The sequence below is a fragment of the Nocardioides flavus (ex Wang et al. 2016) genome (assembly GCF_014653115.1).
Lineage (GTDB): Bacteria > Actinomycetota > Actinomycetes > Propionibacteriales > Nocardioidaceae > Nocardioides > Nocardioides flavus.
In genome coordinates this window covers 170723-226329 of record NZ_BNAD01000004.1, presented here as the reverse complement: position 1 = coordinate 226329, position 55607 = coordinate 170723, and the positions used below count along the sequence as shown (strand labels likewise).

Genomic DNA, 55607 nt, shown 5'->3' with positions numbered 1-55607 from the left:
CGCGCGGGCTCAAGGCCGGTGTCATGGTCGAGATCCCGAGCGCGGCGCTGCTGGCCCACCGGATGCTCGAGGTCGTCGACTTCCTGTCGATCGGCACCAACGACCTCACCCAGTACGCCATGGCCGCGGACCGCATGGCCACCGACCTGGCTCACCTCACCGACCCGTGGCAGCCGGCGGTGCTGCAGCTGATCGCCATCACCGCGCACGCCGGGACCGAGGCGGGCAAGCCCGTGGGGGTCTGCGGCGAGGCGGCTGCCGACCCGCTCCTGGCCACCGCGCTCATCGGCATGGGGATCTCGTCGCTCTCGATGGCCGCGCGTGCCGTACGCCCGGTCGGCGCCCAGCTGGGCAGGGTCACCTTCGAGACCTGCGAGGCAGCGGCCGAGGCCGCGCTCGGCGCCCCCGACCCGATGGCCGCCCGCGCCGCCGTACGGGATCTGCTCGGCACCTGAGCCGGCGCCGTCGAACCACCTCACCAAGGAGGAAGCATGACCTCACCGTACGACCGCTACCGTGCCGCCGACCTCGACCTGCCCGACGGCACCTGGACCTGGAACCTGTACGGCGCGGGCGAGGAGAGCATGGGCAAGGACGACCAGCCCGAGCTGCTCCCCGTCCCCGCACCCGATGCCGACCACATGCTGGTCCGCATCGACAGCGTGGGCCTCTGCTTCTCCGACGTGAAGATCATGCGCCAGGGCGGCAGCCACCCGAAGCTCTACGACCGCGACCTGGCGGTGGACCCCACCCGCCTCGGGCACGAGGTGAGCCTCACCGTCATCGAGGTCGGCGCCAACCTCAAGGACCGCTACCATCCCGGCCAGCGGCTGGCCGTGCAGCCCGACATCTACCAGGACGGCAGGAGCACGGCCTACGGCTACACCATCCCCGGCGGCCTGACCCAGTACCACCTGATGGGTGCGGAGATGCTCGACACCGACGACGGCGCCTGCCTGCTGCCGCTCCCCGACACGATGGGGTACGCCGAGGCCTCCACGCTCGAGCCGTGGGGTTGCGTGATGGCCGCCTACACCCAGCGGCGCCGGCTCGAGCCGAAGGCCGGCGGGACCATGTGGATCATCGGGCGGCCCGGCGACGAGCGGGACTACCTCTTCTCCTCCGGGCTCGATGCTCCGGCCACCATCGTGATGACCGACGTGCCCGCCTCGGTGGAGAGGCTCGTGGAGCGCACCTCGGCCGACACGGTCGTGCGCAACGGCATCACCGCCGACGACCACCAGGCGCTGGTGGACGAGCTGACAAATGGCGCCGGCTTCGACGACATCGTCGTGCTCGATCCGCGCTCCGCGACGACGGTGGGTGCCGTGGCCCGGCACGTCGCCCGTCGGGGCACCCTCAACATGGTGGGGGAGACCGCCCTGGACGGCCTGGTGGACACCGACGTGGGCCGCCTGCACTACGACTACACCGCCTACCTCGGTGGCCGCGGTCCGGACATCGCCGCGTCCTACGGAGAGGCGCGCAACCGCTGCGACCTGCGCTCGGGGGGCACGACGGTCTTCGTGGGCGCTGGTGGCCCGATGGGGCTGATGCACGTCCAGCGCGCCATCCAGCAGACCGACGGGCCTCGTACGATCGTCGCCACCGAGGTGAGCGACGAACGCCTGAAGAGCCTCGAGGACCGCCTCGGGCACCTGGCGGAGAGCAACGGCTGCGAGCTGCTCACCTTCAACTCCCAGACGGCCGAGGAGTCCCTCCGCGACTTCGTCATGCGGATCACCGACGGCCGGGGGGCCGACGACGTGGTGGTCAGCGTCCCGATCGCCGGCGTGATGGCCGAGGCGGACACGATCATGAGCTCCGACGGCATGCTGGTCTTCTTCGCCGGCGTCCCCAACGGCACGCTCGCGCCGCTGGACCTGAGTGCGGTGTACCTCGACAACGCCCAGTACACGGGCACCTCGGGGCTGACCATCCACGACCAGCAGAAGGTGGTGGACCTCGCCGACGAGGGACAGCTCTCCCCGGGATCGATCGTGGGCGCCGTCGGCGGCATGCGGGCGGCCAAGGACGGCCTCCAGGCGCTGGTCGACGGCCGCTACTCCGGGAAGGTGCTGATCTTCCCCCAGATCCACGACCTCCCGCTCACGGGTCTCGACGAGCTGAGGGCGACGATGCCGGACGTCGCCGCCGCGCTGGGGCCCGGCGACACGTGGACCAGCGCGGCGGAACGGGCGCTCTTCGACAGCCATCTGGGCAGGTAGCGGGCGAAATGCCACACGATCGGACACAAATGTATGCCCGAATGCTTGGCAACAGACCCGATCGTGCGGTTTAATCCAGAGATCATGTGACGGGGGTCACCCCGTCGAGCTCTCCTGGAGGACACAGCATGGCGACCACCACCTCGAGTCCCGCGGCCCGGACCGGCGCGCGGGTGCACGTGCAGAGATTCGGCACGTTCCTGTCCAACATGGTCCTGCCCAACATCGGCGCCTTCATCGCCTGGGGCCTCATCACGGCCCTGTTCATCGAGAACGGCTGGATCAACCTCGGCGGCGGCGACAACGCGTGGCTCGCCCCCGACAGCTGGGTCGCCGAGTTCGGCGGCTGGGGCGACTTCGCCGGCGGCGGCATCGTCGGCCCGATGATCACCTACCTGCTGCCGCTGCTGATCGGCTACACGGGCGGCCGGATGATGTACGACGACAACATCCGTGGCGGTGTCGTCGGCGCCATCGCGACGATGGGTGCCATCGCCGGCGCCGGCGTGCCGATGTTCCTCGGCGCGATGATCATGGGGCCCTTGGGTGGCTGGTCGATGAAGCGGCTCGACGCCCTCTGGTCGCACAAGATCCGCCCGGGCTTCGAGATGCTCGTCAACAACTTCGCGGCCGGCATCTGGGGCATGGTCCTCGCCGTCGTCGGCTTCGTCGTGGCCGGGCCGTTCGTCACCTGGTTCAGCGCCCGTGCCGAGGAGGTCATCGACTTCCTCGTCAGCAACAGCCTCCTCCCGCTCACGTCGGTGTTCATCGAGCCGGCGAAGGTGCTCTTCCTCAACAACGCGATCAACCAGGGCATCCTCACCCCGCTCGGCACGGCCGAGGCCACCCGCGAGGGGCAGTCGATCCTGTTCCTGCTGGAGGCCAACCCGGCGGCAGGCGCAGGCCTGCTCCTGGCCTTCATGTTCTTCGGCAAGGGGGTGGCCCGGGCCTCGGCGCCCGGCGCGCTGCTGATCCACTTCGTGGGCGGCATCCACGAGATCTACTTCCCCTACGTGCTGATGAAGCCCAAGCTGATCCTGGCGATGATCGCCGGTGGCATGACGCAGATCTTCATCAACCTGGTGTTCGACTCGGGGCTCCGCGCCCCGGCTGCTCCGGGGTCGATCATCGCGGTGCTGATCCAGACCCCCGGCGGCAGCTACGTCGGCGTCATCCTGTCCGTCATCGGCGGCGCCGCAGCCTCGTTCGCCGTCGCGGCCGTCCTGCTCAAGATGGACAAGGACGAGGACGAGGGCGACCTCACCGCAGCCACCGCGAGCATGGAGTCGATGAAGGGCAAGAAGTCCATCGCCTCGTCGACGCTGGGCGGGGGCAGGGTCACCGAGACCCGCGAGATCACCACGATCGTCTTCGCCTGCGACGCCGGCATGGGGTCCTCCGCGATGGGCGCCTCGGTGCTGCGCAAGAAGATCCACGAGGCCGGCCACACCGAGGTGACGGTGGTCAACAAGGCCATCTCCAACCTCACCGACGACGTCGACCTGGTGGTCACCCACCAGGACCTCACCGACCGGGCCCGCCTCAAGACCCCGTCGGCGGTCCACGTGTCGGTCGACAACTTCATGGCCAGCCCGCGCTACGACGAGATCGTGACCATGGTCCAGGAGGGCAACACCGCGACCTGACGGCTCGCGATCGGCCGGGCCCGACGACCTCGGGCCCGGTCCGTCGCCGCGACGGTGTGGTCTGATGATCAGCACCTGAGGAACCACCACGACACCTGCGAGGGAAAGAGGCGCCAGATGAGCGACGTACTGAGCCGGGACGCGATCGTGCTCGGCGGACAGGCCACCGACCGCGAGGCGGCCATCACCGAGGCGGGCCGGCTCCTCGTCGCGTCCGGCGCCGTCGACGATGCCTACGTCGAGGCGATGCACGAGCGCGAGACCTCGGTGTCGACGTTCATGGGCAACGGTCTCGCCATCCCGCACGGCACCAACGAGGCCAAGTCGCTGATCCGCCACACGGCGATCTCGTTCGTCCGCTACGACGAGCCGATCGACTGGAAGGGCAACCCCGCGCGGTACGTCGTGGGCATCGCGGGCGCCGGCGACGACCACCTGACGGTGCTGCAGGCCCTCGCCGGCGCGTTCACCGACGACGCGCAGATCGCCGCGCTCGACGCCGCACAGACCCCCGACGACGTCCTCGCCGTGCTGGGCGACGTCAGCGCCTGACGTACGGCCGCATCAGCAGGCGGTGACCTCGACCGGCACCCCGTTGAGCGCGGCGTTGCCGGACACGTCGAGCAGCTCGGGGTCGGTGAGGTCGTTCACCGACACGCCCGGCACCTCGCGGCTGCGGCCCATGAGGACGCCCTCCGCTGCGTGGCCGTAGCCGTGGGGGAGGGACACCACGCCGGGCATGAGGTCGTCGGAGGCACTCACCTCCACCTCGACCGACCCGACCCGTGAGGTGACGCGTACGCGTGCGCCGTCGCCGATCTCGCGTGCAGCCAGGTCGCCGGGGTTCATCAGCAGGTGGTGTCGTGGCCGGCCCTTGGTGAGCCGCTCGGAGTTGTGCATCCACGAGTTGCAGTCGCGCTGGTGACGGCGACCGATCAGCACGAGGCCGCCCTCGCCCGCGGGCGCCGGGACGGCGGCGAGCCGCGCGACGTCCTGGACGACCAGCGCGGGTGCGAGGTCGAGGCGCTTGCCCTTCGAGGGCAGCCGCTCGGGCAGCTGGCCGCCGCGCAGCGGACCGAGGTCGATGCCAGCCGGGCGGGCACGCAGCTTCGTGAGGGTCACCCCGCTCGACCCACGCCGCAGCAGCTGGCCGACGAGGAAGGTCGGGCTCGCCGTCAACCGGGCGCGCTGCACGAGCCGCTTCTTCAGCGGCGCCTTCCGGGCTAGGCGCGCGGCGGTGCGGAGCGTGATCTCACGGTAGATCTGCCAGTCGTGGCGCTGGTCGGGCTCCTTGTCGAACACCGCGGGGGTGAACCGCGCGGTGTCGCGCACGGCGAGCAGGTGGAAGACGAGGTCGTAGTGGTCGCGCTCGAGCACCGTGGTCGGTGGCAGGATCACGTCGGCGTGGCGCGTCGTCTCGTTGACGTAGATGTCGACCGCCGCCATGAAGTCCAGGCCGCGCAGGGCGGTGTCGAGCCGGGCGCCGTCCGGCGTCGACAGGACCGGGTTGCCGGCGACCGTCAGCAACGCCCGCACCTGGCCCTCTCCGGGTGTCTCGATCTCCTCGCGCAGCGCCGCGACCGGCAGCTCGCCACCGGTCTCCGGCAGGCCACGCACCCGCGAGCGCCAGGCGTCGTGGTGCCCGCGGCCGATCAAGCCGGTGCCGACGGCGTCGATCGCCGGCGTGGTGAACATCGCGCCGCCGGGACGGTCGAGGTTGCCGGTGAGGATGTTGAGGCAGTTGACCGCCCACTGGCACACCGTCCCCCACGGGCCGGCCGAGACGCCGATCCGGCTGTAGACCACGCCGGCGTCGGCGGCCGCCAGGTCGCGGGCGAGACGGCGTACGACCTCGGCCGGCACGCCGCTCATCGCCTCGGCCCGCTCCGGGGTGAAGTCCGCGACCAGGTCGACGACCGTGTCGCGCCCGTCGACGTAGGCCGCGACCCTCGGCTCGGTCTCTGTGGTCAGCACGTGGAGCATCGCCAGCAGCACCCACGCATCGGTGCCGGGCCGGACGAAGTGGTGCTCGTCGGCGACCTTTGCGGTCTCGGTGCGCCGGGGGTCCAGGACGACCATCCGCCCGCCGCGGGCCCGGAGGTCGCGCAGGCGCTGGGGGAAGTCAGGCACGGTCATGAGGGAGCCGTTGGAGGCCATCGGGTTGCCGCCGACCACGAGGAACCACGAGGTCCGGTCGATGTCGGGGACCGGCAGGAACAGCTGGTGGCCGAACATGAGGTGGCCCACCAGCTGGTGGGGGAGCTGGTCGACGGAGGTCGCGGAGTAGCGGTTGCGGGTCCGGAAGGACTTGAACATCGCCGTGCCGTGGGTCATCGAGCCGAGGCTGTGGGCGTTGGGGTTGCCGAGGTAGACGGCGAGCGCGTCGTCGCCGTGCTCGTCGACCACCCGGGCGATCGAGTCGGCGACCAGGTCGTACGCCTCGTCCCAGCCGATCTCCTCCCAGCGGGCCCCGGCGCCCTCGCCGACGCGGCGCACCGGCCGACGGAGCCGGTCGGGGTCGGCGTACACGTCCGCGATGGCGACTCCCTTGGGGCAGATGTGGCCACGCGACAGGGGATCGGCCCTGTTGCCCCGCACCGCGACGACCTCGCGCCCCTCGACCGTCAGCTCGAGCCCGCAGATGGCCTCGCAGAGGTTGCACACGCCGATCCGCTTCTCACCAGCCATGCCGTGATCGTCGCACGCCGCACCCCGCAGGGGGGTGACACGCGGCGGCGCGCAGGCCAGACTCTGCCCCGCCCGGTCCAGACCGCGTCGGACCGGACGGCATCCCCAACAGAATGGAGCACGACATGGGTTTCGGAGGGCCGATCGGCCTCATCGTCATCGGACTGGTCCTGGCGCTCGCCTTCAACGAGCAGCAGGTCGGTCCCCTCGAGGTGATCACGCTGGGGTGGATCCTCGTCATCTCCGGCGTGCTCTGGCTGGTGCTCACCATGGTCCAGCAGAACACCAAGCGTCGCCACACCACCACGGCCACCACCACCGACGCGCAGGGTCGCCAGGCCACCACCCAGCGCACCGACGAGTCGGACCCGCCGGCTCCGCCGGCCGTCTGAGGACCGCCACGGGCTGACGGGAGGCTTCCGTACGCCCCTCGGAGCGCGGCGCGGATTGGGACGCAGTCCGACGCCTCGATATGATTCTGCGGTTGCCCAGCAGGGCGACACGCCGTCACGACGGCCGCGGAACCAGAGTGCCCCGGTGAACAGGCCCGGGCGCGCCGCGCAACGAGAACCGAAGGAGCCCCCATGTCGATTGGTACCGACGCGGAGACCAAGAAGAAGATCATCGCCGAGTACGCCCTGACCGAGGGCGACACCGGTTCCCCCGAGGTCCAGATCGCGCTGCTCAGCCACCGCATCTCGCACCTCACCGAGCACCTCAAGCAGCACAAGCACGACCACCACAGCCGTCGTGGCCTGCTCCTGCTCGTCGGCCAGCGCCGTCGTCTGCTCAACTACCTGCAGAAGACCGAGATCGAGCGCTACCGCTCGATCATCGAGCGCCTCGGCCTGCGACGCTGATCGCGTCAGGAGCGGCTCCCTGCCACGGGGAGCCGCTCCTCTCACATCCGGGTCCGGTCGCGCTAGTGTCGACCCGGCACAACTGAACAACCACCCAACAGGAGCGACCCGCCTCGTCGCCCGGTCCTCGGTAGTGGCCTTCAGATCCTCACGCCTGTGGCGTCAGGGAGATCTGCGGGCCTCGATCGAAGACCGGCCCCGCGGGACCTTCGATGGTCCACCACATGAGGGGTGGACGCCGCGGATCGCTCCGCGAAGAGAAAGCAGGATCCTGCTTCCATGAGTGAACCCATCATCTCCGCTGTCGAGACCGTTCTCGACAACGGCAAGTTCGGCAAGCGCACCGTCAAGTTCGAGACCGGCCTCCTGGCCCGTCAGGCCGCCGGCTCCGTCACGGCCTACCTCGACGACGAGACGATGCTGCTCTCGGCGACCACCGCCTCGAAGAACCCGAAGGACCACTTCGACTTCTTCCCGCTGACCATCGACGTCGAGGAGCGGATGTACGCCGTGGGCCAGATCCCCGGCTCCTTCTTCCGCTCCGAGGGTCGCCCGGGCGAGGACGCGATCCTCACCTGCCGCCTGATCGACCGCCCGCTGCGCCCGACCTTCAAGAAGGGCCTGCGCAACGAGGTCCAGGTCGTCATCACCGTCATGGCGCTCGACCCCGACCAGCCCTACGACGTGCTGGCCATCAACGCCGCCTCGCTGTCCACCCAGCTCTCCGGCCTGCCCTTCTCCGGCCCCGTCGGCGGCGTCCGCGTGGCGCTCATCGACGGCCAGTGGGTGGCCTTCCCGAGCCACTCGCAGCTCGAGTCGGCCGTGTTCGACATGGTCGTCGCGGGTCGCGTCACCGAGTCCGGTGACGTCGCCATCATGATGGTCGAGGCCGAGGCGCCCGAGGAGACCTTCGCCCTCATCCAGGGCGGCGCCCAGGCGCCCACCGAGGACGTCGTGGCCAGCGGCCTCGACGCCGCGAAGCCCTTCATCAAGCAGCTCGTCGACGCGCAGGCCCAGCTCGCCGCCGAGGCCGCCAAGCCGGTCCAGGACTTCCCGGTCTTCCTCGACTACGAGGACGACGTGTACGCCGCGGTCGAGGCCGCCGCGAAGGCCGACCTGACCGCCGCGATGCAGATCGGCGACAAGCAGGAGCGCGAGGCCCGCACCGACGAGCTCAAGGTCGCCCTCCTCGACCAGCTCGCCGGCCAGTTCGAGGGCCGCGAGAAGGAGCTCGGCGCTGCCTTCCGCTCGGTCACCAAGAACGTGGTGCGCGAGCGAGTCCTGCGCGACAAGGTCCGCATCGACGGTCGCGGCCTCGCCGACATCCGTCCGCTGCACGCCGAGGTCAACGTGATCCCGCGCGTCCACGGCTCCGCGCTGTTCGAGCGTGGCGAGACCCAGATCCTGGGCGTCACCACCCTCGACATGCTCAAGATGGAGCAGCAGCTCGACACGCTGTCGCCGGAGAAGCACCGCCGCTACATGCACAAGTACGTCTTCCCGCCGTTCTCCACCGGCGAGACCGGCCGCGTGGGCTCGCCCAAGCGCCGCGAGGTCGGCCACGGCGCGCTCGCGCGTCGTGCCCTGCTGCCGGTGCTCCCCTCGCGCGAGGAGTTCCCCTACGCGATCCGCCAGCTCTCCGAGGCCATGGGCTCCAACGGCTCCACCTCGATGGGCTCGGTCTGCGCCTCGACCCTGTCGCTGCTGCAGGCCGGCGTGCCGCTGAAGGCGTCCGTCGCGGGCATCGCGATGGGTCTCATCTCCGGCGAGATCGACGGCGAGACCCAGTACGTCGCGCTGACCGACATCCTCGGGGCCGAGGACGCGTTCGGCGACATGGACTTCAAGGTCGCCGGCACCCGCGAGTTCGTCACCGCCCTCCAGCTCGACACCAAGCTCGACGGCATCCCCGCCGAGGTCCTGGCCGCCGCGCTGACCCAGGCCCGCGACGCGCGCCTGGCGATCCTCGACGTGATGGCCGAGGCGATCGACGCGCCGGAGGAGATGTCGGTCCACGCACCGCGCATCATCACCATCCGCGTCCCCGTGGACAAGATCGGCGAGGTGATCGGTCCCAAGGGCAAGGTCATCAACCAGATCCAGGACGACACCGGCGCGACCCTGTCCATCGAGGACGACGGCACGGTCTACATCGGTGCGACCAACGGCGAGGCGGCCGAGGCGGCCAAGGCCGCGGTCAACGCGATCGCCAACCCGACCATGCCCGAGGTCGGCGAGCGCTACCTCGGCACGGTCGTCAAGACGACCAACTTCGGTGCATTCGTCTCGCTCATGCCCGGCAAGGACGGCCTGCTGCACATCAGCAAGCTGCGCGCGCTGGCCGGCGGCAAGCGCGTCGAGGCCGTCGAGGACGTCCTGTCGGTGGGCCAGAAGGTCCAGGTCTCGATCGCCGAGATCGACGACCGCGGCAAGCTCTCGCTGGTCCCCGTCGTCGAGGACGAGGGCGGCTCGGAGGAGGCGGCCGAGGCCGGCTCCGACACCGCCCCCGGGTCCGACGACGAGTGACCCTCGCCTGACGCTCCACCCACGACCGGTCGGCCGCCAGGCCGGCCGGTCGTGGCGCTTCACCCCACCCCCGGAAGGACCCCCGTGCAGAAGAACGGCACCACCCGCACCCTCCACACCGTCAAGGACGCCGACGGTGCGGTGACCTCCCGCGTACGCCGCACCGTGCTGCCCAGCGGCCTGCGGATCGTCACCGAGCAGATGGCCGGCACCCGCTCGGCGAGCATCGGCGTGTGGGTCGCGGTGGGCTCGCGGGACGAGACTCCCGCCCTGCACGGCTGCTCGCACTTCCTCGAGCACCTGCTCTTCAAGGGCACGCCCGAGCGCAGCGCGATGGACATCTCGGTGGCCCTGGACGCGGTCGGCGGCGAGTTCAACGCCTTCACGACCAAGGAGTACACCGTCTTCCACGCCCGCGTGCTCGACGAGGACCTCCCCACCGCGGTCGACGTCCTCGGCGACATGGTGACCTCCTCGACCATCGAGGAGGCCGACGTGGAGGCCGAGCGCGACGTGATCCTCGACGAGATCGCGATGCACGACGACGACCCCGACGACGTGGTGCACAACCTGTTCGCCGAGCAGGCGTGGGGCGACACCCCGCTCGGGCGTCCCATCGCGGGCACCGACGCCTCCATCACGGCGATGACCCGCGCCCAGATCCACCGCTTCTACTCCCGGCACTACCGCGCCGACAACATGGTCGTCTCGGTCGCCGGCAACATCGACCACGCCACCGTCGTGCGGCAGGTCAGGCAGGCCTTCGGTCGCAGCGGCTTCCTCGACGGCGAGGCTGAGCCCACGCCTTCCGAGCAGTCGGAGAAGGCCCGCCGCGTGCATGCCGGGGAGTCGCGCACCGTACGTCCCCAGGAGCAGGTCAACCTGGTCCTCGGCGTCCGGGGCATCACCCGCACCGACCCGCGCCGCTACGCCCTCGGCGTGCTCAACACCGCGCTCGGCGGCGGCACGTCGTCGCGGCTGTTCCAGGAGGTGCGCGAGCTGCGCGGCCTGGCGTACTCGGTCTACTCCTTCGCCACCCACCACGCCGACGCCGGCGTCGTGGGCGTCTCGGTGGGCTGCCTGCCCGGCAAGTACGACGCGGTCCTCGAGACCGTGCGCAACGAGCTGGCCAAGGTGGCCGCCGACGGGCTCACCGCCGACGAGGTGGAGCGTGGCAAGGGCCAGCTCAAGGGCGGCCTGGTGCTCGGCCTCGAGGACTCCGGCTCGCGGATGTCGCGCATCGGCAAGGCCGAGCTGGTCAACGACGAGCTGCTCACCATCGACGAGGTGGTCGCGCGGATCGAGGCCGTGACCGTCGAGGACGTCTCGCTGCTCGCGAAGGAGCTGTTCACGCAGCCGGAGCTGCTCGCGGTCGTGGGCCCGACCGGCTGACGCTGCTCACCTGCGGGCGATGAGCCCGATGACCGGGGGAGCCTTCTGCTCGACGACGCTCACGCGGAAGCCGCCCCGCACGAGGTTCTCGGAGGCCTTCTTGACGATGTTGGGCACCAGCTCGGGACGCGCCGCCTCGTAGAAGAGGTAGACCGCGCCGCCGGGGACCACCCGCTCGTGCAGCAGGGCGATCTCGTCGTCGCAGGCGCGCACCCAGAACAGGTTCACGTTGAAGGCGAAGACCTTGTTGAGCCGCTTGACCGGCACCCGCAGCGTGGCGAGGTCGATCTGGCGCACGACGAGGCGCCCGGCGTCCACGTACTTCTGGTTGCGGCGCTTGGTGCGGTCGACGCCCGACTCCGAGCGGTCGATCGCGAACAGCTTGCCGGTCTCGAGCCTGGCGCAGATCGCCTCGGCGCCGGCTCCGGGGCCGCAGCCGATCTCGAGGACCTGGTCGCCCGGCTGGACGTCCATGAGGTCGACGGCCCACTTGATGCGCGGCGGGATGCTCGAGGCAGGCATGGGCCACAGCCTGCCAGACGGGGGCCCACGAGTCAGCCACCGCCACCCGCGATGTCCGTGCGGCGATAGGTTGGGCGTGTGAGCACAGCTGGAGTCCCCCTGAAGGTCGGCGTGCTGGGTGCGCGCGGCAAGGTCGGCGCCGAGGTCTGCCGGGCCGTCGAGTCAGCCGACGACACCGAGCTGGTCGCGGCGGTCGACGCCGGCGACGACGTCGAGGAGCTCGTGCGCGCGGGGGCCGAGGTGGTCGTCGACTTCACCCATCCCGACGTGGTGATGGACAACCTGCGGTTCTGCATCGAGCACGGCATCCACGCGGTCGTCGGGACCACCGGCTTTGACCAGTCCCGCCTCGACCAGCTCGAGACCTGGCTCGTCGACGCGCCGGGCGTCGGGGTCCTGGTCGCCCCCAACTTCTCCATCGGCGCGATCCTCATGATGCGCTTCGCTGCGCAGGCGGCCCCGTTCTTCGACTCCGTCGAGGTCGTCGAGCTGCACCACCCGGACAAGGCCGACGCTCCCTCCGGCACGGCGCGGCGCACGGCCGAGCTGATCGCCGCAGCCCGTCGCGAGGCCGGCAGCGCCCCGATGCCCGACGCCACCTCCACCGGGCTCGAGGGCGCGCGGGGCGCGGACGTGGACGGCGTACGGGTGCACGGCCTGCGCATCCGGGGCCTCGTGGCCCACCAGGAGGTCGTCCTCGGCGCAGCGGGGGAGACGCTCACGATCCGGCACGACTCGCTGGACCGCGTCTCCTTCACGCCGGGGGTGATGGTCGGCGTGCGCTCGATCGGCGACCACCCCGGGCTGACGGTCGGGCTGGACGCGTTCCTCGACATCGGCTGAGTGCGCGGAGGCACGGCGGCCCCCACACCTCACAGCAGCCGCGCCAGCGCAGCCACCACGGCGGCACCCACCACGACGACCAGGAACGGCATCCGGAGCGCCAGCGCGACCACGGCGAAGCCGAGGCCGAGCGCGCGGGCGTCGAGCGTGAGCTCGGGGCCCGACGAGGCGACCTGCACCGCGACCAGGGCGGCGAGCAGCGCGACGGGGATCAGGTCGGCCACCCGCTCGACGGTCGCGTGCTCGAGCACGCGCTGCGGCAGGGACAGGCCGGCGACCTTGAGCACGTAGCAGCCGATGGCGGCCAGCAGCACCGCGGTCCACATCAGCGGTGTCCTCCCGCCACGTCCTCGGGACCCGGCACCTCGGTGGGGTCCTGGCGCCGGGCCAGCACCCCGACGAGCAGCGCGACGCCCGCGGCGGTGAGCACCGGCACGCCCGCCGCGGTGAGCGGCACCACGGTGAGCGCGACCACCGCCGCCAGGGCGGCGACGAGGACGTTGCGGCGATCCTTCAGCCGCGGCCACAGCAGGGCCAGGAAGGCGGCACCCACCGCCGCGTCGAGGCCGTACGTGCGGGGGTCGCCGACTGCCTCGCCCGCCAGCGCGCCCGCCACCGTCGCGAGGTTCCACAGGACCAAGACCGACGCGCCCGTGGTGACGAAGCCGAGCCGGACCGCGGCCGTGGTCTGGCGGTTGACCGCCATGGCGGTCGACTCGTCGATCAGCACGTGGGCAGCCGCCACGCGTCGCCACCCCCGCCATTGCAGCAAGGGGCCCATCCGCAGACCGTAGAGCGTGTTGCGGGTGCCCAGGAGCAGCGCGGTCGCCGCCCCGGACAGCGGCGCGCCTCCGGCGGCGACCACGCCCACGAGGGCGAACTGGCTCGCGCCGGTGAACATCAGGAGCGACAGCACGCAGGTCTGCGCCACGCTCAGCCCGGAAGCGACGGACACCGCTCCGAACCCGATGCCGTACGCGCCGGTGGCGACGCCGACGGCGAGGCTGTCACGGACGATGCCCGAGCGCTCGCTCGGGGTCAGGTCGGCCTCGGTCACGACGCGAGGCTAGGTGATCCCGGCCGGTGCGCCCGGGGCGGGCCGCCGGCTAGTGGGATCGCCGGCGGACCCGGGCGGTGCGGGTCTCGCGGTGGTGGAAGTCGTGGACCAGCACGAAGGCCGCGGCAGCGCCGGTCGCGGCACCCGCGAGGAGGCCGAGACGCATGTTGAGCGGGACCTCCGGGATGGCGCCGAACCAGAGCCCGATGCCGACGCACACGACGAGTGCGGCCAGGACGAGCACCAGCTTGTGGAGTGCGGGAAGCGGACCGAGCATCTGGACCCCCGTGGTCGGCCGGCGAAATGGCCGGCACTCCATAGTGACGCGCGTCACAAAAAAATCAAGCAGCCGCAGGGGTGGAGTTCGGTTGGTGCCTCAGGCGATGGCGGTGTGGAGTCGTACCTGCTTGACCGTCGTGGCGCCGGTCCCGTCGAGGTCGAGCTCGCGATGGGCGGTGTCGGGCGCCCAGCCGGCGTCGGTGAGGAAGGTGCGCAGGGCGTCGTCGCCGGAGTTCACCCAGGTCACCGCCCGGTTGAAGCGGTCGGCGGCGAGCGTGTCCACGGCGGCCTGCAGCAGTCGCGAGCCGTGGCCCTTGGCGCGCTCGGCGGGGTCGAGGGTGACCTCGGCCAGCTCGCCGTCCGCGACGGGGTCGCAGTCCGGGTCGGTCGCCGGGGACGTGAGCGCGAAGCCCACGACACGGTTGCGTTCGAGCGCGACCAGCACCCGGTTGCGGGCGTCGGCCGGACGGGTGAGCGACTGGCGCCACTGGGCCGCGACGGCCTCGACGTCGCTGGGCAGCAGGTCCGCGGGCAGCAGGCCGGCGTACAGCTCGGGCCAGGCCCGGACCTGCACGGCGGCGATCGCGTCGGCGTCGTCGGCCCAGGCCACGCGCACGGAGACGTCGGCGGTCGGTCCGCCGGAGTGGCTGTGTGTCATCGCACGCTCACCGGTAGTGCTCGGGCAGCTTCTCGCCGATCCTGACCTGCGCCTTGGGCAGGCGCAAGAACTTCATCTGCAGCGACCGCATAGCGGCGTACAGCGTGGTCCCCTTGGTGGGCTCGTCGGGGAAGCGGCGACTGAGCTCGCGACGCAGCCGGAACCGGAGCATCACGATGTCGAAGACGATCACGAGGAGCGTGGTGAACAGGACCGTGTTGCCGAGCTGGACCATCGAGGGGTTGCCGGAGTAGCCGAGCACCATCGACACGATCAGCAGCGGGACCATGAGCTCGATGAACGAGAAGCGCGAGTCGACGAAGTCTCGGATGAAGCGGCGCACGGGGCCCCGGTCGCGGCGCGGCAGGTAGCGCTCGTCGCCGGTCTTCATCGCCTCGCGCATCTTGCGGGACGCGTCGCCCCGGGCGGCGCGCTGGGCGGCGGCCTGCTCCTTGCGGGTCCGCGGGACCTTGGCGCGGGCCCGGGCCGCTGCCTCGGCCTCCTTGCGGGTGGGTGTGGGGCGGCCCTTGCCGCCGACCTTCTCGTCGGTGGCGGGGGCCTGCGGCTCGGGGTTGGAACGACGGAACACGGGTGCTGCCTTCACGTGGGCTTCGAGGGGGAACCGGGCCGGAGCGGCGTCCGGGTCGGATGCGGGGTCCAGCCTATCGCCGCGACCCGCCGGGACCGGTGTCGCGCCGATGGCCTACCTCCGGCTTGGGTTTGGTCCTAGGGTGAGGACACAGTCCGTACGTCCCAGACGTCTCCGCCAGCACCCCCGCATGACCAAGAGAGGGTCTCCACCCCGATGAGTCTCATGAAGCGCATCAGCCTGATCTTCCGCTCCAAGGCCAACAAGGCCCTGGACAAGGCGGAGGACCCACGCGAGACCCTCGACTACAGCTACCAGCGCCAGCTCGAGCTGCTCTCCAAGGTGCGGCGCGGCGTCGCCGACGTCGCCACCAGCCGCAAGCGGGTCGAGCTCCAGGTCAACCAGCTCGAGCAGCAGGCCGCCAAGCTGCAGGGACAGGCCGAGAAGGCCATCGGCGCGGGTCGCGAGGACCTCGCCCGCGAGGCGCTGACCCGCAAGTCCGGCCTGGCGTCCCAGATCACCGCGCTCAAGGAGCAGCAGGCCACGCTCCAGGGCGAGGAGGAGAAGCTGGTCCTGGCGCAGCAGCGGCTGCAGGCCAAGGTCGAGGCCTTCCGCACCCGCAAGGAGACGATCAAGGCGACCTACACCGCCGCGGAGGCGCAGACGCGCATCGGTGAGGCGATGTCGGGCATCGGCGAGGAGATGGGCGACGTGGGCCTCGCGATCCAGCGTGCCGAGGACAAGACGGCCCAGATGCAGGCCCGCGGCCAGGCGATCGACGAGCTCATCGCCTCCGGTGCCCTCGACGACGCCTCCCAGCTCAACGCCGGCGACGACATCTCGCGTGAGCTCGACGCGCTCAGCTCCGGCTCCGACGTCGAGGCCGAGCTGGCCCGGCTCAAGGCAGCCAGCACCCCGCAGGCCATCGAGGGCTCCGAGTCCGGCGGTGACATCCTGGCCGCCGAGCCCGAGTCGGTGCGCGCCGAGGGCGAGAACGGCGAGGGCGGACGGGCATGATCGTCCGGATCCTCGGTGAGGGCCAGTACGACCTCGACGACCACGCCCTCGACGCCCTCAACGGCCTCGACAACCAGATCGAGCAGGCCGTCGAGTCGGGCGACGAGGCGATGTTCCGCACGGCTCTGCACGGCCTGCTGTCCGCCGTACGGGCCAGCGGCACGCACCACGCGCTGGAGTCCCTCGACGAGTCCGACCTGATCCTGCCGCCCCCGGACGCCACGATCGACGAGGTGCGCGAGCTGCTGGGCGACGACGGCCTGATCCCTGGCTGAAGGCCCCGCAGCGGTGGCCACGTCGCGCTTCATCAAGGACTCCGGGCTCACCGCCCGGATGACGCTGACGATGTTCCTGCTCGGCGCCCTGTTCGTCGGGCTGGTGGTCCTGGTGATGTCCTACGTGCGCAGCCCGGGCGGCGCAGTCGTGGTGGCCGTCGTCGCGATCGGCCTGGCGTTCTGGCAGTGGTGGAGCTCCGACACGGTCGCGATGCGCGCGATGCGTGCGCGTGAGGTGACGCCCGAGGAGGCTCCCGAGCTGCACGGCATGATCGACCGCCTCTGCGCGCTCGCCGACATGCCCAAGCCGCGGGTCGGCGTCTCCGACCTCGCCGTGCCCAACGCCTTCGCGACCGGACGCTCGCCCGACCGTGCCGTCGTGTGCGTCACCACCGGGATCCTGCACACGCTCGACGCCGAGGAGCTCGAGGCCGTCCTGGCCCACGAGCTCAGCCATGTCGCGCACCGCGACGTGCTGGTGATGACCGTGGCGTCCTCGGCCGGCATCGCGGCGGGCCTCCTGATGCGCTTCGCCCAGTTCGGCGGGATGGGCCGCTCGCGCAACAGCAGCAGCCTCCCGGTCGTCCTGGTGGCGGTCGTGGTCAGCCTCGTCGTGTACGCCGTCAGCTTCCTGCTGCTGCGGCTGCTCTCGCGCTACCGCGAGCTCAGCGCCGACCGCGCCGGCGCCTACCTGACGCTCAAGCCGGCCGCGCTGGCGAGCGCGCTGCAGAAGATCAGCGGCGAGGCGGCCGTGACCCCGCAGCGCGACCTGCGGGCGGGCAGTGCCGCCAGCGCGCTCTGCATCGTCCCGGCGCTCAGCGGGGGCCTCAGCGGCCTGGCGGCCACGCACCCGCCGCTCCAGCAGCGCCTCGAGCAGCTCGCCCGGATCCAGGCCGAGCTCGGCCGGCCGACCGGCTGAGGGCGGACGATGGGTCTGTGGGAGGCGCTGCGCGCGCGGACGAAACCGAGGAGGAACAACCTCGACGCCCTCTTCCTCGTGCCGAGCGCGGCCGTCACGCTGCAGACGGCGCTCGGCTTCGAGCCGACCGGGACCGGCTCGGTCTGCTACCGCGCGGCGGCCGGGGCCGCCTTCGTGCAGACCCAGGACGAGGTGCTCGCGCTGCTCCGGGACGACGCCGAGGCCCCCGACGTCGAGGTGTCCCGGGACGACTTCGGCTTCACCTGGCTCGTGGTCACGGGCGACACGTCGGACCTGTCCGGCCTGTGCACCGACCTCCACGCCGTCAACACCACCCTCGAGCTCCACGGCTTCGACGCAGGGTTGCTGTGCTCGATGGTCCCCTTCCGCAACGCCTCCGGGCAGCGGTTCGGGCTCACCTACCTCTACAAGCAGGGCACGTTCTACCCGTTCGCCCCCACCGGCGACCAGTCCCGTGACACGCTGCTCGAGCTGTCCGTGCGCGACCTGCTGGGAGAGGAGCTGCCGATGGAACCCGACCCGCAGCGGTGGCTGGCGGTCTGGAAGGCGCCGGGCCTGTGAGCCGCCCGGACGACGGGCGGCTCCGCGAGCGCGCGCTGGCCTCGTACGACGTGTTGTCCGGGCCGCCCCGCCGCGAGCTCGAGTCGCTCGTCGAGCTCGCCGCCCAGCTCGCCGGGGTGCCCTACGCGGCGGTCAACCTGTTCAGCAGCGACGTCCAGCACCCGGTGGCCACGGCGGGCTTCGAGGGCCGCGACACGTCGATGGACGAGTCGATGTGCCGTGTCGTGGTCGAGTCGGGCCGCCCGGTCATGCTGGAGGACGCCGGGCGCGACGAGCGGTTCGCGGACAGCCCGTGGACCAACGGCGAGCTCGCCCACGTGCGCTACTACGGGTCGCAGCCGCTGCGCACGCCCGAGGGCGTCGTCATCGGGACGCTGTGCGTGTTCGACGACGAGGCGCACGAGGTCACCCCGGAGGCGGCCAAGGGGCTGGAGCAGCTCGCCGACCGGGTGGTCGACGTGCTGGAGCTCGAGCTCGCGTCGCGCCGGCTCGGCGACGTCATCGCCCGGCTCACCACCTCCAACGACCGGCTCGCCCACTTCGCCGGCCAGGTCAGCCACGACCTCAAGAACCCGCTCACCTCGATCTCGCTGTCCCTGGAGTCGCTCGAGCTCGAGGTCACCGACTCCTACCAGGCCGACACGATCGCGCGCGCGCGTCGCGGGGTCGACCGGATGAGCGGGCTGATCAGCAACCTGCTCGAGTTCGCCTCCCAGGGCGCGGCCCCGGGGGACGACGTCGTCGACCTCGACGCGGAGCTGGCCGCGGCCCTCGACGACCTCGCCGGCCGGCTTCCGCGCGAGTGCGTACGGACGGGTTCGCTGCCGTCCGTCCGCGGCGACGCCGCCCAGCTGCGCTCGGTCCTGATGAACCTGCTCGACAACGCCGCCAAGTTCACCCGGGACGGCGCGGAGCCCGACATCGAGGTCGAGGCCGTGACGCTCGACGGCCGCCACCGCGTCGAGGTGCGTGACCGCGGACGCGGGGTGCCCGAGGACAAGCGCGAGCGGGTCTTCGCCCCCCTTGCCCGGCTCGACAAGACGGTCGACGGCACCGGGATCGGGCTGGCCACCTGCCGACGGACGGTGGAAGCCCACGGCGGCTCGATCGGGGTGGAGGAGCGGCCCGGGGGCGGGTCGGTCTTCTGGTTCGAGCTGCCGCGCGTGGTCGGCTGAGCCTCGGGGTCCTAGCGCTTGGCCTGCCTCATCAGGCGCGAGGCGTACAGCTGGCCGACGACGACGCCGTCGAGCCAAGCGGTCAGTCGCTCCGCCTCGTGCTCGAGGGCCGCAGCCCCGGCGGGTCCGACGTCCTCGAGGAGCGACAGGTGCACTGCTCCGGCGTCGTCCTGGACCCAGCACCCCACGACGCGTCCGTCCCACCACGCGGTCGTGCCGGCGTTGCCGTTGGTGTCGAAGAGGTGGGGGACGTGCGCGGGGTCGAGGTAGAAGCTGCGTGCCTTCCAGCCCATGACGGTCGGATCGAGCGCTGGCAGGAGCGCTGCCCACGGCTCGACCGGCCCGGTCTCGTCGACGTCGTAGGCGGCCACCCAGCCGGTCGACCCGTCGTCGAGGGAGACCTCGACCGCGCCGACGTCGGCCAGTGCCCGGGACACGGCCGTCTTGGTCGAGCCGAGCCACCACTGGAGGTCCGCGGCCGTGCCGGGACCGAAGGTCCGCAGCCAGCGGTCGACGAGCACGGCGTACCCCGCCGCCTCCTCGAGTGCCTCCGGCACCGGGCCGAGCCAGTCATGGGTGCGGGTCCACACGGGCTTGTTGAGTCGCCAGTGGCCGCCGTTGCGACCCCGTACGACCGTGCCCTCGAGGCCGAGGTGGGTGAGCACCCAGGGGGCGACGGGGACAGGACGGTCGTACGGCTTGTCGGTGTCGCCCCCGACCATGCCGGCCAGCTCCGGCAGCGCGCTGCGAAGCTCGGTGGTGGTGGCCGGCCCGTGGGCGAGGCGCGCGAGCACCGCCGCGCGGGCCGCGTCCAGCCAGGCGTCGCCGTCGTCGGCGATCCGTGCCCCAGCGATGGCCTTGGCGATGCGCTTGCGCTCGGACGTCGCGACCCGGGCCGATGCGCTGCCCCAGGCGGCGGGCAGCAGCTCGCGGGGGAACACGAACAACGTCCGACGCATGGCGAGCTGCTTGACGACCCGGCGCGCCTCGTACAGCTCGTGGTCGACGTGCGCCGGCGTCAGCCCGTCGGCCCGCGCCGCCACCGCCAGGTGCACGGTGGCGGCCTCTGTGGCGTGCAGGGCAGTCATCGCCTCGGTGACGGCCACGACGGAGTCGCGTCGGTACGCCGACGCGAGGCCGTGGCGCACCGCGATCCGCCGTCGGCGCTCGGCGTCGCTGATGGCGCGCAAGGCCGTCTCAGTCGCGGTGCGACTTGCCGGGCAGGTCGAGCATCCGCTGGAGCGCCACGAGCGCGTCGGCCTCGGTCTCGGGGTCGACGCTGACCTGGTTGACGACCTGGCCGGCGACCAGGTTCTCCAGGGCCCAGACGAGGTGGGGCAGGTCGATGCGGTTCATCGTCGAGCAGTAGCAGACGTTGCGGTCGAGGAAGACGATGGTCTTGTCGGGGTGGGCGTCGGCCAGCCGCTTCACCAGGTTCAGCTCCGTGCCGATCGCCCAGACGGTGCCGGGCTCGGCCGCCTCGATCGTCTTGATGATGAACTCCGTCGAGCCGACCAGGTCGGCCTTGAGCACGACCTCGTGCTTGCACTCGGGGTGGACGAGGATGTTGATGCCCGGGTGCTGGGCGCGGAGCTCGTCGACGACGTCCTCGGAGAAGCGGCCGTGCACCGAGCAGTGGCCCTTCCAGAGGATCATCCGGGCGTCGCGGACCTCCTCGGCGCTCAGCCCGCCACCGGGCTGCAGCGGGTCCCACACGACGCACTCGTCGAGGGAGGTGCCCATCTGGAGGACGGCGGTGTTGCGGCCGAGGTGCTGGTCGGGGAGGAAGAGCACCTTGGCGCCCCCCTCGAGGTGCGCCTTCTGCTCGAAGGCCCACTCCAGGGCGACCTCGGCGTTGGACGAGGTGCACACCACGCCGCCGTTGCGCCCGCAGAACGCCTTGATGTCGGCGCTCGAGTTCATGTAGGTCACCGGGACGACGGCGTCCTGGATGCCGGCGTCGGCCATCGCGTCCCAGGCGTCCTCGACCTGGCGCAGGCGGGCCATGTCGGCCATCGAGCACCCGGCGGCGAGGTCGGGGAGCACGACCTGCTGGCTCGGCGAGGTGAGGATGTCGGCCGACTCCGCCATGAAGTGCACGCCGCAGAACACGATGAACTCGGCGTTCGGCCGGGCGGCCGCGTCGCGGGCCAGCTTGAACGAGTCGCCGGTGACGTCCGCGAACTGGATGACCTCGTCGCGCTGGTAGTGGTGGCCGAGGACGAAGACGCGCTCACCGAGCGCCTCCTTGGCCGCACGGGCGCGGGCGACCAGACCGGGGTCGGACGCCGCCGGGAGGTCGCCGGGGCACTCGACGCCACGCTCGGCATCGAGGTCGCGGCCCTTGCCGAGGGGGAGGAGCGGCAGGTCGACGAGGCTCATGTCCCGATCCTAGGCCCGCCGCTCAGCGGCACCCGCACCCGCTCACCGCACGTGCACCCTCTGCCCGAGGGGGTGAGCGCGCCACACCCGCAGGAGTGCCATGCTTCGGCCCATGCCACGACGCGGTGAGGTGCTGGCCCTGGTGCAGGCCGGGGGACAGGGATCCCGGATGGACGTCCTCACGAGGGAGCGCGCCAAGCCGGCGCTGCCCTACGGCGGGGTGCACAAGCTCATCGACTTCGCGATGTCGGGCTTGGTGCACGCCGACCTCGTGGACGTCTGGGTGTCCCTGGAGTACCAGGTGACCTCCATCGACGACTACCTGTCCGGCGGCCGGCCCTGGAGCCTGGACCGCAACCGCGGCGGCTTCCGCCGGATCATCCCGCAGACCGGTACCGGCCCGGCGACCGAGAGCGGCTTCGCGTACGGCAACGGCGACCTGCTGCTGCGGATGTCGGCCGACATCGAGGCGTTCGGCGCCCGCACGCTCGTGGTGTGCAGCGCCGACCACGTCTTCAACATGGACCTCGGCCCGGTCGTGGACGAGCACGTGGCCGCGGGACGGGTCGCCACCGTCCTGACGAGCGAGGTCACCAAGAAGGACGCCTCCGACAACGTCGTCGTGCTCGCCGGGAAGGACGGCACGATCACCGGCGTCGAGCACAAGCCGTCGCGTCCCTCGTCGGGCACGGTGGCGACCGAGATCTTCCTCTACGACACCGAGGTGCTGCTCGAGACGCTGCGCGACCTGCGGCACGAGCTCTCCGGCGAGCAGGGTGACGACGGCGACAGCGGCATCGGCGACTTCGGCGAGCACCTGCTGCCGCGGCTGGCCGAGACGGGCCGGGCCGTGGCCGTGCCGCTCACTGGCTACTGGCGCGACGTGGGCCAGCCGGGCCTCTACCTCCAGTCGCACCGCGACCTGCTGGCGGGGAGGGTCGACGTGTTCGACGCCCCCGAGCGCCCCGTCATCTCGCACTGGCCGGACCGGCCGGCCGCACGGGTACGCGCGACGGGGGAGTGCCGCGACTCGCTGCTGTCCCCGGGAGCGGACGTCGCGGGCCTCGTCTCCGGCAGCGTGCTCGGCCCCGGCGTGGTCGTCGAGAAGGGCGCGGAGGTGCACGACAGCGTGGTCATGGAGGACTGCGTCATCCGCGCCGGCGCCGTGGTCCGTACGACCGTGCTCGACGAGCGCTGCGAGGTGCTCGGCTCCGCCCGGGTCGGCGCGGAGCCGACACGGCGGCTCGCCCACGACGACGACCTCGTCCTGGTCGGACGCGACTCGCAGGTCTCGGCCCGCGTCGCGCCGGGGGGACGGCTCGAGCCCGGGTCCACCTCCTGAGGCGCCTGACCTACAGCAGGCTGCCGTGGTGCAGGTAGGGCGTCGGCGGCTTCATCCGCCGCACGCACAGGTAGCCGTTGGTGTGGATCGCCAGACGGGCGGCCAGGCCCACGTCGAGCGCCCATGCGTTGGCCGCGGTGACGTGGCGCACCTGCAGCTGCGTCCCTGGCGACGAGGAGGCCAGGGCCTCCCACATGAGGCCGGCGGCCGTGCGCCGGTTGGTCGCGGCGAGGAGGACCGGCACGCCGTCGTCGTCGACGTAGGCGTAGCCCGAGCCGGTGGTGTGGTCGGTGACGATCGGCCGGAACTGCTCCAGCAACAGCTCGTGGTCGCCGAGGTGGGCCGCGCCACGGGTGCGGCGGTCGACGGAGTCCATCAGGTCGACGTCGCCGGCGCTGCCGTCGCGGACGCGGTCGACGACGGGGATGGCGCTGCGGTCGACCACCCCGGTGAGCATCATCTGCGGATGCAGGTCGAAGCCGGCCAGCCGGTAGCGACGTACGGCGCCGGGGTCCGCACTGGCCGCGAACATGCCGCGCAGGCAGCCGCGCCCGTGGTGCATCGCCGCCGCCATCAGCTGCGTGCCGATGCCCTGTCCCTGGTGGTCGGGGCGCACCGCGAAGGACGCCAGGATCCACATGAGCTCGCGGACGCGCGACACCGCACCGCCGACGACCTCGCCGTCCACCTCCGCGACCCAGCAGCCCCCGGGGTCGGTGACCAGCGCCCGCCCCGTGCGCCGGATCCAGTGGTCGTTGCGGGCGGCAGGTCGCCGTACAGGGTCCGGCCAGGACCGCTGGTAGGTGCGCGCGTCGACCTCGAAGTAGGACGTCGCCGTGATCTCGGCGAACGCCCCGAGGTCGTCGGCGCGCATCGGGCGGACGACCGGAGCGCTCACGACACGTGGGCGGCGTAGCGCTCCAGCAGGTCGCCCCAGTGGGTGTACTTGTCGCGCAGCTCCTCGGTGCCGGGCATCCACCCGCTGTGGACCAGCCTGACCAGGGTTCCTTCGGGGGCCTCGGTGAACCGGACGTCGAGGACGGTCGCCTCCTCCTCGGGGTGGCCGAGCCAGAACTCCTGGGTGTAGTGACCGATGGGGTCCCAGTTCATCACTCGGCCCCAGACGTACTCCTCGTCGCCGTGCACCGACGCGACGGGACCGTTGGGGTCGATCGAGATGCCGGTGAACGTCGCGGGATCGGGGCTGAGCATCGGGTCCCACCACTCGCCCATCTGGGCGGTGAAGCCGACGAAGGCCTCGGTGGGGGTCCTCGGGACCGTGATCTCGGCGACGACGGGGTCGATCATGCGGTGTCCATGCTCATGCGCCCAAGCATGCACGACGCACCCACTGCAAGGATGCATCCATGCGCGTGCTGATCGCCCCGGACAAGTTCGCCGGCACCCTCACGGCCGTCCAGGCCGCCGAGGCGATCGCCGCGGGATGGCGCCGGCACGCGCCCGGCGACGACCTCGACCTCGCCCCGATGGCCGACGGCGGTCCCGGTTTCGTGGACGTGCTGCACGCGGCGCTGGGCGGCGACCTCGTCGCCGTGACCGTCCCTGGGCCGCACGGGTCGCCGGTGCCCGCGGTCGTGCTCCGCGTCGGCGACACGGCGTACGTCGAGAGCGCGCAGGCAGCCGGCCTGCACCTGGCCTCCGGGCCCGTCGAGACCGCGTCCAGCGCGGGCGTCGGCGAGCTGCTGCTGGCAGCGGTGGAGGGTGGCGCGACGACGGTCGTGGTCGGCCTCGGCGGCACGGGCACCAACGACGGCGGCGCGGGCGTCCTCGCCGCCCTCGGGGCCACCGCCGACGGCGTCCTCGACGGCGGGCCCGCCGAGCTGGCGACGGTGAGCGCGGTCGACATCGCGCCCGCCCGGGCGCGGCTGGCTGGCGTGACGCTGGTCGCCGCCAGCGACGTCGACAACCCGCTGACGGGGCTCTTCGGCGCGACGAAGACGTTCGGCCCGCAGAAGGGCGTCGCCGAGGACCGCGTCGCGGAGGTCGACGGCTGGCTCGAGTCCTTCGCGGCGGCCGTCGACCGGCGTACGTCCCTGGACAAGGGCGCCGGCGCCGCCGGCGGCATCGGGTACGCCCTGCTCGTCCTCGGCGCTACCCGCGAGCCCGGCATCGAGCTGGTCGCCTCCGCGGTGTCGCTCGCCGAGCGGGCGCGCGCCTGCGACCTGGTCGTCACGGGCGAGGGCGCCTTCGACTTCTCCAGCCGCGCCGGCAAGGTGCCCTACGGGGTCGCGGGGGTCGCCTCCGAGGCCCTGCGCCCCTGCGTCGCGCTCGCCGGGCAGGTGCTGGTGGGATCGCGCGAGATGCGGGCCCTGGGCATCGAGTCGGCGTACTCGCTCGTGGAGCTGGTGGGGGAGGAGCGGGCGCTCGGCGCGCCCGCCGAGGCCCTCGCCGACCTGGCCGCCCGCGTCGCGAGGACCTGGTCGCGCTGAGGTCTGGTGCCAGTCAGGTCTGTCGCCCCTTGGTGGCGGCACATCGCACCCTGACTGGTCGATCCGTTGCGATCTGCCGCCACCGTCTCCGCGGGGGTCTCGGTGGTGGCGGCACCTCGCACCTCTTTCGGTCTGTGCGGTGCAACCTGCCGCCACCACCGGATCCCCGCCATGGGCCACCGATCGTCCACAGGAAGTCCCGGGAAGGTCTCGTCCCCAGCCCTGGTCGAGCGCACGCGACAGCGCGCGGTCGGTCGATGAGCCTCGGGGGATGGGTGAGATCGAGGCAGTCAGAGGACACCGTAGGGGCGCGAGATGGGCGCAGGTGACGTACGGCGTCCACAGGCCGGCGCGCGCCGGCGTGGATGCGGACCACCCGCCTCCGTGGGACGAGGACGACCTGTCGGGCTGGCAGCTCCTGATGACGGACGTGGGTTGCCTCACTGGACTCACGGCGCTCTGGATGCACGGCGTGCCGCTGCCTCCGTTGCCCGAGGACTGTCCGGTGTTCCTGGCCCTGGCCAAGAACGACCCGCGTCCCATGCGGGACGGTGTGCACACCAGCCGGCACGTCCACCCCGTGGCCCACGAGGTCCTCCGCGGGCTGCGTGTCGCGGTGGTCCCCGAGGCGCTGACGGCCGCCGCTCGCTGGACCGGTCTCGTCGACATGGTCGCCATCGTCGACGCAGCGCTCCGCCTCGGCCTCGTCTCGCTGGAGGACCTCGAGGCCGTCTCCACGACGCGACGACCGGGGAGTCGTCGGTTGCGAGCAGCCCTCGCCCTTGTCGACGCGCGTGCGGAGTCGTTGTGGGAGTCCCTCCTCCGCGTGCTCCACGTCGTGTGCGACATCGAGGTCGAACCACAGTGGGTGCTCACCGACGCCGACGGTGTCCTCGTGGCGAGGGCAGACCTGTGGGTCGTCGGGACGAACGCCCTTCACGAGTTCGACGGTGACGAGCACGAGAAGGTGCCTCGTCGGGTCGTCGACCGGCGGCGCGACCGGCGCGTCGACCGGGAGGGATACGTACGCCGCGGCTACACCGCCGGAGACGTGATCCACCGCGCCGTGACGGTCCTCGAGGACGCCGACCGGTCCCTCGGGCGCACCCACGACCCCGCGCGGATCCGGGAGTGGCACCGGCTCCTGCAGGACTCGTTGTTCACCCCGGCCGGGCGGACTGCGTTCCTCAGCCGGATCCCGGTCGCCTCTCCACGGCGTCGCGCTGCCTGAAGGTGGCGGCAGATTGCGTGCTGGGCGCCGTACGAGGTGCGATGTGCCGCCACCCTCAGGTCGCGGCACGCCAAGGTGGCGGCAGATTGCGTGCTGGGCGCCGTACGAGGTGCGATGTGCCGCCACCCTCAGGTCGCGGCACGCCAAGGTGGCGGCAGATTGCGCGCTCGGGGCCGCGTGAGGTGCGATGTGCCGCCACCCCGGGCGGAAGCATCCCGTCACGAGTGGACGCGGGGAATATCCCCCGGTGTGCGACCATTGGACCAAGCAGTACCCCGAGACTTTCTGGAGTGATGACATGACCGAGCAGGTCGAGACCACCGAGCGCCGCACCGACCAGATCAACCTCTCCGCTGTCGCCGCCGGCAAGGTGAAGAGCCTCCTGGAGCAGGAAGGTCGCGACGACCTGGCCCTGCGCATCTCCGTGCAGCCCGGTGGCTGCTCGGGCCTGCGCTACCAGCTCTTCTTCGACGAGCGCACCCTCGACGGCGACGTGACCACCGACTTCGACGGCGTGACCGTCGTGGTCGACCGGATGAGCGTGCCCTACCTCAACGGTGCCGAGATCGACTTCGTCGACACCATCGAGAAGCAGGGCTTCACGATCGACAACCCCAACGCGACCGGCTCGTGCGCATGCGGCGACAGCTTCCACTGATGCGACGCTCGGGGCTGAGCTTGCGAAGCCCCGCGGTGCGGCCAGGTTGAGCAAGGCCCGCGACCGAGGTACGAGGTCGTGACGGCCGCGTCGAAACCCGGACTGCCGAACAGCAGCACCAGCCACAGCGAAGGGCCCCAGCCATCAGGCTGGGGCCCTTCGTCGTGTCTGGGGGTCAGTCGAGGTGCAGGTGGAGCGCGTTCGCGATGCGGGCGGCAGCGTCGGACACCCGGATGTCACGCTTGCCGACCTCGTCGGGGTAGTCGTCGAAGCGCAGGCTCGGGGCGGGGTTCACCGCGGCCTGGGCGGCGCGCTCGAGGCGTGCCTGGAGGCCGAGGTTCCGCTTGGCCTCACGGCCGTCGGCCGCCATCTCGGCGGGTGTGCCGAGCTCGTCGCTGAAGAGGGGAGCGGGGCGTCGGGACGTCGTCATGTCCACGACCGTATTGGCTACTGATGCGTAGTCCGAGTCGTACCGGGAGGTAGTGTTTCGCGTCGTGTCCCTCCTCGTTGCAGGCTCCATCGCGACCGACCACCTGATGTCCTTCCCGGGCAGGTTCAGCGACAGTCTGGTCGTCGACCAGCTCGACAAGCTGTCGGTGTCCTTCCTGGTCGAGGACCTCGACGTACGCCGCGGCGGGTGCGCGGCGAACATCAGCTTCGGCCTCGGCAACCTGGGCCTGCGCCCGGTGCTCGTGGGCGCGGTCGGCGAGGACTTCGCCGACTACCGCGCCTGGCTCGAGCGCCACAACGTCGACTGCGACTCGGTGCACGTCTCCGAGACCCGCCACACCGCGCGCTTCGTGTGCACCACCGACTCGTCGATGGCGCAGTTCGCGAGCTTCTACGCCGGCGCGATGAGCGAGTCGCGCGAGATCGAGCTCAAGCCGATCGTGGACCGCGTCGGCGAGCCCGACTACGTCATCATCGGTCCGGACGACCCGATGGGCATGCTGCGTCACACCGAGGAGTGCCGCCAGCGCGGCTACCGCTTCCTGGCCGACCCCTCCCAGCAGCTCGCGTTCGGTGACGGCGAGCTGATCCGCTCGCTCATCGACGGCGCGGACATCCTGTTCTCCAACGAGTACGAGTCGAGCCTGATCACGCAGAAGACCGGCTGGAGCCGCGAGGAGGTCCTCTCCCGCGTCGGCACCTGGGTGGTCACCCTCGGTGCGGCCGGGGTGCGCATCGACCGCGAGGGTGAGGAGTCGGTCGTCGTCGCGGCCGTCCCCGAGATCGAGAAGGTCGAGCCGACCGGCGTGGGCGACGCCTTCCGCGCGGGCTTCCTGGCCGCGCTCAGCTGGGGCCTCGGCCACGAGCGGGCCGCCCAGCTCGGCTGCCTGCTCGCCGTCTACGTCGTGGAGCAGGTCGGCACGCAGGAGTACGAGATCTCCCGCGGAGCCTTCCTCGCGCGCTGCGCCGAGACCTACGGCGACGAGGCGGTCGCCGACTTCGAGCCGCACCTGCAGACGATCCGGCCCTGACGACCCTCAGGTGACGCGGCGTACGACGTAGCGCGGGGCGCCGTCGTCGGCGGTGTCCGCCCGGACGTACTCCTGACCCTTCATCCGGCACCACGCCGGGACGTCGACCACTGCCGCCGGGTCGCGCGCGACCACCGCGAGCAGCTCGCCGAGCTCGACGTCCCCGAGGTGGCGGGCAAGCTCGATGACCGGCATCGGGCACGGCACGTCCCGGCAGTCGAGCTCGAGGGCGACCCGGTCGGGCGCGCTCACAGGCCCACCCGTGACCGGATCTCGGCGACCACCCCGGGCAGCACGTCGCAGAAGGCGTCCACGTCGGCCCGCGAGGTGTCGCGCTGCAGCGAGAGCCGTACGTTGCCATGGGTCAGGACACCCATCGCCTCGAGCACGTTGCTGGGGGTCAGGGTCGAGGCCGTGCACGCGGAGCCGCTGGCGACCCCGAAGCCACGACGGTCCAGCTCCGTGACCAGCGCCTCGCCGTCGACGTAGAGGCACGAGAAGGTCACCAGGTGGGGCAGGCGGCGGTCGGGGTCGCCGACGACCTCGACGTCCGGCACCTCGGCCGCGACGCGGTGGCGCAGTACGTCGACGAGCTCGTGCTGGCGGGCGTTGACCTCCTCGCGCTCGGCCACCACGGCCTGGAGCGAGGCCGCCGCGGCGAGCACCGCGGGAACATTCTCGAAGCCGGTGGAACGCTCGTCGACCCGGTCGTCACCGGGGAAGGGGTTGCGCCACCGCGCGCGCTTGCGGACCAGGAGCACGCCGACGCCGGCCGGGCCGCCCCACTTGTGCGCCGAGCCCGCCGCTGCGGCCCACCCTGGCGGCAGCGGCAGGCGCCCCATCGAGGCGCACGCGTCGGTGAACAGCGGGATCTCATCGGGCAGCTCGAAGTCGCCCACGTCCTGCAGGGTGCCGACCTCGTGGTTGGCGGTCTGGAGCGCCACGACCCCGGTGCCGGGGGTGAGGGCGTTCTCGACGAGGTCGCCGTCGTGGACCCGGCCGTCGCCCATCACGCCCACCTCCACCGACCGGGCGCCCCACGCCACGGCGTGCCGCACGGCCGAGTGTTCCACCGCGGAGTGCACGACACCGTCACCACGCCGCGAGCCGCGCACCAGGCCGAGCAGGCCCAGGTGGACCGCGTGGGTGCCGGTGGGGGTGAAGGTGACCTCGTCGGGGCGTACGCCGAGCGCGTCGGCGGTCGCCTCGCGCGCGTTGTCGAGCAGGAGCCGTGCCTCGCGGCCGGCACGGTGCAGGCGCCGCGGGTCGGCGTACCCCCGGTCGAGCGCGGCGAGCAGCACGTCGCGCGCCGTCGGGTGCAGCGGGGTGGACGACGCGGCGTCCAGGTCGCCGGGGCCGGTCGGAGCGGCAGTCACACGGGCAACTTATGCCACGCCCGGCCGGCTCCTCGCGCCCGTACGGAGCCTGACCTGCGCAGATCGGCCGACACCCGACCCTGCCCCGCACGACGTGGCGTGTGGGGGATACTCTTGCGTACGTCGAGAAGGACCGAGAGAGAGGCTCATCAGTGGGTCTGCAAGTCCCCAACCTTCCAGGCGTGCCCGTGAGGCGCACCCTGAAGGTCGCGCTGCTGGGCGTGACGATGCTGGTGCTCGCCGGATGCTCGGAGGCCGACCAGCACCAGATCCGCAACCTCGCGATGCCCGACCGGGCCAGCGCGGAGGGTCCGTTCACCTACGAGCTGTGGAAGTGGGCCTGGGTCGCAGCCATGGTCACGGGCGTCATCGTCTGGGGCCTGATCTTCTACGCCGTGGTCAAGTTCCGCCGGCGCAGCGACGACGAGGTGCCGCGGCAGACGCGCTACAACCTGCCGCTCGAGGTCTTCTACACGATCGCCCCGGTGCTGATGTGCGTGGTGTTCTTCTTCCACACCGTCCGCGTCCAGGACGAGGTCCTCAAGATCGATCCCGAGCCCGACATGACCGTCGAGGTCCTCGGCCAGCAGTGGTCGTGGACCTTCAACCACGGCGTCGGTGAGCAGGACCCCGCCGCCGAGGGCACGTTCGACGACGAGGGCGAGCCCGACTTCGCGTACGACTCCTACGTCTACACCTCCGGCACCGGTGCCAACATCCCGACGCTGGTGATCCCGGTCGACCAGACCATCCAGTTCAACCTCCACGCCGCCGACGTGATCCACGACTTCGGCGTGCCGTCGTTCCTCGTCAAGATGGACGTCATCCCCGGCCGGGTCAACAAGCTCCAGGTCACCCCGACCGTCGAGGGCACCTACGCCGGCAAGTGCTACGAGCTCTGCGGTGTGTCCCACTCCCGGATGCTCTTCAACGTCGAGGTCGTCAGCCAGTCGGAGTACCAGGCCTACCTCGCCGACCTGGCCGAGGCCGGCAACACCGCCGAGACCCCGATCCTCGGCGGCAGCTACGTCCGGGACCAGGCCGGTCTCGATGACGAGTCGGAAGGACACAGCGAGTGAGTGCCGCAACCACCACCACGCCGCACGCCGCGGCGCCGCCGCCGGAGCGCAAGAAGGCCCTGGGTGAGCAGGTCGTGCGCATCCTCACGACCACCGATCACAAGCTGATCGGCAAGATGTACCTGATCACGTCGTTCGCGTGGTTCCTGATCGCCGGCCTGATGGCCATGCTGATCCGGTCCGAGCTGGCCTACCCGGGGCAGCAGATCGTCAACGACCAGCTCTACAACCAGCTGTTCACGATGCACGGCACGATCATGCTGCTGCTGTTCGCGACGCCGCTGTTCTTCGGCTTCGCCAACGTCATCATGCCGCTGCAGATCGGCGCGCCCGACGTGGCGTTCCCGCGCCTCAACATGTTCAGCTACTGGCTGTTCCTCTTCGGCGGCCTGATCGCCGCCTCGGGCTTCCTCACGCCGCAGGGCGCCGCCGACTTCGGCTGGTTCGCCTACACGCCGCTCTCCGACGCCGTACGCAGCCCGGGTGTCGGTGGCGACCTCTGGATCATGGGCCTCTGGATGGCCGGCCTCGGCTCCATCCTCGGTGGCGTCAACTTCATCACCACGATCATCTGCATGCGTGCGCCCGGCATGACGATGTTCCGGATGCCGATCTTCGTGTGGAACACGCTGATCACCAGCATGCTCGTGATCCTGGTCTTCCCGATCCTCGCCGGCGCGCTGCTCTCGCTCGAGGCCGACCGCATCCTGGGTGCCCACGTCTTCGACCCCGCGCACGGCGGTCCGATCCTGTGGCAGCACCTGTTCTGGTTCTTCGGGCACCCCGAGGTCTACATCATCGCGCTGCCGTTCTTCGGCATCATCTCCGAGATCCTCCCGGTGTTCAGCCGCAAGCCGATCTTCGGCTACGTCGGCCTGGTCGCCGCGACCCTCGGCATCGCGATGCTCTCGGTGGCCGTGTGGGCCCACCACATGTTCGTCACCGGTGCGGTCGACCTGCCGTTCTTCTCCGGCATGACGTTCCTCATCGCCGTGCCGACCGGCGTGAAGTTCTTCAACTGGATCGGCACGATGTGGGGCGGGTCCCTGTCCTTCGACAACCCGATGCTGTGGTCGATCGGCTTCCTGACGACCTTCCTGTTCGGTGGTCTCACCGGAGTCATCCTGGCCAGCCCGCCGCTGGACTTCCACGTGTCCGACTCCTACTTCGTGGTGGCGCACTTCCACTACGTCGTCTTCGGCACCGTGGTGTTCGCGATGTTCGCCGGCTTCTACTTCTGGTGGCCCAAGATGACTGGCAAGATGCTCGACGAGCGGCTCGGCAAGCTGCACTTCTGGATCCTGTTCATCGGCTTCCACACCACCTTCCTCGTCCAGCACTGGCTGGGTGTCGAGGGCATGCCGCGCCGCTACGCCGACTACCTCCCCGAGGACGGGTTCACCACGCTGAACCAGATCTCCACGGTCGGAGCGTTCCTGCTCGGTGCCTCCACGCTGCCGTTCCTCTACAACGTGTACGTCTCCGCCAAGGGGCCGAAGGTCGAGGTGGACGACCCGTGGGGCTGGGGCCGCTCCCTGGAGTGGGCGACGAGCTGCCCGCCGCCGCGCCACAACTTCCACATGCTGCCGCGCATCCGCTCGGAGTCGCCGGCCTTCGACCTGCACCACCCGGAGATCGCGCTGCTCGAGCTGCACGAGAACCCGGCCGAGCGCAACGGGGACGTGGCTGACGCCCCCGAGGTCGACGGTCGCGAGGAGATGCTCCGCGACCGTGCGGACGGCGTCGCCGAGCCCCACACGCACACCGAGGAGGACGACCGATGAAGGCCGAGGCATGGATCTTCGGTGTGACCGCGCTGTTCGTGGCGGTCGTGACCCCGGCCTACTGGTTCCTCGCGGAGGACTGGACCGGCACGACGGCCCTGGTCATGACGGCCCTGCTGTTCGGCATGGTCACGATGTACCTCGGCTTCCACGCCTCGCGCATGGACTCGCGCCCCGAGGACCGCAAGGACGGCGAGATCGCCGACGGCGCCGGTGAGCTGGGCTTCTTCCCGCCCTACTCCTGGTGGCCCCTGTGGTGCGCCCTCGCCCTCGGCGTGATCGTCTACGGCACCGCGATGTCGGCCTGGTGGCTGGTGATCATCGGCTTCACCGTCGGTGCGGTCGTCACGTGCGGCTTCGTCTTCGAGTACTACCGCGGAGAGCACGCTCACTGACCTGCGCTTTTTCGAGGAACCCGTCCAGGACGTACTCTGGACGGGTTCTTCTGTTCCACCGCCCGACCGGGCGGGCACCGCACGGGGGGTTTCTCGCATGCGCTCACGCGCGCTCGGATCCACGCACGTCGCGCGCCGTCGTACGGCGGTCGCTGCGACGATGGTCCTGCTGACCGGCGGCCTCGGTGCGTGCACCGCCGCCTCGGGGCCCGGCGAGGCCGCCCAGGGCTCCGCGCGGGCCGGGAACGCGGCTGAGGAGGCCCGGCAGGAGCCGGTGCGGCTCCGGACGAGCTGGGCCGACCCCGCCGCCGTGCCCATCGACACGCCCGTCACGGTCACCGCCTCCGGTGGGACGCTGGAGACCGTACGGGTGAGGTCCGAGGCCGGTGCGGTGGAGGGCACGGTCTCCGACGGCACGTGGACCTCCTCGACGCTGCTCGAGCCCGGCACCGACTACACGGTCACCGCGACCGCGACCCGGTCCGACGGACGCAGCGTCGAGCGGACCCGGAGGTTCCACACGGTCGACCTGACCCTCGACGAGCAGACCTTCGCTTCCGTCGCACCGCTCGACGGCGAGACCGTCGGCGTCGGCATGCCGGTCGTGGTCACCTTCGACCTGCCGGTGACCGACCGGGCGCTCTTCGAGAAGCACATGCGGGTCACCAGCACGCCGGCGCAGAAGGGCTCCTGGTACTGGCTGAGCGACCGTGAGGCGCACTACCGTCCCGCGCGCTACTGGAAGGCCGGCACGGACGTGTCCGTCGACCTCGACATCAACAGCCTGCCCGCCGGCAACGGCATCTACGGCCAGGAGTCACGCAGCATCGACTTCCATGTCGGCGACTCCGTCGTCAGCCGCGTCGACGTCAGCACCCACACGATGCGCACCTTCGTCAACGGGACCCTCGCCCGGACCATGCCGATCAGTGCCGGCAAGGCGGGGTGGGAGACCCGCTCGGGCACGAAGGTGATCATCGAGAAGTTCCGCCGCAAGCGGATGAACGCCGCCACGATCGGCGTCGACGAGTCCGACCCGGAGTACTACGACCTCTCCAACGTGCAGTACGCCATGCGCGTCACCTACTCCGGCGAGTTCCTCCATGCAGCTCCGTGGTCGGCCGGGTCGCAGGGCAGCGCCAACGTGTCCCACGGCTGCGTCGGGATGAGCCTGGCCGACGCCCAGTGGCTCTACGACCGCACCCGCCGCGGTGACGTCGTCGAGGTCACGGGTTCGGAGCGGCAGATGACCCTCGAGAACGGCTTCGGCGACTGGAACCTCTCCGCGGCCGAGTGGCGGCAGGGCTCCGCGCTCGGCTGACCCGTCCTGAGGACGTACGACGAGGGCCCGCCGGGATGATCCCGGCGGGCCCTCGTGCGTGGTGCGTGTTGCTCAGTCGCGCAGCGGCACGTCGGTCGTGTCGCGCAGGCGGTGGTCGTCGAACTGGTGACCGTCGACCGGGTGGTCGAGACCCGCCTGGAGCTCGGCCTCGTGCTCGGCGTGGTGGTGCGCCTCCTCGAGCTCGGCCCGCGTGGGCTTCTGCACGTTGTGGCTGTACATCCACGACGACAGCTTCGCGCGCAGCTTCTCCGAGCGGGAGTTCGGAGCGTCCACGCCCGCGGCGTCGGTGTCGCTGCCGACCGTGTAGACCTCGTCGCGGTCACGCGCGGTGAGCGTGTAGGCGGAGGTCGGGTTGATCGGCAGGTGACGCTCGGCGTACGCGCCCTCGGGCGAGCGGGTGATGACGCCCGTCTCGTAGCCGTGGAGCAGCTTCTCGTTGTCGTGGCGCTGCAGCGAGATGCACCAGCGGCGGGTGATCCAGAACGCGAGGATCGGCCCGAGGAAGATCGCCACCCGCATGAAGTAGGTGATCTGGTTGATGCTCAGGTCGAGCCTGATGGCGATGATGTCGTTGCCGCCCGCGGCCCAGGCGAGGCCGTAGAAGGTCATCAGCGCCACCATGACCGCGGTGCGCGTCGGAGCGTTGCGCGGGCGCTGGAGCAGGTGGTGGTCGCGCTTGTCACCGGTGATCCAGCCCTCGATGAAGGGCAGCAGCATCAGGATGACGAGCATCAGCGGCGGCAGGATGAGGATCGGCAGCATCACGTTCCAGGAGATCGTGTAGCCGAAGATCACCGACTCCCAGCCGGTCGGGATGATGCGCAGCAGGCCGTCGGGCCAGCCCATGTACCAGTCGGGCTGCGAGCCGGCCGTGACCTTGGTCGGGTCGTAGGGGCCGAACTTCCAGACCGGGTTGATCGACATCAGGCCGCCCATGATGGCGATGACGCCAAAGACCATGAAGAAGAAGCCACCGGCCTTGGCGGCGTACACGGGGAGCATCGGGTAGCCGACGACGTTCTGCTCGGTGCGGCCGGGGCCGGGCCACTGCGTGTGCTTGTGGTAGACGAGCAGCAGCATGTGGGCGGCGATCAGGGCGAGCAGGATGCCCGGGATCAGCAGCACGTGGATGATGTAGAGCCGCGGGATGATCGACTCGCCGGGGAACTCGCCGCCGAAGAGCAGGAACGACATGTACGTCCCCACGACCGGGGTGGCCTTCAGGAAGCCGTCGGCGGCGCGGACGCCGGTGCCGGAGAGCAGGTCGTCGGGCAGCGAGTAGCCGGTGAAGCCCTCGAGCGTGCCGAGCAGCAGCAGCAGGCAGCCGATGACCCAGTTGAGCTCGCGGGGCTTGCGGTAGGCGCCGGTGAAGGCGACGCGCAGCAGGTGGACCATCATCGAGGCGACGAAGATCGACGCCGCCCAGTGGTGCATCTGGCGCATCAGCAGGCCGCCGCGCACGTCGAAGGAGATGTGCAGGGTCGAGGCCATCGACTCCGACATCCCGACGCCGCGCAGCTGGTCGTAGGAGCCCTCGTAGGTGATGTGACCCATGGACGGGTTGAACCACAGCGTGAGGAACACGCCGGTGAGGAGCAGCACGACGAAGCTCCACAGCGCGATCTCACCGAGCATGAACGACCAGTGGTCGGGGAAGACCTTGCGCAGGTTCTTCTTCATGGCCGAGGCGAGGCCGAGGCGGTCGTCGGCCCACGTGGCCAGCGAGCCGGCACGGCCGGGCTTCGACGCGGTGGCGGCGTCGGTGCGGTTGCTGGTCGCCACCTTGCTGGTGTCGATGCTGCTCACAGCTTCTCACGCTCCCAAAAGCTGGCCCCGATGGGCTCGGTGAAGTCGCTCTGCGCGACCAGGTAGCCCTCTTCGTCCACCGCGATGGGCAGCTGGGGAAGAGCGCGGGCAGCCGGACCGAACACGACCTTGGCGCCGTCGGCGAGGTCGAAGGTCGACTGGTGGCACGGGCAGAGCACGTGGTGCGTGGTCCGCTCGTAGAGGGAGATCGGGCAGCCCACGTGGGTGCAGATCTTCGAGTAGCAGATGATGCCGTCCACGGTCCACTTGTCCGGCTGCGTGGCCTCCGTGAGCTCGGAGGGGTCCATGCGGACGATGATGATCGCGCCCTTGGCCTTCTCCGCCTGCTCCTCGGCGCCCTCGAGCTCGGGGTAGCCGTTCTCCTCGCTGGGGAACATCGCCTCCGGCGCGGCGTTGATCAGGTCGCCCATCTCGACCTCGCTGGCCAGGATGGGGGTGCCGACGACGTCGCGCACCAGGCGCATGCCCGGCTCCCAGATCGTGTGGGCCAGCTTGTTGATGTCGAGCGCGTTGCCCGGCGCGAGGTCGCGCAGGAGCACGACGGCGGGCAGGCCCAAGACGCCGACGGCGCCGAGCATCGTGTTGCGCACGAGCGGGCGACGGCCGATGCCGGCCTCGTCGAGTCCGTCGTTGAGCGCCTGGATGGTGGCCTCGCGGTCCTCCGGCGGGGAGGCGGCGGGGTGGCGCATCTCGACCATCTCGGCGTCGGCCATGAGCTTGCGGGCCAGCTGGATGATGCCGGTACCGATCAGCAGCAGGCTCATGCCCAGGGTCAGGCCCAGGGTGACCGTCGAGGCGCCCAGGCCGCCGAAGGTGTCCCAGCTGTCGCCGATCTCGAAGGAGAAGTAGGCGACGACGAACAGCACGGCGAAGACCATGGCGGCGACGAACATCGCGGCGATCTGGCGCTCGGCGCGCTTCTCGGCCTTGGGGTCGACGTCGGTCGGGCGCCAGGTGTGAGCGGGGAGCCCCGGGTCCGGGATCGGCTCGGCCTCGCGGTGCGAGGGCACGTGCGACTCGTACGGGGAGGGGGTGTTGTCGTTGCTCACGCGTCCACCTTGCTCTTGTTGCTGCGCGTCGTGTGCGAGGCGATCCAGACCGCTGCACCCACAAGTCCGCCGATGCCGACGAGCCAGGCGAACAGGCCTTCGGACACCGGACCCAGTCCACCGAGGGTGAAGCCGGCGTACTCGGGGGTCTCTTCGAGACTACCGAGGTAGGCGATGACGTCGCGCTTCTCCTCGGGGGAGAGGTTGCCGTTGCTGAAGTTGGGCATCTGCTGGGGGCCGGTGAGCATCGCCTCGTAGATGTACTTGGGCTCGACGCCGTGCAGCGACGGGGCGTACCCGCCGCGCGGCATGGCGCCGCCCGCGCCGTTGAAGTTGTGGCACGCGGTGCAGTTGGTGAGGAAGATCTGGCCGCCGCGGGAGATGGCCTCCTCGCGCTCCTCCTCAGAGAGTCCCTCGATGGAGTAGTCGGACTCGTCGGGGATCGCCGGGCCAGGGCCGAGCGAGGCGACGTACGCGGCGAGCGCGTCGATCTCCTCGTCGGTGAACACGACCTTCTTGCTCGGGGCCTGCTGGCCCGGGCTGGCCATCGGCATGCGGCCGGTGCCGACCTGGAAGTCGACGGCGGCGGCGCCGACGCCGACCAGCGACGGGCCGAGCTGGTAGCCGTCGCGGACGGTGGGCACGCCCTCGCCGTTCTGCCCGTGGCAGAACGAGCAGCTGGCCAGGAAGAGCTCCTTGCCCTGCGCGACCTGCTCGGTCTCGCTCGGCTGGTTGTCAGCCTGGGCGGGGGAGAAGGCCGTGAAGAGGGAGCCGCTGATCACGAGGCCCAGCAGCAGCACCGCGAGACCCGCAAGCGGTCCCCGGCGGTGCCGGGAGAGGCGACCAGCGGTTCGGTTGAGCAAACGCACGATGAGTCCTTGCCGGTTGCGGGGACGGGGGTTACTTGATGACGTAGATCGTGAAGAACAGGCCGATCCAGACCACGTCGACGAAGTGCCAGTAGTAGGACACGACGATCGCGGTCACGGCCTGCTCGTGGGTGAAGCGGCGCGCGAGGTAGGTGCGGCCCAGGACGAACAGGAAGGCGATGAGGCCGCCGGTCACGTGCAGGCCGTGGAAGCCGGTGGTCAGGTAGAACATCGAGCCGTAGGCCGAGCTGCCCATGGTGATGCCGTGGTGCACGAGCTCGGCGTACTCCAGCGCCTGGCCGCCGATGAAGATGGCCCCCATCACGTAGGTGAGGATGAACCACTCGCGCAGCCCCCACTTGGTGAAGTTGAGCAGGCCGCCGGTGCGCCCGACCTGGCCGCGCTCGGCGGCGAAGACGCCCCACTGGCAGGCGAAGGACGACGCCACCAGGATCGCGGTGTTGGCCGTGGCGAAGGGGACGTTGAGGTCGGCCGTCTCCTGCGCCCAGAGCTCCGGGCTCACCGCACGGATGGTGAAGTAGGCGGCGAAGAGCGCCGCGAAGAACATCAGCTCGCTGGAGAGCCAGATGATCGTGCCCACGCTGACCATGCTCGGTCGGTCGTGGTGCCCGTGCAGCCGGGATGCCGGAATCGTCGCAGTTGCTGTCGCCACGCAGACATTATGGCCGGACGGGACCAGCGAGGGCACCCCGACCCCCTGTACAGCGGCGTCATAAAGTTCACAGCGTGCTGCTCTCCCTGTCCGACGCCACCGAACCCCTCCCCAGATTCACGCTCGGGACGGTCTTCACCGACTGGGGCATCGACCCGATCCCGTTCGTGGTGACGGTCTGGGCGGTCGGCCTGTACGCCTGGGGCGTGGTGGTGCTGCGACGCCGCGGGGACCGCTGGCCGGTGGGGCGGACGCTGGCGTTCGTGGGCCTCGGGATGGGCTCGTTCGCGTTCGCGACGTTGTCGGGCCTCGGTCGGTACGACACGACGCTGCTGAGCGTGCACATGGTCCAGCACATGCTGCTGTCGATGGTGGTGCCGCTCGCGCTGGCGCTCGGTGCCCCGGTGACGCTCGCGCTCCGTACGCTTCCCGCGGCGCCGCGCCGGTGGCTGCTGGCGGTGCTCCACTCGCGGGTCGCGAAGGTGCTGGCGTTCCCGCCGCTGACCTTCGTCCTCTACATCGCTTCGCCGTGGGCGCTCTACTTCAGCCCGTGGTACGACGCGAGCCTCAGCTCGGCGTACGTCCACGAGATGATGCACATCCACCTCGTGCTCATCGGGACGCTGTTCTTCTGGCCGCTGATGGGCGTCGACCCGGTGCCGGGGCGCGTCAGCCATCCGTTCCGGGTGCTGCTCACGCTGATGACCCTGCCCTTCCACGCCTTCCTCGGCGTCACGATCATGGGGCAGACCACACTGATCGGCGGCGAGCACTACCTCGCGCTGCGCGAGGGGCCGATGGGGGCGTGGCTGCCGCCGGTGCTCGACGATCAGCACCTTGCCGGCGGGATCCTGTGGGCAAGCGGCGACCTGATCGGCGTGCTGTTCTTCGCGGTGCTCTTCATCCAGTGGGTGCGCTCGTCGATGAAGGAGGCCGCGCGCGAGGACCGGCGCCTCGACCTCGCGGAGCGGCGCTCCGCCTCCTCGGCGGTCGAGTAGCCCGCACGTCTGCTGGTCGAGGAGGGACGGAGTCCCGTCACGAGACCTCCACGGTTACGATGCCACCGTGACTGATGCCGCAGAGCGCTCCCTGAAGGTCCTCGTCTACAGCGACGACGTGAACACCCGCCAGCAGGTCATCCTCGCGCTGGGCCGTCGCCCGCACCCCGACTTGCCGGAGCTCGAGTACGTCGAGGTCGCCACGGAGCCGGTCGTCCTGCAGAACATGGACCGCGGCGACATCGCGCTCGCCATCCTCGACGGCGAGGCCGTCCCCGCGGGTGGCATGGGCATCGCCAAGCAGCTCAAGGACGAGATCTACGAGTGCCCGCCGGTCCTGGTCCTCACCGGCCGCCCGCAGGACGCCTGGCTGGCGACCTGGTCGCGCGCCGAGGCCGCAGTGCCGCACCCGATCGACCCGATCCAGCTCGCGGAGGCCGTCATCGGCCTGCTGCGGCCGTCGGTGCCGGCCACCTCCTGATCTCCTCGCTGGTTGAGGAGGTCGCAACCAGCTTGGTCGCTGGTTGAGGAGGTCGCGCAGCGACCGTCTCGAAACCCGACCACACCCGTCCGGTGGCTCTCGGCATGTCTGGAACACTCGGCCCCATGTCCCACACCTGGCCCGACGTCCTCTCCACGCTGGTCGCCGGGAGCGACCTGACGACCGAGCAGGCACGATGGGCCATGGACGAGGTCTTCGCCGGCGCGGCGACGCCAGTCCAGCTCGCCGGGTTCGTCGTGGCGCTGCGTGCCAAGGGCGAGACGGTCGAGGAGGTCTCCGGGATCGCGGCGGCCATGCTCGCCGCGGCCAACCCGATCTCGGTGCCCGGCCGGTTGCTCGACATCGTCGGCACCGGCGGTGACCGCTCGATGTCGGTCAACATCTCCACGATGGCGGCCATCGTCGCCGCCGGCGCGGGCGCGCGCGTGGTCAAGCACGGCAACCGCTCGGCGTCGTCGAAGTCCGGCTCGGCCGACGTCCTCGAGGCCCTCGGCATCCGCCTCGACCTCCCCCCGGCCCGCGTCGCGGAGGTCGCGGAGGAGGCCGGCATCACGTTCTGCTTCTCCGCCGCCTTCCACCCCGCGATGCGGCACGCGGCCGTGCCGCGACGCGAGCTCGGCATCGCCACGACCTTCAACATCCTCGGCCCGCTGACCAACCCGGCCCGCCCGCAGGCACAGGCCATCGGGTGTGCCGACCCCCGGATGGCCCCCGTGATGGCGGGCGTGCTGGCAGAGCGCGGTGTGGACGCCTGGGTGTTCCGCGGCGACGACGGCCTCGACGAGCTCACGACGACCACCACGTCCACCGTGTGGCGAGTCCACGGCGGCGACGTCACCAAGCACTCCGTCGACCCTGCCTCGCTCGGCATCGCCCGCGCGACGACTGAGGACCTGCGCGGCGGCGACGCCGCTCACAACGCCGAGGTCGTACGCCGGATGCTGGCGGGCGAGCCCGGACCGGTCCGGGATGCGGTCGTGCTGAACGCGGGCGCGGCGCTCGCGGTCTACGACACCCCAGACGACGACGTCGAGACCGCTCTCGCGGCTGGGGTGGCGAAGGCCGCCGACGCAATCGACTCCGGGGCGGCGCAGGCAGCGCTTGAGCGGTGGGTGGCGGCGAGCTCGGCCTGAGGTCGGTATGGGTTAAAGCCGGCCGAGGGCGATACTCGTGGGCAGGATGAATGACAGCACCAGAACCACGAGCGCGACCAGCACTGCCGGTCCGGCTAGTCCTTCGCCGCGCGCCATCGCTACGGTCGCGCAGATCATCCCGACGATCGCGAGCATCGGGCCGTGCCCCAGGACGACCGCAGCGGCGCACACGAAGGCCGCCGCAGAGAAGATCGAGCCGGGCTGGTGGCCGTACGCCATGCGTCCGAGTCTCTCAGAAGCCCTTGCGCGACGCCGCTCTTTCGAAGATGGGAAACCTAAAGCTCAAGCACGTACGACTCACCCTCGCGACGGAAGCCCAGCCGGTCGTAGTAGGCGCCGACCATCCCGGGCGGCGTGACGACGCGACGGATGCCGCGGCCGGTGAGGAGACCGCTGCGGCGCCAGACGAACTCGCCGGGGGAGAAGTCGCGATAGCGCGGAGTGACGTAGTCGAGCAGCACGTTGGCGGTGCCGCCGTCCTTGCGGAGCAGGACGACTCCGACGGTCTCGTCGCCCTTCTGGACCACGAACGATTCCTGGTCCGCCGAGGGATCGTGCACGAAGTCGGGGTTGAACTTCAGGATGTCGGCGCCGTGGACCCGCAGGGTGTGACGGAGGTACTCGTCCGTCGGCGCGACCTCGAGCACGTCGAAGGCCGACTCGTCGTGGCGGTCGCGCAGCAGCTGCAAGATGAACCACAGGTTGATGACGACCAAGACGGTGTTCATCCCGACCATCGGCCAGACCTCGAGCACGGCGTTGAAGATGATCAGGATCACGCAAGCGATGGCGTTGAGCACGCGGAGCCGCAGGACGCTGGCTTGGAGCAGGGAGTAGACGAGCAGAGCGCTCCCGCCCCAACCGAGGACGTCGAGCCAGTGGTCAGCGAGCCAGGTCACGGCGGGAGACTACTGCTGCGCGCCGAACCGTTGGCGCCGAGATATCGCCTGCGGTGGGGGAGGCCGGTCTTAAGCGGTTCCACCTCTTCGCCGGCTGGGGGCGGGTTGGAACCGAACGAGCCCGACCTGCGGGCGGGCAGCGCCCAGACCAGCGCTCGGTTGGCGGGCTCCGGAAGTTCGACGACTGCGAATGGGTGGGTACTGACCGACAAGGGCTGGTCCGGCGCGATGGTGGGGTCCCGAGATCTCGACGATGCGTTGCGCTGCTGGCCCCCCGATACGTTCGGGATCCAAGTGCTCACCGACGCTCACCTCGAACGTGCACACGGCCTGACTGACTGGGACATTACCCCCTTGGCCAACGGAAGGCACCCCGTTTCGGCGAAGGACGTCGACGGCTGGTTCGGCACCCTGGCCTCACGCGAGCGGCCCACCCCCGTCCCGCCGCTGCCCGACAACCACGACCTGGTAGAGAGGCCCGCGCCGACTTCGGTGACATGATTCTCACCCCGGACACGCTCGAGCGCGAGATGCCTTGGTCGAACTGGCCCCAGGACGCGCGCAAGGCGCCACGGCGGCTTGGGTGTCGCCGGGCAACGCAAGAACAAGATCTGTGAATGTGCCCGGTCGTCGCTCTCTCCGGTCGATCGGAGGACGCCAGGCTCGCGATGTGGTTTCGTCAACGACCTGCTGCGCGCCTGGCCCCCGGCCAAGTCCTGACACGCGTGCTGCCGGTCCTCCTTCCTGGCGGAGCGACGCCTGCGGCGTCCCGCTTCAGGAGTCGGGGGATGGCTAAGAGCACCACGAGCTGACCGATGCCGCTTACGGGAGAGCTCAGGGCCATTCCTACGGGCAGGGTCCAGACCCGGTCCGTCCGGGCGCCCCACACGACCAGCGCGACGACGGCGGGGAGCCGAATCCACAGCGGCGGCAGGAACGCCGAGCCGACCTGGCCGGCGGCGGAGCCCGAGTGCGTAGTCAGGAAGTCCCACCACTGGCGCCAGAGGTCCGGCGAGATGCTGACGGACAGCGCGACCAGAGTCGCCGCCCACGCGATCGAGGTGCCCAGTTGGCGCCACTCGCCTCGTGCGAGGAACCAGACCGGCCCCAGCGCGGGCGTGACCTTGGTCATGAGCGCGATCGTCCAGACCCCGGGAAGGCGAAGGCCGACGACTGCGATGACGGCCAGGACCCAGTTGACGTTGCCGGTGAGGATCTCGAACGTGCCAAGGAGGAACAGCGGCACGGCCCATGTCTTTCCCGCGCCCGCTGCGAGCCAGACGATCGCCGCAGTCGCCCCGAGTGCCCAAATGACGGCGAAGGCCGGCCAAGGCAGCTGGGCCAGCGGCCAGAGTGCCTGCGCGAAGGCCGGGCTGTAAAGGTAGGCGTCGCGGGTGGCCGGTGCCGCGCCGTACATCTCGCCCCGCCATGCCGACCAGTACGCATGGGAGTCGACGCCGAAACCGAGCTCGGTGGCGACGAGTGTGACGGACAACCAAGCGAAGATCAGGCTCCCTGCCCAGGCCAGTGCCCGCAGTGCCAGTGCGAGCGGTCGAATGTCAGTCACGGGAAGAGAGGCTAGACGTCCCTTCTTGTCACATGACGCTTTCGTTGAACCTCAGGCAGGCACGACTTCAGTGACGCATGTCGACCACCTGCCCAAAACGTTCCCACTGCCTTTGTCAGCGGGGTGAACCTACTGAAGGGCAAGCAAGCACGTTGAGCTATGCATGAACTGTTTGCCGGCGCGGCGAGGCCTGTCGAGCTCGCGGAGTTCGTCGTGGCGCTGCGCGCGAAGCTCCATACGGTTGGGCACCATTCGTGTCGCAGAGGTTGCTCAGGAGGTCGGTATCCGGCCCGGCCGCAGGCGTGTCGGCAACGCTCGAAATTGAGGCCGATCCGACGCCCTGGTTTTGCAGGGAATCGCTGAAGCTGTCGAGCCCTCAATTCGGGAGCGACACGCGCCGCTTCGAACCGGTGGCTGGAGTCGCTGCGCGCTGAGCACCAGCTCAGTCACGCGGCATGAGGAAGACGAACTCGTTGTCCTCTTCGACGACTGTCCACCGGCTATCTCTGCGGAGCGCCCACCCAAGGGGGGAGTCTGTCGACACCAGTGCTGCTTCGGCGTCCAAGGCCGTGACCTCATCGTCCCACCCGGGGTTGAGCATCATGATGTCCTGATTGCGCTTGATCTCGGCATCGGTGAAGACGTCGCCGTATCCATGCATGACCAGACTGAGCTCTGGGTGCTTCCAGAGATAGTAGGGGCCGGTGGCCCAGTCGTCGAGGACGCGCGTCCCCTGGGGCAACGCCGACAGTCGCTCGTCGGTCCACGGTGGCACGACCGTCCGATCACCACGAGAGGGCGCGATCAGTGCGAACAGCGTGAGCGTGAGTGCACCGAGACCGACCAGGGCTAACTGTTCTCGTCTGCCGGGGCGGTCGGCGGTGGGAACAGCCGACTGGAACGCTCGCGCGACCAGCGGGGCCACGATCGCTGCTGCAACCGGTGTCGTGCGACTGGAATAGACCGCCCAGCCGGCGGCCATCAGCAGCAGGAGAATCGACAGCCACGACTGGCGGCTACGGGCGGCGTGCACCACCGCGATGGCCAACATGAGCGCAAGCACCACGGCGTGCGGTTCGTGGAAGTCGGTTGGCCCCCATTCCTGGAAGTACTCTGAACGCCCCCCGACGAGTAGCACCGAGCGGTAGAGGTCCGGGCCAACTGGCGTGAGTACGGGAACTATCGCGGACAACGCGGGAATGAGGGCGAGTCGAGAGACTCGTCGGAGGTCATGATCTCGATCAAGGGCGATGCCCGCCACTGAGACAGCGCCGATGACGGCGGCCAACGGCCACATTCCGTGCAACGGAGCCCAGATCCAGGCAATGGCGACGAGCCACCACCGCGGACGGCCGTCGCGCGCGCTCGCCAACCATGCGAAGACGGTCACGGTCACCAACAGGTAGCTCAGCACCTGAGGTCGAGGAGATAGCCCGATGCTCAGGGCGAGGAAAGCCAGTGCAGTCGTGAGTGCTGCGGGCAATGGCGCTGCCTCACGGCGGCAAAGCACGTAGATCGTCAGCAGGAGAACAACCTGGACGGCGCCGGCCAACCATACGACCCCTCCAACGCCGAAAGCATCGTTCATGGCGGCCATGGCCATCTGCGGGAGCCACTGGGTGGGAGTCCACTCCGCGTTGTCGAAGGCGCCGAGGTGCCCGGGATCGGCGACTGACCAGCCGGACAGAAACTCGCGTCCGATTCGTAGGTGGAACCACATGTCAGAGCCCGGATCATCTACGTGGATCCGATGAACGCAGGCGACCAAGACGGTGGCGACACTGACGAGAGGAAGCACCCGCCGCATGAGGATAGTGATCATGAAGTGACCTCCAGCGTCCACGATGATCCCTCGCGGCGGAAGTTGAGCCGGTTATCGTTCGCGTCGATCATGTTGGGAGGAGTGACGGCAGGCCGGATGCCGCGGTCGGCGTCCAGTCCGCTGCGGCGCCGGATGAACTTCCCCGGGAGAGAAGATCCGGTACAGAAGTGTGACGTAGTCGAGGAGCACAAGGGCCGTGTGGCCATACTTGCGAAGCAGCACAACGCCAACCGTCCCATCGCAAATGTGGACCAAGATGGCGGTCTGGTCCGCTGAGGCGTCGTGGACGGAGTCAGTGTTGAACTCCAGGATGTCGGCACCGTGGAGCCGCAGGGTTTGGCGCAAATGCTCGTCCATCGGCGCTGTCTCAAGGACGTGGGAAACTGTCTTTCCTGGCGGTTGCGCCGCTGGACGATGAACCATAGATCGATGGCGACCAAGACAGCGTTCATCCCGACAAACGGCCACAGGCCGAGCATCGTGCAGAAACGATCAAGATCAGCCACGCTATCGCGTTGAGCACGCAGAGTCGGAGAACACTGGTCTGGAGAAGCGAGTAGACGAAGAGTGCGCTCCCTTCCAGCCGAGGACGTCGAGCCAGGTCACGACGGGGACTCTAGCGTCCGTCGCTGTCGTTCGCTGGCGTCTCGGCCCATCGGACGGTGAGTGTTGATGCGCTCGACGGGCATGTCGATATCGACGAGCACGTGGCAGACGTGCCCGCTACGGTAACCCCATGATCACCGCCATCGTTTTCGTGAAGGCCGATGTCGCGCGAATCGCTGAGGTCGCAGAAGCCATCGCGTCGCTCGACGGCGTCAGCGAGGTCTATTCTGTGACCGGCCAGATCGACCTCATTGCGCTGGTACGGGTGCGCGAGCACGACGAGGTAGCTGGGGTCGTGGCGGATCGGCTCAATAAGGTCGACGGTGTCACCGAGACCGAGACGCACATCGCGTTCAGGACCTACTCTCGCCACGACCTCGACGCTGCGTTCAGCTTGGGGCTGGAGTAGCAACTTGGATGCTCGTGCGCCCAAGCGACGATTGCGGCACTTGGTGCTTGACGAGTTGAGTCCGCCTGCGATGCGGCCACGCCGTGGACGTCTCCTCCGCCATGCGGCGGCAAGGATGGTCGCGGAGCTTCCGACAGGAATTCTCGTCGGCATGTCGCTCGTCACAGTGACCGCGCTCGTGCTGACCAAAGTCGCTGACGCGCCATTGCGCCAGCAGGGGATCGCGGCGGCGCTCCTTCTACTTTTCGCAGGATCTGCCGCCGTGGTTTCTTGGCGGCTAAGCGAGGGGTCGTCGCGCCCGACCGGATGGGTGACAACGGTTCCCGCCTGCTGGGTCTTCGCGTGGGGTGTGGCGCAACTCGCCTTGCAGGGCCCCGACGCCGTCGAGTGGTTCCTCGGGGGTGACAATGTTCGTCACGTTGGAACGGTGGCCGAGATTGTCTCGACCGGCGACCTGACCTATGCAGACACCGCTTACCCGCGGGCTTGGCACACCGTGATCGCTTTGGCGTGGGTTTTTGGTGGCGCCGCTCTAGATGAGAGCCGCATCCTCTCGTTTGTGCTTCTGAACGCTACGTCAACCTGGATTCTTTTCGCGCTTCTGGTGCTCGCCAGCAGCAATCTGGCGAATGCCATCGCACAGCGGTTGCAGTCCCAAGGATGGCGAGCCGGAGCCTGGGCGGCTGCGTTGGCCGGTTGCTGGATGATGACGCCCCGCTTCATGGCGGATACCCTTGCGCTCGGATTCCAGACGACCATCCTTGCTGCGATTGTGCTGGCGGTCGCAGCCCGCGAATGCGTGGTTGGGCGGACGAACCGGTTGAACGGCTACATGGTGTGGGTCGCGCTGGTCGTGCTCATGGCACATACCTGGCAACTATTGATACCTGCCGTCGTGGTGCCAGCTGCGGTCCATGGCTGGAGGGTGGCCGTGTCGGACGCCCAAGCCCGTGGGCGCGTTCTGGTGCTGACTAGCCTCGGTGCACTCGGAGCCGCGCCTCCTTTCCTGTCGGCGTACACAGGTCCTGGAATTGCGGCTTCTGCCGCGCCCGGTGTTAGCCCGGTGCCGTCGTGGCTGGTGCTTCTGGCGTCGGTGATCGCGACAATGATCGTGATCCGACAGTTGCCTCGGGCTGAGGCGACTGGACTCGGGGGCGTCGTCCTGGCGCCCATGCTCGTCGGCGTCGCGATTTCAGGAGTTCTGGCGACCTCGATCACTTCCTACTATCCGTCCAAGTTGCTGTGGCACACCGCGGCGGTCGGCCTCGGCCTGTTCGCCGTCGTCACGGTGTCCTTTGTCGCACGAGCGGCTCGAGCCGGCCCGGCGCTCAGGATCGGAGGTGTCACTATCGGCACGCTTGCATCGGCATTCGGGCTCTGGGGTCTGGTCACCCCTTTGGGGTCGCAGATTCACGCATGGTCAACCGTCGACGGCCAACGGGTCATGAGTGCGTTGGAGATCCCGGGAAGCTCAGAGGCTCAAGGTGTCTGGATGAACACGGACACCGAAACCGCGGTGACCCGTACCCTCATTGCCTCTTTGCGCGGAGTTGCGTTGGCGGCTGACCGGATGAGCGTCGCGGAGGAATGCGCCGCAATGCGTGAGTCGCCTTCTCCGGTGGTCGTCACCTCAAAGTCAGCGACCGCCGCTCATCGCCGCTACGACTGCGTCGACGGACTCCAGGTCATCACTGTGCACCGTTGATTCGCCAGGGCGACGAGTCAATGCGGCGATCGGTGCACAGGCGACGGCAGCCGCTGCTCGTCGAACGGCACGAGCGAGAGTCGCGACTGGTTGGCGGCGTCGTAGATCGCCAGGTGCCGCGCCGCGCCGCCAATCGGACAGACCCACTCCCCGTCGACGTCGACGAGGCGTACGCCGGGTGACTCCAGCCAGCGCAGGATCTTCTCGGTCTCCTCTGCGGTGGCTGCCGGCACCGGGCCGGGGGCATCGCTGACGGTCTCGGCGCTGGCGGTGAGCTCGCGGACGTACTGATGGGCGTCGGCGCCGGGCGGGATCACGCCGGCCGCGGCGAGGCGGCCGTGGCGTACGACGTGCACGGACCACCGGCCGTCGTCCTCCCGACGAGCGGCGACGACCTCCGGGCAGCGCGTCACGGCAGACAGTCGTTGCGTACGCGCGGCGGCGCGCACGAACGTCGCGAGCCGGTCGCGGTGCACGCCGGCCTCCTCGAAGCGCTCACGGTCGGCGAGGGCCGTCATCCGTTGGTTGATCGCCTCGACGACCTCGTGCGGGCTGCGGAGGAGCGTGTCACGCAGCTGCCGCACGACGGCGCCGTAGGTGGAGGCGTCGGTGGACCCGTCGCAGGGCGACAGGCACCGGCCCATCTCTGCCAGCACGCACGCTGACCGGGACGGAGCGGCCGGCAGGCGGCCGTTGCACTGCCGCACCGGGAACGTCTCGTGGAGGGCGGCGAGGCACTTCTCGGCCGTCTTCTTGGAGGAGAACGGGCCGAGGTAGTCGGCGTCGTCGTCGAGCACCTTGCGCACGAGCGACAAGCGGGGCCACGCCTCGCGGGTGAGCTTGAGGAAGTGCACCTTCTCGGGGAAGCGCGAGCGGCGGTTGTACTTCGGCTTGTGCTCGGCAATCAGGCGCAGCTCGCGCACCTCGGCCTCGAGGGGCGTGGCGCACTCGATGCCGGTGACCGAGGTGGCGAGACCGACCATCTCGCCCATGCGCGTGCGGGTCTCGGAGGACGTGAAGTAGGTCCGGACGCGGGTGCGCAGGTCGCGCGACGTGCCGATGTAGAGGACGCGGGACCGGTCGTCACGGAACAGGTAGACACCGGGGGAGTGGGGCAGGCCCTCGGCCAAGTGGCGCTTGCGTCGCTGCGCCGTGGTGACCTTGGACGAGAACGTCTGCAGCTCCTCGAGCGTGTGCACGCCCAGGCCCCCGAGGCGCTCCATCAGACCGTGGAGCACGTCGACCGTCGCGCGGGCGTCGGACAGGGCGCGGTGGTTGGGCGTGGTGGAGGCGTTGAACAGCTTGGCCAGGGACGACAGCTTGCAGTTGGGGGCGTCGTCACGGGTGATGACGCGGCGCGCGAGCTTGGCTGTGTCGAGCACCTCGAACTTCGGCCAGGCGCGACCCTGCTGCTTGGCGAAGTGCTGGAGGAACCCGACATCGAAGGGTGCGTTGTGGGCGACGAGCACGCAGCCGGCCGCAAAGTCCAGGAACGCCGGCAGTGCCGTCTCGATCGACGGGGCGCCACGGACCATCGAGTTGCTGATGCCAGTGAGCACCGCGATGAACGCAGGGATCTCCGTGTGCGGGTCGACCAGCGTCTGGAACTCGCCGAGCACCTCTCCGCCACGCACCTTGACCGCCCCGATCTCGGTGATCATCGAGCCGGCCTCGGCGGACCCGCCGGTGGTCTCGAGGTCGACCACGCAGAAGGTGAGGTCGCGCAGCGGCCGTCCCAGCTCGTCGAAGCTGCGCTGCGCCTCCCAGCGGGAGGTCCCGCGAGTGGGGCGAAGTGCGGTGGTGCTCATGCCGACGACGCTAGACGTGGGATCCGACATCGGCGGGCAGGGCACGCGGACTACGCTGACCGCGCCCGACCCGACCGCCCCCACCCGAGGAGCATTCCGTGCCCGACCAGACCGCCGACCTCCGTCTTCCGGGCGACGGCGAGCGATGGCGCTGTGCCGGTTGCGGCAACCTCACGCGCTTCGACGTGACGCGCACGCGACGGACCAAGGAGTACTGGCACTTCGATCTCGCCGGCGAGCACGAGGTCGAGGAGGAGACGGTGCTGTCGGAGGACCTCGCGTCCGTGTCCTGCCGGTGGTGCGGCCGCGCCGACGCCATCGAGATCGTGGACCGCGCGTCGGCCGACACCGCCGCCGACCCTGCAGCCGACTCTGCCGCTGGCTGACAGGACGACCGTGACCGAGCCCGCGCCCGTACCGGAGCGGCTGCGCCTGCGCGTCGTCGCCCTGGTGTCCGCGGTGCTGCCGTCGGTCACACCGGTTCCGCTGCCGCTGCGCAAGGTTGCCGGCTTCGCGCCCGCGCGGCGCGCCCGGCTCGGCGGCGGCGCTATCTGGGCCGCCCTCGAGGACGACGCCTTCCGTGAGCACGCGGCGGTCCAGGTCGCGGCCGTGCCCGGGCAGGACGACGATCCCCTCGACCGGGCCGCTCGTGCGTGGCTGAGCCGCGAGGACGGCTGGGAGGGCGTCGTCGCAGAGGTCGTCGAGAGCCTCGCCGCCGACCCGCAGCACGACGACCAGGTCAGCGCGGAGCACAGCCGGCTGACCGCCCAGGTCGCCGCGCTGCAGGCCGAGCTCGTGGCCGCCCGCGCGCTCCACCGCGAGGAGCTCGATCGCGCCAAGGCGGACCACAAGGTGCTGCGCCAGCGGCTCGGCGAGGCGCGCGGCGTCCTCCGCGCCGCGGAGTCCGAGCGCGATGCGGCGTACGCCGCACGCGACGAGGCGCTGGCGGAGGCCGATCGCGCGACCCGGGCCGCCGAGGCCGACGTACGCCGCCTCCGCGCCCAGCTCGACGAGGCGGAGTCCGGGCTGGCGGCGACCCGCCGCGACGCACGCTCCGAGCGCGACGCCGCGAGCATCCGCGCCCGCCTGCTGCTCGACGCGGTCGTCGACGCGGCGACCGGGCTGCGTCGTGAGCTGGCGCTGCCGCCGTTGAGCGGGGCGCCGGGCGACGCCGTCGAGGCCGCCCTGGCGGGCATCGAGGCCGCGCCCACGTCGAGTGCCCCGGCCACGCCGGCGCTCCTCGAGCAGACGCTCGCGATGCCGCGCTCGCGGCTGATCGTCGACGGCTACAACGTCACCAAGCAGGCGTGGCCCACCGCCAGCCTGGAGGCGCAGCGGAGCCGGCTGGTCTCGGCGCTCGGCCCGCTGGTGGCGCGGTCCGGGGCGGAGACCACCGTCGTGTTCGACGCGGCCGAGTCCACCGTCCGTACGGCGATGCCGGCGCCGCGCGGCGTGCGGGTGGTGTTCAGCCCCGAGGGGGTGATCGCCGACGACGTGATCCGCCAGCTGGTAGCGGCCGAGCCGCGGGGGAGGGTGGTCGTGGTGGTGAGCGATGACCAGGCTGTAGCGCGTGATGTCACGGGCAGCGGTGCACGGTCCGTGCCCGCCTCGGCGCTTCTCGGAGCGATCGGCGCGTAGCCCGACACGCCGGGCGCCGACACGCCGGGGACCCGTTGTCGGTGCGTCCTGTCACCGTTCGGGACATGACGACACGGATCGATTGCGACACCTGCGTGGTGCGCGGGCTGCACTGCCACGACTGCGTGGTGACGGTGCTCCTCGGCCCGCCGCCCGAGCTGACCATCGACGACGACGAGATGGCCGCGCTGGACGTGCTGGCCTCGGGAGGACTGGTGCCTCCGTTGCGACTGGTGGAGCCGGTGCCGGGGCCTGTGATCGAGTCGGCCTGAGCTTCGTGATCGGCTCAGTACGCGGGTAACCACGCCGACTGGCAGCGTGGTGGGTCCTGGCTGTCGACCGCGCGGAACGTCAGGAACTTCCGTACCAGCAGTGGCAGCTCCACCGCCTCATCTTCGTCGAGCGTGCGCTCACCACTCCCTTCAGCGACGACGACTGACACACCCGGGTGGCGTGCCAGGTAGTCCTGGAGATTGGGCTCAGGCACCAGGTAACCCTCTCGCGCGTAGATGTCGAGCTCTTCGGCGTCGGACCTCACTACCGTCAGCAGGTCGTCCTGGACGTCCCGCAAGTGCAGGGTTCCCGGTACGAGGAGATGGTTGGTCTCGCCCGCAACGGTGGTGAGGTTGGCGTACATGTTGAACCCGACCGCAGTCTTGAGCTCCAAGTAGGGCGCCATGCCGTTGGCGACAACCAGAGCGACCAGCGCCGAGGCGACCGAGCCCGGTATCCGCATGGGGAGAGGCGCAGGTCCAAGGCCGTCGCGCGCGACCTGCCAGATGATCCACGCCGCGACCAGGACCCAGGCCCCGAAGCCGATCAGCTTCACGGTGGCGAACGCGGTGGGGACCGGAGGTAGAAGTGACGCCGTGACGACGATGGACGCAACGGTGACCAGGGCGACCTTGAGCCGAGGCGAGTCGTGGATGCCGACGTCGAGGCGCTCGAGCGTGGACTGGGGGAGAAAGAGGCACAGGAGCACGACCAGCGCGGCAGTGAAGTCGTAGAAGTGCTGCGAGAAGTCCAGCGAGATGACTGTGTGGAAGACGAGTGCCAGGAGGACGCCCGCGAGTCGGGTCCGGGTGAAGGCGAGAAGGATCGGAACCGATAGCTCGATAAGTACCGGGCCCGCAATCGCGACCGTCCCGAGGACGCTGTTCCCGTCGAAGGTCGGTAGACCGAACGAGGCAAGCGATTGGTTGGCGTAGAAGACTCCACAGGAGACCTGCGGGTCCAGAAACCCGGTGTTGAGCTTCGCGAAGGCGGCGAAGCTGTAGAAGCCGAGCAGGATCCAACGGCCGGTCACCGAAAGCCACGCCCACGGGTCGTCGCGCGTCATGGACAGCAGCGTTGCGACGGCGATGAACCCCACGACCAGCCAGTGGTTGCCAGTCACAGGCAGTTCGAGCCAGAGAGAGACCAGTGTCAACACGGCCGTTGCTGCCAACACCGTCCGGGTGGGGCGTACGACGAGCAAGATGGCAGCGACTCCCAGTGCCGCGGACGTCGCGACGAGTGCTGATGACCCCCCGAACTGATCGCTCCGCCATCCAGCCGGGTTGCCCACCAGATGCGCCACCACCGCGAGGCCAAGGGTCCTGGCGAACCAGCGCATCGAAGGGGCCATGTGGTCGTGCCCTCCGGGTGAGCAGGTTGAGCCGATCTGGTGGATCGGCAGCGGTCTGGAGTGGATGCACCGTATCGCCGCTGCCGCCACATCCGCAGGCGTTTCACGTCCGGCCGGCCGCTCGCGCGACGGGGTCGAACGATCTCTTCCCACGGTGTCGCAAGGGTTGGCGGCTCGCCGCCGGGCGGTTTATGGTGTCCGCTGACGTCCGTGGCAGTGGGTCACCCGGCCCGCGCGGACGTCGCGCCGAGTCGCAGACCACGTCCCCCGCACCACTGTGGTCCGCGAGCCGGGGAACCACACTTCCCCCTGGGGTGAATCCCCTGTGAGGCGCACTGCGCGAGCGGTGCGTGGAGCAGGGGTAGGCCGGTCGTGCCGAACCCGTCAGCTCACCTGGTAGGCGTACGACACCCCGAGGAGTTCCCCCGCTCGTGGCTCACACCCGCAAGCGAGTTGGCGCGACCGTCATTGGTCTCTCCGCGATCGCTGCCATCGCTTTCGTGCCCGCGACCCCCGCGCAGGCCGACCCCGACATCAAGGACGTCAAGGCTCGCGTCGACCGCCTCTACCACGAGGCAGAGGCCGCACAGGAGCGCCTGCACGACGCCAGGCTGGACCTCGCTGACCTCCGTCGCGACCTCAACGCCCTGAAGGCCGACCAGGCGCGCCAGGACGAGCGCCTCGACGCCGTCCGCGACCAGGTCTCCGACGCCGTCGTGCGCCAGCTCGAGGGTGAGGGCATCTCGACGGTGGGTCAGATCGTCGTCTCCGAGGACCCCGGTGCCTTCCTGGACTCGCTCTCGACGATGTCGTCCTTCAACGACCTGCAGGCCTCCCTCCTCTCCGATTACGACACCGAGCTCGAGGCTCTCGAGATCCGGCAGGAGGCGACCGCGGACCGCACCGAGGAGATCGCCCGCCTCACCGAGCAGCTGAGCGCCGAGAAGGACACGGTCGACGACAAGCTCGCCGAGGCCAAGGAGCTGCTGTCCGACCTCGAGGCCGAGGAGCGTGAGCGCGTGCTCGCCTCGCGCGGCACCACGACGCGCGTGCCCGCCTCGGTGCCCGCGTCCGGACGCGCCGCCGCTGCCATCCAGTACGCGATGGCACAGGTCGGTGACGCCTACGTCTACGGCGCGATGGGTGAGAACGCCTTCGACTGCAGCGGCCTCACCATGCGGGCGTGGGCCCAGGCCGGAGTCTCCCTCCCGCACTCGTCCAGCGCGCAGTTCAACTCCGGCCCGCGCATCGCCGTGAGCGACCTCCAGCCGGGCGACCTCGTCTTCTACTACAGCCCGATCAGCCACGTCGGGATGTACATCGGCAACGGCATGATCGTCCACGCTGCCAACCCGGCCACCGACGTCGCCGTCTCGGGCCTCCACTCGATGCCCTATGTCGGCGCGGTCCGTCCTGGCTGACCAGCAGACCTCGGAGGCCGGTCGCCCATTCCTGTGGGCGGCCGGCCTTTCGCTGTTCGTGGCGCTCGCGGTCGTCGTGCTCGTCGTGCGGGACGGCCCGACCCGGGTCGAGCCGGCACGCCCGGTCGAGGCGCTGCGGGCAAGCCCGGCCCAGGCAGCCGCGGCGCTGTCGTCGTTCGTCGCCGCGGTGGAGGCACGCGACGGGGAGGCGCTCGTTGATCTCGCGCCGCCTGCGTCGACCGAGGTGCAGGACCAGC

At 70.3% G+C, this 55607-nt stretch carries 57 protein-coding genes and 1 riboswitch (2 of these 58 running past the window's edge); of the genes, 33 read left to right on the top strand and 24 right to left on the bottom strand.

Going from position 1 to position 55607, the window contains the following annotated elements; all coding sequences use genetic code 11:
- The 4 genes from ptsP to IE200_RS20730 all read left to right on the top strand — a co-directional run.
- Window positions 1–455: the final stretch of a phosphoenolpyruvate--protein phosphotransferase gene (gene ptsP / locus IE200_RS09760; RefSeq protein WP_191279274.1), read on the top strand. It extends 1237 nt beyond the left edge of the window; only the last 455 of its 1692 coding nucleotides appear in the window; its start codon lies beyond the left edge, outside the window; it ends in the stop codon at window positions 453–455.
- A 36-nt stretch (window positions 456–491) separates the two neighbouring features.
- Window positions 492–2228: an alcohol dehydrogenase catalytic domain-containing protein gene (locus IE200_RS09755; RefSeq protein ID WP_191279273.1), complete on the top strand. Its 1737-nt coding sequence runs from the start codon at window positions 492–494 to the stop codon at window positions 2226–2228.
- A gap of 128 nt (window positions 2229–2356) precedes the next feature.
- A complete protein-coding gene (locus IE200_RS09750) occupies window positions 2357–3874 on the top strand; it encodes a PTS mannitol transporter subunit IICB (protein ID WP_229856356.1) in 1518 nt (505 codons plus the stop codon).
- Window positions 3875–3991: 117 nt separating this feature from the next.
- Complete coding sequence (locus tag IE200_RS20730; RefSeq protein WP_229856355.1) at window positions 3992–4426, top strand: PTS sugar transporter subunit IIA; 435 nt, start codon at window positions 3992–3994, stop codon at window positions 4424–4426.
- 12 nt (window positions 4427–4438) lie between these two features.
- On the opposite strand, the gene IE200_RS09745 is transcribed toward IE200_RS20730, so the two are convergent.
- Window positions 4439–6562 (bottom strand): molybdopterin-dependent oxidoreductase, encoded by a 2124-nt coding sequence (locus IE200_RS09745; RefSeq protein ID WP_191279272.1) that lies wholly within the window; start codon window positions 6560–6562, stop codon window positions 4439–4441.
- A gap of 125 nt (window positions 6563–6687) precedes the next feature.
- Here IE200_RS09745 and IE200_RS09740 point away from each other — a divergent pair, with 125 nt between their 5' ends.
- From IE200_RS09740 to IE200_RS09725, 4 genes are all read left to right on the top strand, one after another.
- On the top strand, window positions 6688–6954 hold the full coding sequence (locus tag IE200_RS09740) for a DUF6458 family protein (RefSeq protein WP_191279271.1): 267 nt from the start codon (window positions 6688–6690) through the stop codon (window positions 6952–6954).
- A 192-nt stretch (window positions 6955–7146) separates the two neighbouring features.
- Window positions 7147–7422: a 30S ribosomal protein S15 gene (gene rpsO, locus IE200_RS09735; protein ID WP_191279270.1), complete on the top strand. Its 276-nt coding sequence runs from the start codon at window positions 7147–7149 to the stop codon at window positions 7420–7422.
- 279 nt (window positions 7423–7701) lie between these two features.
- Window positions 7702–9948 (top strand): polyribonucleotide nucleotidyltransferase, encoded by a 2247-nt coding sequence (locus tag IE200_RS09730; protein WP_191279269.1) that lies wholly within the window; start codon window positions 7702–7704, stop codon window positions 9946–9948.
- An 84-nt stretch (window positions 9949–10032) separates the two neighbouring features.
- On the top strand, window positions 10033–11340 hold the full coding sequence (locus IE200_RS09725; RefSeq protein WP_229856354.1) for a M16 family metallopeptidase: 1308 nt from the start codon (window positions 10033–10035) through the stop codon (window positions 11338–11340).
- Between the two features lie 6 nt (window positions 11341–11346).
- Here the strand turns inward: IE200_RS09725 and IE200_RS09720 are convergent, their stop codons facing one another.
- The gene (locus IE200_RS09720; protein ID WP_191279267.1) at window positions 11347–11862 is read right to left on the bottom strand and encodes a class I SAM-dependent methyltransferase; all 516 of its coding nucleotides are present in this window, start codon (window positions 11860–11862) and stop codon (window positions 11347–11349) included.
- 99 nt (window positions 11863–11961) lie between these two features.
- Here IE200_RS09720 and dapB point away from each other — a divergent pair, with 99 nt between their 5' ends.
- A complete protein-coding gene (dapB, locus tag IE200_RS09715; RefSeq protein WP_191279408.1) occupies window positions 11962–12705 on the top strand; it encodes a 4-hydroxy-tetrahydrodipicolinate reductase in 744 nt (247 codons plus the stop codon).
- Window positions 12706–12734: 29 nt separating this feature from the next.
- Here dapB and IE200_RS09710 read toward each other — a convergent pair whose 3' ends face one another.
- The 5 genes from IE200_RS09710 to IE200_RS09690 form a co-directional block, all read right to left on the bottom strand.
- Window positions 12735–13031: an AzlD domain-containing protein gene (locus IE200_RS09710; RefSeq protein WP_191279266.1), complete on the bottom strand. Its 297-nt coding sequence runs from the start codon at window positions 13029–13031 to the stop codon at window positions 12735–12737.
- Window positions 13031–13762, bottom strand: coding sequence for an AzlC family ABC transporter permease (locus IE200_RS09705; RefSeq protein ID WP_191279265.1), 732 nt, complete (start codon window positions 13760–13762; stop codon window positions 13031–13033). Before IE200_RS09705 ends, IE200_RS09710 begins: the two co-directional genes overlap by 1 nt.
- A gap of 49 nt (window positions 13763–13811) precedes the next feature.
- Window positions 13812–14039: a hypothetical protein gene (locus IE200_RS09700; RefSeq protein ID WP_191279264.1), complete on the bottom strand. Its 228-nt coding sequence runs from the start codon at window positions 14037–14039 to the stop codon at window positions 13812–13814.
- A gap of 99 nt (window positions 14040–14138) precedes the next feature.
- Window positions 14139–14699, bottom strand: coding sequence for a GNAT family N-acetyltransferase (locus IE200_RS09695; protein WP_191279263.1), 561 nt, complete (start codon window positions 14697–14699; stop codon window positions 14139–14141).
- Between the two features lie 7 nt (window positions 14700–14706).
- Entirely contained in the window at window positions 14707–15288 is a 582-nt protein-coding gene (locus tag IE200_RS09690) for a DUF3043 domain-containing protein (protein WP_191279262.1), read from the bottom strand.
- A gap of 216 nt (window positions 15289–15504) precedes the next feature.
- Here IE200_RS09690 and IE200_RS09685 point away from each other — a divergent pair, with 216 nt between their 5' ends.
- The 5 genes from IE200_RS09685 to IE200_RS09665 are packed head-to-tail and all read left to right on the top strand — an operon-like array spanning window position 15505 to window position 19256.
- Window positions 15505–16305, top strand: a complete 801-nt coding sequence (locus IE200_RS09685; RefSeq protein WP_229856352.1) for a PspA/IM30 family protein — start codon at window positions 15505–15507, stop codon at window positions 16303–16305.
- Entirely contained in the window at window positions 16302–16580 is a 279-nt protein-coding gene (gene pspAA / locus IE200_RS09680) for a PspA-associated protein PspAA (RefSeq protein ID WP_191279261.1), read from the top strand. The genes IE200_RS09685 and pspAA overlap by 4 nt, the downstream gene beginning before the upstream one ends.
- A 13-nt stretch (window positions 16581–16593) precedes the next feature.
- On the top strand, window positions 16594–17499 hold the full coding sequence (gene htpX, locus IE200_RS09675) for a zinc metalloprotease HtpX (protein WP_191279260.1): 906 nt from the start codon (window positions 16594–16596) through the stop codon (window positions 17497–17499).
- Between the two features lie 9 nt (window positions 17500–17508).
- Window positions 17509–18081, top strand: coding sequence for a PspA-associated protein PspAB (gene pspAB / locus IE200_RS09670; RefSeq protein WP_191279259.1), 573 nt, complete (start codon window positions 17509–17511; stop codon window positions 18079–18081).
- On the top strand, window positions 18078–19256 hold the full coding sequence (locus tag IE200_RS09665; RefSeq protein ID WP_191279258.1) for a sensor histidine kinase: 1179 nt from the start codon (window positions 18078–18080) through the stop codon (window positions 19254–19256). The genes pspAB and IE200_RS09665 overlap by 4 nt, the downstream gene beginning before the upstream one ends.
- A gap of 11 nt (window positions 19257–19267) precedes the next feature.
- Here the strand turns inward: IE200_RS09665 and IE200_RS09660 are convergent, their stop codons facing one another.
- Together IE200_RS09660 and nadA are read right to left on the bottom strand one after the other, a co-directional pair.
- The gene (locus tag IE200_RS09660) at window positions 19268–20446 is read right to left on the bottom strand and encodes a winged helix DNA-binding domain-containing protein (protein WP_191279257.1); all 1179 of its coding nucleotides are present in this window, start codon (window positions 20444–20446) and stop codon (window positions 19268–19270) included.
- A 7-nt stretch (window positions 20447–20453) separates the two neighbouring features.
- Window positions 20454–21638, bottom strand: a complete 1185-nt coding sequence (nadA, locus tag IE200_RS09655) for a quinolinate synthase NadA (protein ID WP_191279256.1) — start codon at window positions 21636–21638, stop codon at window positions 20454–20456.
- A gap of 112 nt (window positions 21639–21750) precedes the next feature.
- Between nadA and IE200_RS09650 the strand changes: the two genes are divergently transcribed.
- Window positions 21751–22980: a glucose-1-phosphate adenylyltransferase family protein gene (locus IE200_RS09650; protein WP_191279255.1), complete on the top strand. Its 1230-nt coding sequence runs from the start codon at window positions 21751–21753 to the stop codon at window positions 22978–22980.
- A gap of 10 nt (window positions 22981–22990) precedes the next feature.
- Here the strand turns inward: IE200_RS09650 and IE200_RS09645 are convergent, their stop codons facing one another.
- A complete protein-coding gene (locus tag IE200_RS09645; RefSeq protein ID WP_229856351.1) occupies window positions 22991–23878 on the bottom strand; it encodes a GNAT family N-acetyltransferase in 888 nt (295 codons plus the stop codon).
- Window positions 23875–24288, bottom strand: coding sequence for an SRPBCC family protein (locus IE200_RS09640; RefSeq protein ID WP_191279254.1), 414 nt, complete (start codon window positions 24286–24288; stop codon window positions 23875–23877). The genes IE200_RS09645 and IE200_RS09640 overlap by 4 nt, the downstream gene beginning before the upstream one ends.
- Window positions 24289–24347: 59 nt before the next feature.
- Between IE200_RS09640 and IE200_RS09635 the strand changes: the two genes are divergently transcribed.
- From IE200_RS09635 to erpA, 3 genes are all read left to right on the top strand, one after another.
- Window positions 24348–25430, top strand: coding sequence for a glycerate kinase family protein (locus IE200_RS09635; protein WP_191279253.1), 1083 nt, complete (start codon window positions 24348–24350; stop codon window positions 25428–25430).
- 325 nt (window positions 25431–25755) lie between these two features.
- Entirely contained in the window at window positions 25756–26661 is a 906-nt protein-coding gene (locus IE200_RS09630) for a hypothetical protein (protein ID WP_191279252.1), read from the top strand.
- Between the two features lie 298 nt (window positions 26662–26959).
- Entirely contained in the window at window positions 26960–27319 is a 360-nt protein-coding gene (erpA, locus tag IE200_RS09625) for an iron-sulfur cluster insertion protein ErpA (protein WP_090971856.1), read from the top strand.
- 175 nt (window positions 27320–27494) lie between these two features.
- Here the strand turns inward: erpA and IE200_RS09620 are convergent, their stop codons facing one another.
- Window positions 27495–27749, bottom strand: coding sequence for a hypothetical protein (locus IE200_RS09620; RefSeq protein WP_191279251.1), 255 nt, complete (start codon window positions 27747–27749; stop codon window positions 27495–27497).
- 64 nt (window positions 27750–27813) lie between these two features.
- Here IE200_RS09620 and IE200_RS09615 point away from each other — a divergent pair, with 64 nt between their 5' ends.
- Window positions 27814–28800, top strand: a complete 987-nt coding sequence (locus IE200_RS09615) for a carbohydrate kinase family protein (RefSeq protein ID WP_191279250.1) — start codon at window positions 27814–27816, stop codon at window positions 28798–28800.
- Between the two features lie 6 nt (window positions 28801–28806).
- Here IE200_RS09615 and IE200_RS09610 read toward each other — a convergent pair whose 3' ends face one another.
- The gene (locus IE200_RS09610; protein ID WP_191279249.1) at window positions 28807–29052 is read right to left on the bottom strand and encodes a sulfurtransferase TusA family protein; all 246 of its coding nucleotides are present in this window, start codon (window positions 29050–29052) and stop codon (window positions 28807–28809) included.
- Window positions 29049–30176, bottom strand: a complete 1128-nt coding sequence (locus IE200_RS09605) for a cysteine desulfurase family protein (RefSeq protein ID WP_229856350.1) — start codon at window positions 30174–30176, stop codon at window positions 29049–29051. Before IE200_RS09605 ends, IE200_RS09610 begins: the two co-directional genes overlap by 4 nt.
- 188 nt (window positions 30177–30364) lie before the next feature.
- Between IE200_RS09605 and ctaC the strand changes: the two genes are divergently transcribed.
- From ctaC to IE200_RS09585, 4 genes are all read left to right on the top strand, one after another.
- On the top strand, window positions 30365–31255 hold the full coding sequence (gene ctaC / locus IE200_RS09600) for an aa3-type cytochrome oxidase subunit II (RefSeq protein WP_229856349.1): 891 nt from the start codon (window positions 30365–30367) through the stop codon (window positions 31253–31255).
- A complete protein-coding gene (ctaD, locus tag IE200_RS09595) occupies window positions 31252–33039 on the top strand; it encodes an aa3-type cytochrome oxidase subunit I (RefSeq protein ID WP_191279248.1) in 1788 nt (595 codons plus the stop codon). The genes ctaC and ctaD overlap by 4 nt, the downstream gene beginning before the upstream one ends.
- Window positions 33036–33434 (top strand): cytochrome c oxidase subunit 4, encoded by a 399-nt coding sequence (locus IE200_RS09590; RefSeq protein WP_191279247.1) that lies wholly within the window; start codon window positions 33036–33038, stop codon window positions 33432–33434. The genes ctaD and IE200_RS09590 overlap by 4 nt, the downstream gene beginning before the upstream one ends.
- A 97-nt stretch (window positions 33435–33531) precedes the next feature.
- Entirely contained in the window at window positions 33532–34755 is a 1224-nt protein-coding gene (locus IE200_RS09585) for a L,D-transpeptidase (protein ID WP_229856348.1), read from the top strand.
- 72 nt (window positions 34756–34827) lie between these two features.
- Here the strand turns inward: IE200_RS09585 and qcrB are convergent, their stop codons facing one another.
- The 4 genes from qcrB to ctaE are packed head-to-tail and all read right to left on the bottom strand — an operon-like array spanning window position 34828 to window position 39131.
- Window positions 34828–36573 carry a cytochrome bc1 complex cytochrome b subunit gene (gene qcrB / locus IE200_RS09580; RefSeq protein WP_407940983.1) on the bottom strand — a complete coding sequence of 582 codons (1746 nt, stop codon included), beginning with the start codon at window positions 36571–36573 and terminating at the stop codon, window positions 34828–34830.
- A gap of 5 nt (window positions 36574–36578) precedes the next feature.
- A complete protein-coding gene (gene qcrA, locus IE200_RS09575) occupies window positions 36579–37652 on the bottom strand; it encodes a cytochrome bc1 complex Rieske iron-sulfur subunit (protein ID WP_191279246.1) in 1074 nt (357 codons plus the stop codon).
- Window positions 37649–38521, bottom strand: a complete 873-nt coding sequence (gene qcrC / locus IE200_RS09570) for a cytochrome bc1 complex diheme cytochrome c subunit (RefSeq protein WP_191279245.1) — start codon at window positions 38519–38521, stop codon at window positions 37649–37651. The genes qcrA and qcrC overlap by 4 nt, the downstream gene beginning before the upstream one ends.
- A 31-nt stretch (window positions 38522–38552) precedes the next feature.
- Window positions 38553–39131, bottom strand: coding sequence for an aa3-type cytochrome oxidase subunit III (ctaE, locus tag IE200_RS09565; protein WP_456237854.1), 579 nt, complete (start codon window positions 39129–39131; stop codon window positions 38553–38555).
- 137 nt (window positions 39132–39268) lie between these two features.
- Here ctaE and IE200_RS09560 point away from each other — a divergent pair, with 137 nt between their 5' ends.
- From IE200_RS09560 to trpD, 3 genes are all read left to right on the top strand, one after another.
- Entirely contained in the window at window positions 39269–40192 is a 924-nt protein-coding gene (locus IE200_RS09560) for a cytochrome c oxidase assembly protein (RefSeq protein ID WP_229856346.1), read from the top strand.
- A gap of 67 nt (window positions 40193–40259) precedes the next feature.
- On the top strand, window positions 40260–40673 hold the full coding sequence (locus tag IE200_RS09555; protein ID WP_191279242.1) for an Rv3143 family two-component system response regulator: 414 nt from the start codon (window positions 40260–40262) through the stop codon (window positions 40671–40673).
- Between the two features lie 125 nt (window positions 40674–40798).
- Window positions 40799–41827: an anthranilate phosphoribosyltransferase gene (gene trpD, locus IE200_RS09550; RefSeq protein WP_191279241.1), complete on the top strand. Its 1029-nt coding sequence runs from the start codon at window positions 40799–40801 to the stop codon at window positions 41825–41827.
- Window positions 41828–41839: 12 nt separating this feature from the next.
- Here the strand turns inward: trpD and IE200_RS09545 are convergent, their stop codons facing one another.
- From IE200_RS09545 to IE200_RS09530, 4 genes are all read right to left on the bottom strand, one after another.
- Window positions 41840–42067, bottom strand: coding sequence for a hypothetical protein (locus tag IE200_RS09545; protein ID WP_191279240.1), 228 nt, complete (start codon window positions 42065–42067; stop codon window positions 41840–41842).
- Between the two features lie 56 nt (window positions 42068–42123).
- A complete protein-coding gene (locus IE200_RS09540; RefSeq protein WP_191279239.1) occupies window positions 42124–42747 on the bottom strand; it encodes a hypothetical protein in 624 nt (207 codons plus the stop codon).
- A gap of 679 nt (window positions 42748–43426) precedes the next feature.
- Window positions 43427–44314: a glycosyltransferase family 87 protein gene (locus IE200_RS09535; protein WP_191279238.1), complete on the bottom strand. Its 888-nt coding sequence runs from the start codon at window positions 44312–44314 to the stop codon at window positions 43427–43429.
- Window positions 44315–44756: 442 nt separating this feature from the next.
- Window positions 44757–46136, bottom strand: a complete 1380-nt coding sequence (locus IE200_RS09530) for a hypothetical protein (protein WP_191279237.1) — start codon at window positions 46134–46136, stop codon at window positions 44757–44759.
- 736 nt (window positions 46137–46872) lie between these two features.
- Between IE200_RS09530 and IE200_RS09525 the strand changes: the two genes are divergently transcribed.
- Window positions 46873–47151 carry an Lrp/AsnC family transcriptional regulator gene (locus tag IE200_RS09525; protein WP_191279236.1) on the top strand — a complete coding sequence of 93 codons (279 nt, stop codon included), beginning with the start codon at window positions 46873–46875 and terminating at the stop codon, window positions 47149–47151.
- A 151-nt stretch (window positions 47152–47302) separates the two neighbouring features.
- Window positions 47303–48856: a hypothetical protein gene (locus IE200_RS09520; protein WP_191279235.1), complete on the top strand. Its 1554-nt coding sequence runs from the start codon at window positions 47303–47305 to the stop codon at window positions 48854–48856.
- A gap of 17 nt (window positions 48857–48873) precedes the next feature.
- Here IE200_RS09520 and IE200_RS09515 read toward each other — a convergent pair whose 3' ends face one another.
- Window positions 48874–50664, bottom strand: coding sequence for a DEDD exonuclease domain-containing protein (locus tag IE200_RS09515; RefSeq protein WP_191279234.1), 1791 nt, complete (start codon window positions 50662–50664; stop codon window positions 48874–48876).
- A 98-nt stretch (window positions 50665–50762) separates the two neighbouring features.
- Here IE200_RS09515 and IE200_RS09510 point away from each other — a divergent pair, with 98 nt between their 5' ends.
- From IE200_RS09510 to IE200_RS09500, 3 genes are all read left to right on the top strand, one after another.
- Window positions 50763–51050, top strand: a complete 288-nt coding sequence (locus IE200_RS09510; protein ID WP_191279233.1) for a hypothetical protein — start codon at window positions 50763–50765, stop codon at window positions 51048–51050.
- Between the two features lie 10 nt (window positions 51051–51060).
- Window positions 51061–52302, top strand: coding sequence for an NYN domain-containing protein (locus IE200_RS09505; protein WP_191279232.1), 1242 nt, complete (start codon window positions 51061–51063; stop codon window positions 52300–52302).
- Window positions 52303–52367: 65 nt separating this feature from the next.
- On the top strand, window positions 52368–52574 hold the full coding sequence (locus IE200_RS09500; RefSeq protein WP_191279231.1) for a hypothetical protein: 207 nt from the start codon (window positions 52368–52370) through the stop codon (window positions 52572–52574).
- Between the two features lie 14 nt (window positions 52575–52588).
- Here IE200_RS09500 and IE200_RS09495 read toward each other — a convergent pair whose 3' ends face one another.
- Window positions 52589–53917, bottom strand: a complete 1329-nt coding sequence (locus IE200_RS09495) for a hypothetical protein (protein ID WP_191279230.1) — start codon at window positions 53915–53917, stop codon at window positions 52589–52591.
- Between the two features lie 258 nt (window positions 53918–54175).
- Window positions 54176–54330, top strand: a riboswitch (cyclic di-AMP (ydaO/yuaA leader).
- A 99-nt stretch (window positions 54331–54429) separates the two neighbouring features.
- Here IE200_RS09495 and IE200_RS09490 point away from each other — a divergent pair.
- Both IE200_RS09490 and IE200_RS09485 read left to right on the top strand, forming a co-directional pair.
- A complete protein-coding gene (locus IE200_RS09490; protein ID WP_229856345.1) occupies window positions 54430–55350 on the top strand; it encodes a C40 family peptidase in 921 nt (306 codons plus the stop codon).
- Window positions 55325–55607, top strand: partial view of a hypothetical protein gene (locus IE200_RS09485; RefSeq protein ID WP_191279228.1) — the 5' end (the start) only. The gene runs 986 nt beyond the window's last position; 283 of the gene's 1269 nt are visible here — the first part of the coding sequence; it begins with the start codon at window positions 55325–55327; its stop codon lies beyond the right edge, outside the window. Before IE200_RS09490 ends, IE200_RS09485 begins: the two co-directional genes overlap by 26 nt.

What these genes read in the sequence shown, in the direction of transcription:
- IE200_RS09695 (WP_191279263.1), bottom strand. Translation starts at nt 14,699, where the DNA reads ATGACACACAGCCACTCCGGCGGACCGACCGCCGACGTCTCCGTGCGC.
- IE200_RS09585 (WP_229856348.1), top strand. Translation starts at nt 33,532, where the DNA reads ATGCGCTCACGCGCGCTCGGATCCACGCACGTCGCGCGCCGTCGTACG.
- IE200_RS09745 (WP_191279272.1), bottom strand. Translation starts at nt 6,562, where the DNA reads ATGGCTGGTGAGAAGCGGATCGGCGTGTGCAACCTCTGCGAGGCCATC.
- rpsO (WP_191279270.1), top strand. Translation starts at nt 7,147, where the DNA reads ATGTCGATTGGTACCGACGCGGAGACCAAGAAGAAGATCATCGCCGAG.
- IE200_RS20730 (WP_229856355.1), top strand. Translation starts at nt 3,992, where the DNA reads ATGAGCGACGTACTGAGCCGGGACGCGATCGTGCTCGGCGGACAGGCC.
- IE200_RS09500 (WP_191279231.1), top strand. Translation starts at nt 52,368, where the DNA reads ATGACGACACGGATCGATTGCGACACCTGCGTGGTGCGCGGGCTGCAC.
- IE200_RS09635 (WP_191279253.1), top strand. Translation starts at nt 24,348, where the DNA reads ATGCGCGTGCTGATCGCCCCGGACAAGTTCGCCGGCACCCTCACGGCC.
- IE200_RS09730 (WP_191279269.1), top strand. Translation starts at nt 7,702, where the DNA reads ATGAGTGAACCCATCATCTCCGCTGTCGAGACCGTTCTCGACAACGGC.
- IE200_RS09525 (WP_191279236.1), top strand. Translation starts at nt 46,873, where the DNA reads ATGATCACCGCCATCGTTTTCGTGAAGGCCGATGTCGCGCGAATCGCT.
- erpA (WP_090971856.1), top strand. Translation starts at nt 26,960, where the DNA reads ATGACCGAGCAGGTCGAGACCACCGAGCGCCGCACCGACCAGATCAAC.
- nadA (WP_191279256.1), bottom strand. Translation starts at nt 21,638, where the DNA reads ATGAGCCTCGTCGACCTGCCGCTCCTCCCCCTCGGCAAGGGCCGCGAC.
- IE200_RS09750 (WP_229856356.1), top strand. Translation starts at nt 2,357, where the DNA reads ATGGCGACCACCACCTCGAGTCCCGCGGCCCGGACCGGCGCGCGGGTG.
- IE200_RS09620 (WP_191279251.1), bottom strand. Translation starts at nt 27,749, where the DNA reads ATGACGACGTCCCGACGCCCCGCTCCCCTCTTCAGCGACGAGCTCGGC.
- pspAA (WP_191279261.1), top strand. Translation starts at nt 16,302, where the DNA reads ATGATCGTCCGGATCCTCGGTGAGGGCCAGTACGACCTCGACGACCAC.
- IE200_RS09700 (WP_191279264.1), bottom strand. Translation starts at nt 14,039, where the DNA reads ATGCTCGGTCCGCTTCCCGCACTCCACAAGCTGGTGCTCGTCCTGGCC.
- IE200_RS09590 (WP_191279247.1), top strand. Translation starts at nt 33,036, where the DNA reads ATGAAGGCCGAGGCATGGATCTTCGGTGTGACCGCGCTGTTCGTGGCG.
- IE200_RS09710 (WP_191279266.1), bottom strand. Translation starts at nt 13,031, where the DNA reads ATGTGGACCGCGGTGCTGCTGGCCGCCATCGGCTGCTACGTGCTCAAG.
- IE200_RS09755 (WP_191279273.1), top strand. Translation starts at nt 492, where the DNA reads ATGACCTCACCGTACGACCGCTACCGTGCCGCCGACCTCGACCTGCCC.
- IE200_RS09720 (WP_191279267.1), bottom strand. Translation starts at nt 11,862, where the DNA reads ATGCCTGCCTCGAGCATCCCGCCGCGCATCAAGTGGGCCGTCGACCTC.
- IE200_RS09520 (WP_191279235.1), top strand. Translation starts at nt 47,303, where the DNA reads ATGTCGCTCGTCACAGTGACCGCGCTCGTGCTGACCAAAGTCGCTGAC.
- IE200_RS09650 (WP_191279255.1), top strand. Translation starts at nt 21,751, where the DNA reads ATGCCACGACGCGGTGAGGTGCTGGCCCTGGTGCAGGCCGGGGGACAG.
- IE200_RS09685 (WP_229856352.1), top strand. Translation starts at nt 15,505, where the DNA reads ATGAGTCTCATGAAGCGCATCAGCCTGATCTTCCGCTCCAAGGCCAAC.
- IE200_RS09545 (WP_191279240.1), bottom strand. Translation starts at nt 42,067, where the DNA reads ATGGCGTACGGCCACCAGCCCGGCTCGATCTTCTCTGCGGCGGCCTTC.
- trpD (WP_191279241.1), top strand. Translation starts at nt 40,799, where the DNA reads ATGTCCCACACCTGGCCCGACGTCCTCTCCACGCTGGTCGCCGGGAGC.
- IE200_RS09495 (WP_191279230.1), bottom strand. Translation starts at nt 53,917, where the DNA reads ATGCGCTGGTTCGCCAGGACCCTTGGCCTCGCGGTGGTGGCGCATCTG.
- IE200_RS09740 (WP_191279271.1), top strand. Translation starts at nt 6,688, where the DNA reads ATGGGTTTCGGAGGGCCGATCGGCCTCATCGTCATCGGACTGGTCCTG.
- IE200_RS09640 (WP_191279254.1), bottom strand. Translation starts at nt 24,288, where the DNA reads ATGATCGACCCCGTCGTCGCCGAGATCACGGTCCCGAGGACCCCCACC.
- IE200_RS09530 (WP_191279237.1), bottom strand. Translation starts at nt 46,136, where the DNA reads ATGATCACTATCCTCATGCGGCGGGTGCTTCCTCTCGTCAGTGTCGCC.
- ctaE (WP_456237854.1), bottom strand. Translation starts at nt 39,131, where the DNA reads ATGGTCAGCGTGGGCACGATCATCTGGCTCTCCAGCGAGCTGATGTTC.
- IE200_RS09515 (WP_191279234.1), bottom strand. Translation starts at nt 50,664, where the DNA reads ATGAGCACCACCGCACTTCGCCCCACTCGCGGGACCTCCCGCTGGGAG.
- pspAB (WP_191279259.1), top strand. Translation starts at nt 17,509, where the DNA reads ATGGGTCTGTGGGAGGCGCTGCGCGCGCGGACGAAACCGAGGAGGAAC.